The 57,278-nt window shown below is 39.0% G+C and carries 64 protein-coding genes and 1 pseudogene (1 of these 65 running past the window's edge); 57 read left to right on the forward strand and 8 right to left on the reverse strand.

Going from position 1 to position 57,278, the window contains the following annotated elements; all coding sequences use genetic code 11:
- Positions 1 to 18 precede the first annotated feature (18 nt).
- From ABES52_RS12675 to ABES52_RS12715, 9 genes and pseudogenes are all read left to right on the forward strand, one after another.
- Positions 19 to 228 (forward strand): annotated as a pseudogene (locus tag ABES52_RS12675) (DUF1292 domain-containing protein); the annotation flags it as partial.
- Positions 229 to 651: 423 nt separating this feature from the next.
- Entirely contained in the window at positions 652 to 1,779 is a 1,128-nt protein-coding gene (mltG, locus tag ABES52_RS12680) for an endolytic transglycosylase MltG (RefSeq protein WP_429651520.1), read from the forward strand.
- A gap of 224 nt (positions 1,780 to 2,003) precedes the next feature.
- A complete protein-coding gene (locus tag ABES52_RS12685) occupies positions 2,004 to 2,660 on the forward strand; it encodes an O-methyltransferase (protein ID WP_429651521.1) in 657 nt (218 codons plus the stop codon).
- Positions 2,647 to 3,576, forward strand: coding sequence for a peptidase U32 family protein (locus tag ABES52_RS12690; protein WP_429651522.1), 930 nt, complete (start codon positions 2,647 to 2,649; stop codon positions 3,574 to 3,576). Before ABES52_RS12685 ends, ABES52_RS12690 begins: the two co-directional genes overlap by 14 nt.
- A gap of 13 nt (positions 3,577 to 3,589) precedes the next feature.
- Positions 3,590 to 4,864, forward strand: a complete 1,275-nt coding sequence (locus ABES52_RS12695; RefSeq protein WP_429651523.1) for a peptidase U32 family protein — start codon at positions 3,590 to 3,592, stop codon at positions 4,862 to 4,864.
- A 5-nt stretch (positions 4,865 to 4,869) separates the two neighbouring features.
- Positions 4,870 to 5,505, forward strand: coding sequence for a uridine kinase (udk, locus tag ABES52_RS12700; protein WP_429651524.1), 636 nt, complete (start codon positions 4,870 to 4,872; stop codon positions 5,503 to 5,505).
- 147 nt (positions 5,506 to 5,652) lie between these two features.
- Positions 5,653 to 6,129, forward strand: coding sequence for a transcription elongation factor GreA (gene greA / locus ABES52_RS12705; RefSeq protein WP_429651525.1), 477 nt, complete (start codon positions 5,653 to 5,655; stop codon positions 6,127 to 6,129).
- A 155-nt stretch (positions 6,130 to 6,284) separates the two neighbouring features.
- Positions 6,285 to 8,027 carry a peptidoglycan D,D-transpeptidase FtsI family protein gene (locus ABES52_RS12710; RefSeq protein WP_429651526.1) on the forward strand — a complete coding sequence of 581 codons (1,743 nt, stop codon included), beginning with the start codon at positions 6,285 to 6,287 and terminating at the stop codon, positions 8,025 to 8,027.
- A gap of 72 nt (positions 8,028 to 8,099) precedes the next feature.
- Positions 8,100 to 8,789 (forward strand): YrrS family protein, encoded by a 690-nt coding sequence (locus ABES52_RS12715; protein WP_429651527.1) that lies wholly within the window; start codon positions 8,100 to 8,102, stop codon positions 8,787 to 8,789.
- 9 nt (positions 8,790 to 8,798) lie between these two features.
- Here ABES52_RS12715 and ABES52_RS12720 read toward each other — a convergent pair whose 3' ends face one another.
- Positions 8,799 to 9,005 carry a YrzA family protein gene (locus ABES52_RS12720; RefSeq protein WP_429651528.1) on the reverse strand — a complete coding sequence of 69 codons (207 nt, stop codon included), beginning with the start codon at positions 9,003 to 9,005 and terminating at the stop codon, positions 8,799 to 8,801.
- A 159-nt stretch (positions 9,006 to 9,164) separates the two neighbouring features.
- Between ABES52_RS12720 and ABES52_RS12725 the strand changes: the two genes are divergently transcribed.
- The 5 genes from ABES52_RS12725 to ABES52_RS12745 all read left to right on the forward strand — a co-directional run bounded on the left by ABES52_RS12725 (position 9,165) and on the right by ABES52_RS12745 (position 13,046).
- Positions 9,165 to 9,803, forward strand: coding sequence for a class I SAM-dependent methyltransferase (locus ABES52_RS12725; RefSeq protein ID WP_429651530.1), 639 nt, complete (start codon positions 9,165 to 9,167; stop codon positions 9,801 to 9,803).
- A gap of 38 nt (positions 9,804 to 9,841) precedes the next feature.
- Positions 9,842 to 10,543 (forward strand): 5'-methylthioadenosine/S-adenosylhomocysteine nucleosidase, encoded by a 702-nt coding sequence (gene mtnN, locus ABES52_RS12730; protein ID WP_429651532.1) that lies wholly within the window; start codon positions 9,842 to 9,844, stop codon positions 10,541 to 10,543.
- A 73-nt stretch (positions 10,544 to 10,616) separates the two neighbouring features.
- Positions 10,617 to 11,540: a cysteine synthase A gene (gene cysK, locus ABES52_RS12735; RefSeq protein WP_429651534.1), complete on the forward strand. Its 924-nt coding sequence runs from the start codon at positions 10,617 to 10,619 to the stop codon at positions 11,538 to 11,540.
- Position 11,541: 1 nt separating this feature from the next.
- The gene (locus tag ABES52_RS12740; RefSeq protein ID WP_429651536.1) at positions 11,542 to 12,678 is read left to right on the forward strand and encodes a bifunctional cystathionine gamma-lyase/homocysteine desulfhydrase; all 1,137 of its coding nucleotides are present in this window, start codon (positions 11,542 to 11,544) and stop codon (positions 12,676 to 12,678) included.
- Positions 12,679 to 12,809: 131 nt separating this feature from the next.
- A complete protein-coding gene (locus ABES52_RS12745) occupies positions 12,810 to 13,046 on the forward strand; it encodes a YrhC family protein (RefSeq protein ID WP_429651538.1) in 237 nt (78 codons plus the stop codon).
- A 604-nt stretch (positions 13,047 to 13,650) separates the two neighbouring features.
- On the opposite strand, the gene sigK is transcribed toward ABES52_RS12745, so the two are convergent.
- Positions 13,651 to 14,379: an RNA polymerase sporulation sigma factor SigK gene (gene sigK, locus ABES52_RS12750; RefSeq protein WP_429651540.1), complete on the reverse strand. Its 729-nt coding sequence runs from the start codon at positions 14,377 to 14,379 to the stop codon at positions 13,651 to 13,653.
- Positions 14,380 to 14,716: 337 nt separating this feature from the next.
- Between sigK and ABES52_RS12755 the strand changes: the two genes are divergently transcribed.
- A complete protein-coding gene (locus tag ABES52_RS12755) occupies positions 14,717 to 14,875 on the forward strand; it encodes a hypothetical protein (protein ID WP_429651542.1) in 159 nt (52 codons plus the stop codon).
- A gap of 42 nt (positions 14,876 to 14,917) precedes the next feature.
- Here the strand turns inward: ABES52_RS12755 and pssA are convergent, their stop codons facing one another.
- Complete coding sequence (pssA, locus tag ABES52_RS12760) at positions 14,918 to 15,457, reverse strand: CDP-diacylglycerol--serine O-phosphatidyltransferase (RefSeq protein ID WP_429651544.1); 540 nt, start codon at positions 15,455 to 15,457, stop codon at positions 14,918 to 14,920.
- 116 nt (positions 15,458 to 15,573) lie between these two features.
- Between pssA and ABES52_RS12765 the strand changes: the two genes are divergently transcribed.
- Positions 15,574 to 16,356, forward strand: coding sequence for a phosphatidylserine decarboxylase (locus ABES52_RS12765; RefSeq protein WP_429651546.1), 783 nt, complete (start codon positions 15,574 to 15,576; stop codon positions 16,354 to 16,356).
- A 118-nt stretch (positions 16,357 to 16,474) separates the two neighbouring features.
- On the opposite strand, the gene ABES52_RS12770 is transcribed toward ABES52_RS12765, so the two are convergent.
- Positions 16,475 to 16,618 carry a sporulation histidine kinase inhibitor Sda gene (locus tag ABES52_RS12770; RefSeq protein WP_429651548.1) on the reverse strand — a complete coding sequence of 48 codons (144 nt, stop codon included), beginning with the start codon at positions 16,616 to 16,618 and terminating at the stop codon, positions 16,475 to 16,477.
- Between the two features lie 369 nt (positions 16,619 to 16,987).
- Between ABES52_RS12770 and ABES52_RS12775 the strand changes: the two genes are divergently transcribed.
- From ABES52_RS12775 to ABES52_RS12810, 8 genes are read left to right on the forward strand one after another with little or no spacing between them, the layout of a single operon-like run.
- On the forward strand, positions 16,988 to 17,509 hold the full coding sequence (locus ABES52_RS12775) for a YqeG family HAD IIIA-type phosphatase (RefSeq protein ID WP_429651550.1): 522 nt from the start codon (positions 16,988 to 16,990) through the stop codon (positions 17,507 to 17,509).
- Complete coding sequence (yqeH, locus tag ABES52_RS12780; RefSeq protein ID WP_429651552.1) at positions 17,491 to 18,612, forward strand: ribosome biogenesis GTPase YqeH; 1,122 nt, start codon at positions 17,491 to 17,493, stop codon at positions 18,610 to 18,612. Before ABES52_RS12775 ends, yqeH begins: the two co-directional genes overlap by 19 nt.
- 15 nt (positions 18,613 to 18,627) lie before the next feature.
- On the forward strand, positions 18,628 to 19,461 hold the full coding sequence (gene aroE, locus ABES52_RS12785) for a shikimate dehydrogenase (protein WP_429651554.1): 834 nt from the start codon (positions 18,628 to 18,630) through the stop codon (positions 19,459 to 19,461).
- 2 nt (positions 19,462 to 19,463) lie between these two features.
- Positions 19,464 to 19,757, forward strand: coding sequence for a ribosome assembly RNA-binding protein YhbY (yhbY, locus tag ABES52_RS12790; protein ID WP_429651556.1), 294 nt, complete (start codon positions 19,464 to 19,466; stop codon positions 19,755 to 19,757).
- 14 nt (positions 19,758 to 19,771) lie between these two features.
- Positions 19,772 to 20,350, forward strand: coding sequence for a nicotinate-nucleotide adenylyltransferase (locus tag ABES52_RS12795; protein ID WP_429651558.1), 579 nt, complete (start codon positions 19,772 to 19,774; stop codon positions 20,348 to 20,350).
- On the forward strand, positions 20,337 to 20,909 hold the full coding sequence (gene yqeK, locus ABES52_RS12800; RefSeq protein ID WP_429651560.1) for a bis(5'-nucleosyl)-tetraphosphatase (symmetrical) YqeK: 573 nt from the start codon (positions 20,337 to 20,339) through the stop codon (positions 20,907 to 20,909). The genes ABES52_RS12795 and yqeK overlap by 14 nt, the downstream gene beginning before the upstream one ends.
- Positions 20,906 to 21,265, forward strand: a complete 360-nt coding sequence (gene rsfS, locus ABES52_RS12805; protein ID WP_429651562.1) for a ribosome silencing factor — start codon at positions 20,906 to 20,908, stop codon at positions 21,263 to 21,265. The genes yqeK and rsfS overlap by 4 nt, the downstream gene beginning before the upstream one ends.
- Complete coding sequence (locus tag ABES52_RS12810) at positions 21,262 to 22,014, forward strand: class I SAM-dependent DNA methyltransferase (protein WP_429651564.1); 753 nt, start codon at positions 21,262 to 21,264, stop codon at positions 22,012 to 22,014. The genes rsfS and ABES52_RS12810 overlap by 4 nt, the downstream gene beginning before the upstream one ends.
- Before the next feature lie 95 nt (positions 22,015 to 22,109).
- Here the strand turns inward: ABES52_RS12810 and comER are convergent, their stop codons facing one another.
- Positions 22,110 to 22,934, reverse strand: a complete 825-nt coding sequence (comER, locus tag ABES52_RS12815) for a late competence protein ComER (RefSeq protein WP_429651566.1) — start codon at positions 22,932 to 22,934, stop codon at positions 22,110 to 22,112.
- 83 nt (positions 22,935 to 23,017) lie between these two features.
- On the opposite strand from comER, the gene ABES52_RS12820 reads away from it, so the two are divergent.
- From ABES52_RS12820 to ABES52_RS12830, 3 genes are all read left to right on the forward strand, one after another.
- On the forward strand, positions 23,018 to 23,587 hold the full coding sequence (locus ABES52_RS12820) for a helix-hairpin-helix domain-containing protein (RefSeq protein ID WP_429651568.1): 570 nt from the start codon (positions 23,018 to 23,020) through the stop codon (positions 23,585 to 23,587).
- A 68-nt stretch (positions 23,588 to 23,655) separates the two neighbouring features.
- Positions 23,656 to 24,123 carry a ComE operon protein 2 gene (locus ABES52_RS12825; RefSeq protein WP_429651570.1) on the forward strand — a complete coding sequence of 156 codons (468 nt, stop codon included), beginning with the start codon at positions 23,656 to 23,658 and terminating at the stop codon, positions 24,121 to 24,123.
- Between the two features lie 15 nt (positions 24,124 to 24,138).
- Positions 24,139 to 26,412, forward strand: coding sequence for a DNA internalization-related competence protein ComEC/Rec2 (locus ABES52_RS12830; protein ID WP_429651572.1), 2,274 nt, complete (start codon positions 24,139 to 24,141; stop codon positions 26,410 to 26,412).
- Positions 26,413 to 26,464: 52 nt separating this feature from the next.
- Here the strand turns inward: ABES52_RS12830 and ABES52_RS12835 are convergent, their stop codons facing one another.
- Positions 26,465 to 26,599: a YqzM family protein gene (locus ABES52_RS12835; RefSeq protein WP_429651573.1), complete on the reverse strand. Its 135-nt coding sequence runs from the start codon at positions 26,597 to 26,599 to the stop codon at positions 26,465 to 26,467.
- A 289-nt stretch (positions 26,600 to 26,888) separates the two neighbouring features.
- Between ABES52_RS12835 and holA the strand changes: the two genes are divergently transcribed.
- Positions 26,889 to 27,908, forward strand: coding sequence for a DNA polymerase III subunit delta (gene holA, locus ABES52_RS12840; RefSeq protein WP_429651574.1), 1,020 nt, complete (start codon positions 26,889 to 26,891; stop codon positions 27,906 to 27,908).
- Positions 27,909 to 28,154: 246 nt separating this feature from the next.
- Here the strand turns inward: holA and rpsT are convergent, their stop codons facing one another.
- Positions 28,155 to 28,418, reverse strand: a complete 264-nt coding sequence (rpsT, locus tag ABES52_RS12845; RefSeq protein ID WP_429651575.1) for a 30S ribosomal protein S20 — start codon at positions 28,416 to 28,418, stop codon at positions 28,155 to 28,157.
- A 201-nt stretch (positions 28,419 to 28,619) separates the two neighbouring features.
- Here rpsT and gpr point away from each other — a divergent pair, with 201 nt between their 5' ends.
- The 13 genes from gpr (at position 28,620) to deoC (ending at position 43,922) form a co-directional block, all read left to right on the forward strand.
- Entirely contained in the window at positions 28,620 to 29,744 is a 1,125-nt protein-coding gene (gene gpr, locus ABES52_RS12850; RefSeq protein ID WP_429651576.1) for a GPR endopeptidase, read from the forward strand.
- An 81-nt stretch (positions 29,745 to 29,825) separates the two neighbouring features.
- Complete coding sequence (gene spoIIP, locus ABES52_RS12855) at positions 29,826 to 31,016, forward strand: stage II sporulation protein P (RefSeq protein WP_429651577.1); 1,191 nt, start codon at positions 29,826 to 29,828, stop codon at positions 31,014 to 31,016.
- A gap of 18 nt (positions 31,017 to 31,034) precedes the next feature.
- Positions 31,035 to 31,370 carry a DUF3679 domain-containing protein gene (locus ABES52_RS12860; protein ID WP_429651578.1) on the forward strand — a complete coding sequence of 112 codons (336 nt, stop codon included), beginning with the start codon at positions 31,035 to 31,037 and terminating at the stop codon, positions 31,368 to 31,370.
- 404 nt (positions 31,371 to 31,774) lie between these two features.
- Entirely contained in the window at positions 31,775 to 33,613 is a 1,839-nt protein-coding gene (gene lepA, locus ABES52_RS12865) for a translation elongation factor 4 (RefSeq protein ID WP_429651579.1), read from the forward strand.
- 75 nt (positions 33,614 to 33,688) lie between these two features.
- Positions 33,689 to 34,825: a radical SAM family heme chaperone HemW gene (hemW, locus tag ABES52_RS12870; RefSeq protein ID WP_429651580.1), complete on the forward strand. Its 1,137-nt coding sequence runs from the start codon at positions 33,689 to 33,691 to the stop codon at positions 34,823 to 34,825.
- Positions 34,826 to 34,910: 85 nt separating this feature from the next.
- Positions 34,911 to 35,939, forward strand: coding sequence for a heat-inducible transcriptional repressor HrcA (hrcA, locus tag ABES52_RS12875; protein ID WP_429651581.1), 1,029 nt, complete (start codon positions 34,911 to 34,913; stop codon positions 35,937 to 35,939).
- A 227-nt stretch (positions 35,940 to 36,166) separates the two neighbouring features.
- A complete protein-coding gene (gene grpE / locus ABES52_RS12880; protein ID WP_429651582.1) occupies positions 36,167 to 36,772 on the forward strand; it encodes a nucleotide exchange factor GrpE in 606 nt (201 codons plus the stop codon).
- 31 nt (positions 36,773 to 36,803) lie between these two features.
- Positions 36,804 to 38,636: a molecular chaperone DnaK gene (dnaK, locus tag ABES52_RS12885; protein ID WP_429651583.1), complete on the forward strand. Its 1,833-nt coding sequence runs from the start codon at positions 36,804 to 36,806 to the stop codon at positions 38,634 to 38,636.
- 142 nt (positions 38,637 to 38,778) lie between these two features.
- On the forward strand, positions 38,779 to 39,906 hold the full coding sequence (gene dnaJ, locus ABES52_RS12890; RefSeq protein WP_429651584.1) for a molecular chaperone DnaJ: 1,128 nt from the start codon (positions 38,779 to 38,781) through the stop codon (positions 39,904 to 39,906).
- Between the two features lie 24 nt (positions 39,907 to 39,930).
- The gene (gene prmA, locus ABES52_RS12895) at positions 39,931 to 40,869 is read left to right on the forward strand and encodes a 50S ribosomal protein L11 methyltransferase (protein WP_429651585.1); all 939 of its coding nucleotides are present in this window, start codon (positions 39,931 to 39,933) and stop codon (positions 40,867 to 40,869) included.
- 132 nt (positions 40,870 to 41,001) lie between these two features.
- Positions 41,002 to 41,754 (forward strand): 16S rRNA (uracil(1498)-N(3))-methyltransferase, encoded by a 753-nt coding sequence (locus ABES52_RS12900; RefSeq protein WP_429651586.1) that lies wholly within the window; start codon positions 41,002 to 41,004, stop codon positions 41,752 to 41,754.
- 5 nt (positions 41,755 to 41,759) lie between these two features.
- Positions 41,760 to 43,115 (forward strand): tRNA (N(6)-L-threonylcarbamoyladenosine(37)-C(2))-methylthiotransferase MtaB, encoded by a 1,356-nt coding sequence (gene mtaB, locus ABES52_RS12905; RefSeq protein ID WP_429651587.1) that lies wholly within the window; start codon positions 41,760 to 41,762, stop codon positions 43,113 to 43,115.
- A gap of 138 nt (positions 43,116 to 43,253) precedes the next feature.
- On the forward strand, positions 43,254 to 43,922 hold the full coding sequence (gene deoC, locus ABES52_RS12910; RefSeq protein WP_429651588.1) for a deoxyribose-phosphate aldolase: 669 nt from the start codon (positions 43,254 to 43,256) through the stop codon (positions 43,920 to 43,922).
- Between the two features lie 49 nt (positions 43,923 to 43,971).
- Here deoC and ABES52_RS12915 read toward each other — a convergent pair whose 3' ends face one another.
- Positions 43,972 to 44,889 (reverse strand): Na/Pi symporter, encoded by a 918-nt coding sequence (locus ABES52_RS12915; protein WP_429651589.1) that lies wholly within the window; start codon positions 44,887 to 44,889, stop codon positions 43,972 to 43,974.
- Between the two features lie 174 nt (positions 44,890 to 45,063).
- Between ABES52_RS12915 and rpsU the strand changes: the two genes are divergently transcribed.
- From rpsU to glyQ, 16 genes are all read left to right on the forward strand, one after another.
- Entirely contained in the window at positions 45,064 to 45,237 is a 174-nt protein-coding gene (gene rpsU / locus ABES52_RS12920) for a 30S ribosomal protein S21 (protein WP_429651590.1), read from the forward strand.
- A gap of 14 nt (positions 45,238 to 45,251) precedes the next feature.
- Complete coding sequence (locus ABES52_RS12925; RefSeq protein WP_429651591.1) at positions 45,252 to 45,698, forward strand: GatB/YqeY domain-containing protein; 447 nt, start codon at positions 45,252 to 45,254, stop codon at positions 45,696 to 45,698.
- Positions 45,699 to 45,797: 99 nt separating this feature from the next.
- Positions 45,798 to 47,132, forward strand: coding sequence for an NfeD family protein (locus tag ABES52_RS12930; protein ID WP_429651592.1), 1,335 nt, complete (start codon positions 45,798 to 45,800; stop codon positions 47,130 to 47,132).
- Between the two features lie 13 nt (positions 47,133 to 47,145).
- Positions 47,146 to 48,150, forward strand: coding sequence for a flotillin-like protein FloA (gene floA / locus ABES52_RS12935; protein WP_429651593.1), 1,005 nt, complete (start codon positions 47,146 to 47,148; stop codon positions 48,148 to 48,150).
- Positions 48,151 to 48,178: 28 nt separating this feature from the next.
- Complete coding sequence (locus ABES52_RS12940; RefSeq protein WP_429651594.1) at positions 48,179 to 48,574, forward strand: YqfB family membrane protein; 396 nt, start codon at positions 48,179 to 48,181, stop codon at positions 48,572 to 48,574.
- Between the two features lie 90 nt (positions 48,575 to 48,664).
- Entirely contained in the window at positions 48,665 to 48,949 is a 285-nt protein-coding gene (gene yqfC / locus ABES52_RS12945) for a sporulation protein YqfC (RefSeq protein WP_429651595.1), read from the forward strand.
- A gap of 14 nt (positions 48,950 to 48,963) precedes the next feature.
- Positions 48,964 to 50,157 carry a sporulation protein YqfD gene (yqfD, locus tag ABES52_RS12950; RefSeq protein WP_429651596.1) on the forward strand — a complete coding sequence of 398 codons (1,194 nt, stop codon included), beginning with the start codon at positions 48,964 to 48,966 and terminating at the stop codon, positions 50,155 to 50,157.
- Positions 50,154 to 51,122 carry a PhoH family protein gene (locus ABES52_RS12955; RefSeq protein ID WP_429651597.1) on the forward strand — a complete coding sequence of 323 codons (969 nt, stop codon included), beginning with the start codon at positions 50,154 to 50,156 and terminating at the stop codon, positions 51,120 to 51,122. Before yqfD ends, ABES52_RS12955 begins: the two co-directional genes overlap by 4 nt.
- Positions 51,123 to 51,287: 165 nt before the next feature.
- Positions 51,288 to 53,465, forward strand: a complete 2,178-nt coding sequence (locus ABES52_RS12960; RefSeq protein ID WP_429651598.1) for an HD family phosphohydrolase — start codon at positions 51,288 to 51,290, stop codon at positions 53,463 to 53,465.
- Entirely contained in the window at positions 53,462 to 53,932 is a 471-nt protein-coding gene (gene ybeY, locus ABES52_RS12965) for an rRNA maturation RNase YbeY (RefSeq protein WP_429651599.1), read from the forward strand. Before ABES52_RS12960 ends, ybeY begins: the two co-directional genes overlap by 4 nt.
- Positions 53,922 to 54,299, forward strand: a complete 378-nt coding sequence (locus tag ABES52_RS12970) for a diacylglycerol kinase family protein (protein WP_429651600.1) — start codon at positions 53,922 to 53,924, stop codon at positions 54,297 to 54,299. The genes ybeY and ABES52_RS12970 overlap by 11 nt, the downstream gene beginning before the upstream one ends.
- 161 nt (positions 54,300 to 54,460) lie before the next feature.
- Positions 54,461 to 54,859, forward strand: a complete 399-nt coding sequence (locus ABES52_RS12975; protein WP_429651601.1) for a cytidine deaminase — start codon at positions 54,461 to 54,463, stop codon at positions 54,857 to 54,859.
- Positions 54,852 to 55,766: a GTPase Era gene (era, locus tag ABES52_RS12980; RefSeq protein ID WP_429651602.1), complete on the forward strand. Its 915-nt coding sequence runs from the start codon at positions 54,852 to 54,854 to the stop codon at positions 55,764 to 55,766. Before ABES52_RS12975 ends, era begins: the two co-directional genes overlap by 8 nt.
- Positions 55,767 to 55,897: 131 nt before the next feature.
- Entirely contained in the window at positions 55,898 to 56,038 is a 141-nt protein-coding gene (locus ABES52_RS12985) for a YqzL family protein (RefSeq protein ID WP_429651603.1), read from the forward strand.
- A gap of 82 nt (positions 56,039 to 56,120) precedes the next feature.
- Positions 56,121 to 56,873 (forward strand): DNA repair protein RecO, encoded by a 753-nt coding sequence (recO, locus tag ABES52_RS12990; protein WP_429651604.1) that lies wholly within the window; start codon positions 56,121 to 56,123, stop codon positions 56,871 to 56,873.
- Positions 56,874 to 57,198: 325 nt separating this feature from the next.
- Positions 57,199 to 57,278, forward strand: the start of a protein-coding gene (glyQ, locus tag ABES52_RS12995) for a glycine--tRNA ligase subunit alpha (protein WP_429651605.1). 811 nt of this gene lie beyond the right edge of the window; only the first 80 of its 891 coding nucleotides appear in the window; its start codon is at positions 57,199 to 57,201; its stop codon lies off the right edge, out of view.

The raw sequence follows: 57,278 nt of genomic DNA on the forward strand, positions 1-57,278 counted from the left end.
CACATTTAGTATAGAGCCGAATCTGATCAATTTAATAAGTCGTACGTTCTTTATTACCCAGTAGGTGCTGAAGAAGACGAAAACGAAGAAATCGAAATTATGGCATCTGCCTTCACACCTGGTGAGGACGATGACGGCGGCGAATTGCAGCCGATTGAAACGGAAGAAGAATGGGATATGATTGAAGAAATGCTTAACACATTTTTAGCTGAAGAAGATGAAGAATAAGAAACCGAATGGCCACTTCTAAAGTGGTCATTTTTGTTTGTTAAATGATGAAACGGTTGGTGAAAAAAATATAATTTGTAAATAACAAAAAAAGCTATGAAGTACATATTCCAATCATTAGGTGCAAAACATCCTCATTTTGGTGCAAAAGTAATCAAAAGTGGTACATAAAGCATTCTTATCTGATTTTTAATTCTATTTTTGGCATTGATGTGAAAATGAATGGAGTTATCTAAACAAGCTAAATCTTTAAACATCGCTGATACCTATCCTTTTTACTACGCTATAGATGGCATATCTCTTTTCATTTTTATGGAATTTTGATAAAAAAAGAATTTGGTCTAGCATGTGATCGATTTTATAGTATAATAGTGAAGATGAGTAAAGGAACGAATATCCCACTTTTTGGAAGGGGGAGCGGAGATGACAGAAAAGAAAGGTTATCGAGAGGAAATGTATAAAAAATTGCTTGAACGAAAAGAAGAAGCAAAAACCGTTCGAAAAATTGTTTTCTTTACTACATTAACGATCGTTGTCATAATGTTAGTGGTTGGCATTAGTGGATTTTGGTACGTGAATTCGGCATTAAAACCACTTGATGCGGATAGTAATAAGCAAATTGAGGTAGAAATTCCAATCGGTTCGAGTGTCACTACCATTGCGAACATTTTAGAAGATAAAGGAATCATTAAAAATGCAACCATCTTTCGCTATTATGTGAAATTTAACAATGAATCAGGATTTCAGGCGGGAACATATGCATTATCTCCGTCAATGACGTTACAACAAATTATTAAGAGTTTAAAAACAGGAAAAGTATATCAAGAAGTAAAATGGAAACTAACAATTCCTGAAGGGTTGCAGCTTGTTGAAATTGCCGCAATTATTGCGGAAAAAACGAATCAAAAGAGTGAAGACGTTTTTAGTCAGTTGAATGATCCAGAATTTATTAAGAATATAATGAACAAATATCCAGCATTATTAACGGAAGAAATTTTAGATGAAAATATTAAATATCCTCTTGAAGGGTATTTATTCCCAGCAACGTATCCAATGTATGAAGACAACCCTACAGTAGAGGAAATTGTCGATATCATGTTAGAAAAAACCGTAGAAGTTATTAGTGAATATGAAGATGCAATAATTGAGCGGAATTTATCCGTACACGAATTGTTAACGATAGCTTCTCTTATTGAAGAAGAAGCAACAGCTAAAGCTGACCGTCAAAAAATAGCCAGTGTTTTTTATAACCGTTTAGATGCCGAAATGCCATTACAAACCGACCCAACGGTTTTATACGCCTTAAACAAACATAAAGATCGAGTGTTATACAAAGATTTAGAAGTACAATCCCCGTATAATACGTATATTCATAAAGGCTTGCCGCCGGGTCCGATTGCGAACGCGGGGAAAATGTCCATTGAAGCTGCTTTGTTCCCAGCGGATACGGATTATTATTACTTCTTAGCCAACGCAGAAGGAGAAGTGTTCTATTCCACTACTCTTCAAGAGCATAACGAATTAAAAGCGAAATATATTACGAATAACTAATAATTGATAAGAATATGGAAAGAAATATTCGCTTTCCATATTCTTTTATGTTAAAATAGATAAAGTATGTTCCAAAAGCGTATTTCACAGATGTATGGTAAGTAGAAAGCGACTCCGCTTTCTCTTTTTCATGTTTCTATACCTGTGAGCGCTTTTTTTCATGTGATTATCTTTTAACTAAAACCGACAACTTTCCCAGTTTAGGGAAAAAGGAGGATGTTGTCGTGAATCAAAGGATAGAGTCGTACATCGCTTCCTTCATTCGTGAGAAGTCGTCCTTATTTTTAGAGATGGAACAATATGCTAAAGAACAAAACGTCCCAATAATGGAGTCGGTTGGGATGGAAGCATTGCTACAGTTCCTTCGTCTTCAACAGCCCAAAACGATTTTAGAAATCGGGACGGCCATCGGTTATTCGGCATTACGAATGGCCTATGCCTTACCTAACACAACCGTTGTAACCATTGAGCGGGATAAAAAACGATATGAAGAAGCTCTTTTATATATTCAACGTTCAGATGCTAGCGATCGGGTAAAACCTATTTTTGGGGATGCCTTAGAAGTGTTCGATACTGTGAAGGAATGGGGCCCTTTTGATGCGATTTTTATCGATGCAGCGAAAGGGCAATATCAAAAGTTTTTTGAGTTATATGAACGACTTTTAACATCAGAGGGAAGTATATATTCCGATAACGTGTTATTTAAAGGCCTAGTCGTCGCCGAGGAATTCGACAATAAGCGAATCAAGCAATTAGTAAAAAAAATTAGAGCCTATAATGAATGGTTAATGCACCATCCTTCGTATCATTCGATCATTCTTCCTGTAGGTGACGGGATTGCAATAAGTAAAAAAAGAGGTGGAAGCAATGAAAAAGCCTGAATTGTTAGTGACACCAACGTCAGTAGACGATATTCTGCCGCTTTGCGATGCAGGAGCAGATGCGTTTGTCGTTGGAGAAATGCGCTACGGGTTACGATTAGCAGGTGAATTTTCTAGAGAAGATGTAAAAAAAGCGGTTGAACTTGCTCATAGTCGTGGAAAAAAAGTATACGTTGCAATGAACGCGATCTTTCACAACGATAAAGTCGATGAACTAGCTGACTATGTAAAATTTGTCCAAGAGATTAACGCGGATGCGATTATTTTTGGTGACCCAGCGGTGTTGATGACCGTTCGAGAAGTAGCGCCAAAAATGAAGCTGCACTGGAATACAGAAACAACTGCGACGAACTGGTATACATGTAATTATTGGGGAAGAAAAGGAGCTAAACGTGCTGTTCTTGCGCGTGAAATTAACATGGATGCCATTTTAGAAATTAAAGAACACGCGGAAGTAGAAATCGAAGTGCAAGTGCACGGAATGACGTGCATGTTTCAATCGAAGCGGACGTTACTTGGTAACTATTTTGAATACCAAGGAAAAGTGATGGAAATCGAAAACCGAAAACAAAATAAAAACATGTTCTTACACGATAAAGAACGTAATAATAAATATCCAATTTTCGAAGATGAAAACGGTACTCATATTATGAGTCCAAATGATATTTGTATCATTGATGAATTACAAGAGATGATCGAAGCCGGCATTGATTCTTTTAAAATTGACGGGGTTTTAAAAAGCCCTGAATACATTATCGAAGTAACAAAACTTTATCGACAAGCGATTGATACATGCGTAGAAGACGTCGATCGTTACGAAGAGATAAAAGATGAGCTTTATGCAAAAATTGAAGAAATTCAACCGGAAAATCGTCCGTTAGATACAGGTTTCTTCTTTAAAGAAACGGTGTATTAAAGGAGGGTCAGAGATGACGGTAGTAAAAAATGATAAAATATCAACCATTGTTGATGGAAAACGGGTCATTGTCAAAAAACCAGAGCTACTCGCACCAGCCGGCAGCTTAGAAAAATTAAAAATTGCCGTTCATTACGGTGCTGATGCGGTATATATTGGTGGACAAGAATATGGGTTACGCTCCAACGCTGATAACTTTACGTTAGAAGAGATGAAAGAAGGAGTGGAGTTTGCTAATAAGTACGGAGCAAAAGTGTACGTAACAACTAATATTTATGCCCATAACGAAAACATTAACGGATTAGAAGAATATTTAAAGGGCATTCAAGATGCAGGGGTAACGGGAATCATCGTCGCTGATCCCCTCATTATTGAAACATGTCGTCGGGTCGCTCCAAAATTAGAAGTCCATTTAAGTACGCAACAATCCCTTACTAACTGGAAGGCTGTTCAATTTTGGAAGGAAGAAGGACTTGAACGTGTTGTATTAGCGCGTGAGACCAGTGCAGAGGAAATTCGTGAAATAAAAGAAAAAGTGGATATCGAGATTGAAACGTTCATTCATGGAGCGATGTGTATTTCTTATTCCGGTCGCTGTGTATTAAGTAACCACATGACAGCACGTGACTCTAACCGTGGTGGTTGCTGTCAGTCTTGTCGCTGGGATTATGATTTATATGAATGGAACGACGGAAATGAAATTCCGTTATTCTCTGAAAACGACGCCCCATTTGCAATGAGTCCCAAAGACTTAAAGTTAGTGGAATCTATTCCAAAAATGATTGAGCTCGGTATTGACAGTTTAAAAATCGAAGGTCGTATGAAATCAATTCATTACGTAGCGACAGTGGTAAGCGTTTATCGTAAAGTAATCGACGTTTATTGTGCTGACCCAGATAACTTTAAAATTAAGAAGGAATGGTTAGAAGAATTAGATAAATGTGCGAACCGGGATACGGCTCCGGCTTTCTTTGAAGGCGTCCCAGGATATCAAGAGCAAATGTTCGGGGTTCATGGAAAGAAAACAAAGTACGACTTTGTCGGACTTGTGTTAGACTATGACCCTGAAACACAAATGGTGACATTGCAACAACGTAATTACTTTAAGCCGGGAGACGAAGTCGAGTTCTTCGGTCCAGAAATCGAAAACTTTACGCAAGTTATTGATACGATTTGGGATGAAGATGGAAATGAACTTGAGGCTGCTCGCCATCCATTACAAATCGTGCGCTTTAAAGTGAACCAACCAGTTTATAAATACAACATGATGCGAAAGGAGAACCGGTAAGAAAGATGAATCGTAAACCCGTAGTCATTGGTGTAGCGGGCGGATCGGGGTCCGGAAAAACGAGTGTTACAAAAGCCATTTATGATCATTTTCAAGGTCATTCCATTTTAATGCTGGAACAAGATTATTATTATAAAGACCAAAGTCATTTACCATTTGAAGAACGGTTAAAAACGAACTATGATCATCCGCTTGCTTTTGATAACGATTTGTTAATTGAACATTTACATCAATTATTACAATACAAACCGATTAAAAAACCTGTGTATGACTATAAACTGCATACCCGTTCTGACGAAGTTATTCATGTTGAACCAAAAGATGTGATTATCTTAGAAGGCATTTTAGTATTAGAGGACGAAAGATTGCGCAACTTAATGGATATTAAGGTGTATGTTGACACTGATGCAGATATTCGCATCATTCGACGGTTACAACGGGACATTAAAGAACGCGGACGAACAATGGAATCGGTCATTGACCAATACATTAACGTCGTTCGTCCGATGCATAACCAATTTATCGAACCGACAAAGCGTTATGCCGATATTATCATTCCTGAGGGTGGCCAAAACCATGTCGCTATCGACTTAATGGTCACAAAAATTCAAACAATTCTTGAACAAAAAGCATTTTTGTAATACGATATCATAGATATCAAATATAAATAAGTGAGAAAGATTGTTCATTTCGTTGCGCGCCCTCCTTTTGGGGACGCGCAAAAACTTATATTTCGTTCCGTTTATTTTACATAGGCGAACAATTTGGATGAAGAGGAGTGAATAGTTTTGTCTAACGAAAAAGTATATCCAATGACTAAAGAAGGTAAAGAGAAATTAGAACAAGAATTAGAATACTTAAAAACGGTTAAAAGAAAAGAAGTAGTCGAGCGTATCAAAATTGCGCGCAGTTTCGGAGACCTTTCCGAAAACTCTGAATACGATTCAGCGAAAGAAGAACAAGCGTTTGTTGAAGGCCGTATTTCCACTTTAGAAACAATGATTCGAAATGCGAAAATCATTGAAGATGATGAGCTTAATTCAGATACCGTTTCCCTTGGTAAGTCCGTTACGTTTGTTGAATTACCAGACGGTGAAGAGGAAACATACACGATTGTAGGTAGTGCAGAAGCCGATCCGTTCGAAGGCCGTATTTCGAACGATTCCCCGATTGCGAAAAGTTTACTTGGTCGTAAAGTAGGGGAAGAGGTAGTTGTTCAAACACCAGGCGGTGACATGACTGTCAAAATTATTGCTATAAAATAAAGGAAGCATTTGCGTGCTGAACTTACGATGTTCAGCACGTTTTTTTATTGTCTCTTTTTCTCTCATGATTATTACGAAGGCAATTCGTCAACAATGAATTTGAGGTGTTGCTTTTGAGACGACGAATGGTCATGTTGGGGTGTTGTTGTCTACTGATGATTGTTACATATCTTGGAAGGTTAGCTCAAATTCAATTATTTCAAACAGAAGACTTTTCCAAGCATCATATTAACTTATTAGAAGCAAGTGTCCGCCAACGAACTCAACAACTAATTATTGACGAGGGACGAGGGGCCTTTTTAGATCGCTATGGTAAGCCTATAACGTATGACGAATTTACCGTTTTAATATTGTTTCCGTTTTTACGTCAATTGAATTGGGAAAAAGAAAAGGTAGCTCAAATTTTACAGCTACCAGTAGAGACGTTAGAAAAGCAAGTGAAGGAAGCAAAAGTACCGTTTGAATTAAAACATCCAAAAACGGAAGTTCCGTTTTCGCTTACGGAGGAGCAAATGCAGCAAATCAATGCTCTAGAAATTCCTGGGGTTTTTGCGATGATCAAAAAATATCCGAAAAAACAACATATCGCCCAACACTTGATTGGAATTACTCGACAAACCAATCAACCGCTACACGAAAAATATCCGGATAAAAATGTTAAACAAGCTGCCCAAATTGGAATTTCGGGGTTACAATTAGCTTTTGATGAGTTTCTCATTGCTGAACAAGAGACGAAGCTGTTGTATCATGTAGATGGAGAAGGGGACCCGTTGTTTGGAATTGATGTAAAGCTACTCACTCCATCGAACCCGTTTTATCCTGTCAATGTACAAACAACCATTGATGTTGACATTCAAGCGAAAGTAGAACAATTAGTTGATTTCCACGGCGTGACTGAAGGAGGGCTTGTCCTTTTAGATGTTCAGACGAATGAAATTTTAGCCATGGTTTCACGTCCGAAAATGAATTTAGCTGATCCTTACGAGAACAACAGTATTGTAAATCGGATGATAACGTCCCTTCCACCAGGCTCAATTTTTAAAACGGTGGTGGCTGCGGCAGCTGTAGAAAGGGGAGAGCTTTCAGAAGGAGCAACATTTAATTGTGATCTTGATATATATGGAAAAAAAGACAATCGTGAACTTGGCATGCTTACCTTTGATGAAAGCTTTGCTCAAAGTTGTAACCGGACGTTTGCTTTGTTAGCGAAACAATTCAGTAAACAAGACCCCCAATTTTTTGACACTTATGCGGAAAAATTAGGGCTATTAGGTCCTGTTGGTTGGAGAGGCGATTTGTTTCATTTTTCTTCCTTTCAACCGCTCATAAGAGAAGAAAAAGGACAACTTTTTTCAAAAGAGGACGACCGTAACGATGCCAATTTCATCGCCCAAACCGCTATTGGCCAACACGATGTTCGAGTAACGCCATTAGCGGTGGCCAATATGATGGCGACTATCGCTCGTGGTGGAATACAAATGGAGGTCATGTCGGTAAAAGGAATTAAATACAAAAATGGAACCACGATGAAGACATTACAGCAACAACGTAAAGAAGCTTCCATATCGTCGATAACCGCCTCCCGTCTACAACATCTGTTACGACAAGTGGTTACAAGTGAAAAAGGTACCGGACGATGGCTAGCTTCAATGCCTTATGAAGTAGCCGGGAAATCGGGAACGGCCGAGACAGGGATGTTTGTGGAGGGGCGTCAGCTTTATCATAAATGGTTTGCAGGGTACTTTCCTTTTAATGAACCGAAATATGCGTTAGTTGTTGTTAATATGAATGTACCGGAAGATAAAGGTAGCGTCATTCCTCTTTATCAAGAAGTTGTTCAATTTTTATACGATTGGGACCACAATAATACGCTTTCGGAACCACAGTTACTTGAATAATTGTAACACTTTGTCCATTGTTTCTAAAAGACATGGTACAATAGAGACGAGGAAAATGGGGGAGGAGAGTTCATGGGAAAATATATAGATGAATTAGGACCACGTTCTTCACGCCGAGCACGGCGGAGAAAAACGAACAGAGTTTTAAATATTTTAATTGGAATTGTTCTTTTATTTATTTTGTTGATTGGAGGTTCGCTATTTTGGAACAACACTGACGATGAACGAGCCGATTCGGCCACAAAACTAACAACGAAAAAAACGAATGAAGAACAAACGAAATCCAATAGCGATAACCGATTAACAAATGACGATACGGAGAATGCTGCAACAAAGGAAGATAAAACGACAGATACCGTTAACTATGAACCAAAAGATGATGTTGAAACAATGGATGATCAAGACGTTATTGTCACGGAGGGAAGCGACGATCCGAATGTCATTCAAACCGTTGTCAAGGCAAACTGGGAACCGATTGGAACAAACCAAACCGGAGAGCATGTATCATCGTATGATAAAGATTCGCTCGATTGGGAAGAAAAGCTCCAAGCTATTGCGTATGCCCTTGGGGTCGCAGTAGATGAGATGACCGTTTGGTATGTCGAAAACGGGGGTTCACCTCATACGGCAATCGGTACGATAACGACATCCCAATCTTCCGATGTGTATCGTGTGTATATCGAATGGGTTGACGAAAAAGGTTGGAAACCAACAAAAATTGAATTGTTAAAAGAAAATGATAAAGCCAATGGAGAAGACTAATCCATTGGCTTACTTCTTCCTTTTAAAATGAACAACGGCCGTATAATATTTTCGTCCATCGGGATCAAATTGAACTTGGTGGTGAACTGAGTGAACCATTAACATAATGGCTTTATTATGGTCAATTTGCTCATTAATCTTTTTTTCTAATGTTTTTAAATCATACGCTTCAAAAAATTCCACTTTGTCCTCAAACAAATCTAATTGAATATTCATTTTCATCCCTCCGTCTTTATTTTACCGATTGTCCACTTTGTCACCAATATTTTTTTGTTGCCCAATGTTTTGGAATATGGTACATTGAGAACAGTTTAACTTTTAAATTCATACTAAATTTATAGGAATTGTTAGTATATAGGTAAGGAGTGTATTCCTATGGGACGTGAATTTTTAGATATTTTTCAACAATGGGCGGAATCATATGATGAGACTGTTTCAGGTCATGATTTGGAATATGAAAAAGTGTTCGAACACTATGAGGATATATTAACGAAAACGGCTGATCGTTCGTTTGGTACGGTACTTGAATTCGGTCCTGGTACAGGAAATTTAACTTTGAAGCTGATCGAACGTCAACGTAAAGTCATAGCCGTTGAGCCATCTCTGGCAATGCGCAAAAAAGCGGAAAAAAAGCTTCAAGGAAAAGCGATATTGTTAGATGGGGATTTCTTATCGTTTGAAGTAAACGAACACATTGATTCCATTGTGAGCACCTATGCGTTCCACCATTTAACGGATGAAGAAAAAGCGAAAGCCTTTGAATTGTATGGAAAGATGTTAGCGAAAGGTGGTAAAATAGTCTTTGCCGACACGATGTTCGAGTCAAAAGAAGCGTACGAAGAGACGATTCAACAAGCGTTAGCTAACGGATTCCATAACTTAGCAGAGGATTTGCATCGTGAATATTATACAACTCACGAAGTGTTACGTTTGTTAGCGGAACAAAACGGCTTTTCGGTGACGTTTGAACGTTGCAATGATTTTGTTTGGTTAATGGAAGCGGTGAAACGGTAATCCATGTTTCAACATTTTTACAGAAAGAGGTTGTAGTCATGAAAGTAGCCATTATCGGTGCAATGGAAGAAGAAGTACAATTACTTCGGAATCATATTGAAAACCGGACAGTAGAAACGATCGCCGGCTGTGAATTTACTTCCGGTGAGATGAACGGAGTGGACGTTGTTTTATTACGTTCAGGAATCGGAAAAGTAAATGCTGCTATGTCAACGGCTATTTTGTTACACCATTTTCGTCCAGATGTAGTCATTAATACTGGTTCAGCTGGTGGTTTTGACCAGTCGTTAAACGTAGGGGATGTCGTGATTTCGACGGAAGTACGTCACCATGATGTAGATGTGACAGCATTCGGCTATGAATATGGTCAAGTACCACAAATGCCTGCTGCTTATGTGGCAGATGAAAAATTAAAAACGATTGCGATTGAATGTGCAAAAGAAATGTCAGACATTCAAGTGACAAGTGGATTAATTGCCACTGGTGATTCATTTATGAACGACCCGAAACGGGTAGAGTATATTCGCGACAAGTTCACCGGTTTACAAGCGGTTGAAATGGAAGCGGCGGCGATTGCCCAAGTGGCGTACCAATTCAATGTCCCATTCGTCATTATTCGTTCATTATCTGATATTGCAGGAAAAGAATCGAACGTTTCGTTTGAACGATATCTAGAAAAAGCAGCAGTTAATTCGGCTAACCTAGTCATGAAAATTATTGCTACATTAAAAAATGCTTAACAAGTAAAAGGCCTACTCTAAGGCCTTTTACTTTCATCGTATCGCGAACGGTGTTTTGAAGGGGGACTAGAGTATGAAAGTCTATCAGAGCGTTCATGAACTAATTGGACATACCCCGGTCATTGAACTACATCATTTTCCAAAGCCAGAAGGGGTTCGTATATTTGCAAAACTTGAATACTTCAACCCAGGTGGGAGCATAAAAGACCGTTTAGGACAACAATTGCTTAAAGATGCGCTCGAATCAGGAAAATTAAAACCAGGTGGAACCATTATCGAGCCGACTGCTGGCAACACAGGGATAGGCTTAGCGCTAGCAGCAGTGAATTCTGGAATTAAGGTTATTTTTTGTGTCCCGGAAAAGTTTAGTATGGAAAAACAAGAGTTAATGAAAGCGCTAGGTGCGGAAATTGTCCATACCCCGACAAATAAAGGGATGAAAGGGGCAATTCAAAAGGCGAAAGAGCTTGCGGAACAAATTCCAAACAGTTATGTTCCTCAACAATTTGCTAACCCTGCCAACCCGGAAACATATTATTTAACGCTAGGACCTGAGTTATGGGAACAGCTCGACGGACAAATTGACATCTTTGTCGCAGGTGCCGGATCGGGTGGTACATTTATGGGAACGGCTCGGTACTTAAAAGAAAAAAATCCAGAGATAAAAACGGTTATTGTGGAACCTGAAGGATCTATTTTAAACGGCGGGGAACCTGGTCCACACAAAACAGAAGGAATTGGCATGGAATTTTTACCAGCCTATATGGATCCATCTTATTTTGATGCGATTCATACCATTTTAGACGTCGATGCCTTTGACCGAGTCAAACAACTAGCAGAAAAAGAAGGTCTGCTTGTAGGTAGTTCTTCTGGTGCGGCGCTTCACGCAGCGTTAATTGAAGCAGAACGTGCCAAACCTGGTACGAATATTGTCACTATTTTTCCAGATTCTAGTGAACGTTACTTGAGTAAAAAAATATACGAAGGTGGGATGTAACATGCGTCCAAAAACAAAATTAATCCACGGTGGAATTTCTGGAGATCCGCATACGGGAGCGGTTTCTGTTCCAATTTATCAAGTAAGTACTTATAAACAAGAAGGTGTAGGCGGCCATAAAGGATTCGAATATTCTCGTACGGGGAACCCAACTAGACATGCGCTTGAAGAATTAATTAAAGATTTAGAAGGTGGCGTACGCGGTTTTGCGTTCGGTTCAGGGATGGCGGCTATTACAGCTGTTATGATGTTGTTTAATAGCGGAGACCATGTCATTTTAACAGACGATGTGTATGGCGGAACGTTCCGTGTGATGACCAAAGTATTAAACCGCTTAGGTATTGAATCGACATTTGTTGATACGAGCGATTTAGCCAATATTGAAAAAGAAATTCGTCCAAATACGAAAGCAATTTATTTGGAAACACCAACCAACCCATTATTAAAAATTACGGATATTAAAGCAGCGGCACGCCTTGCAAAACAACATGGCTTACTGACGATTGTCGACAACACGTTTAGCACACCATATTGGCAAAACCCAATTTCATTAGGTGCCGATATTGTTCTTCACAGTGCGACGAAATATTTAGGTGGTCACAGTGATGTGGTCGCAGGCTTAGTTGTCGTTAACAATGAAAAACTAGGAGAAGATCTTCATTTTATTCAAAATTCAACCGGTGGCGTTCTTGGTCCACAAGATTCATGGTTACTGATGCGTGGAATCAAAACATTAGGTGTACGCATGGAAGAACATGAGGCCAATACGCAAAAAATTGTGGAATTTTTAAGCGAACATCCAGCCGTGACTAAAATTTATTATCCTGGATTAGCGACACATCCAAACCATCATATTGCGAAAGAGCAAGCGCGCGGCTTTGGCGGCATGGTTTCCTTCGATGTCGGCTCAGCGGAAAAAGCAGATCAGGTATTAAATAAAGTGAAATTTTTTACGTTGGCAGAAAGTCTTGGAGCTGTTGAAAGCCTAATTTCTGTTCCAGCAAAAATGACCCATGCTTCTATTCCGAAAGAACGCCGCGAAGAACTTGGTATTACCGACGGATTAATTCGTATCTCCGTAGGATTAGAAGATGTAGAAGATTTAATCGAAGATTTAAAACAAGCTCTTGAAGTATAAAACGAAAAAACCCCTCGATGTTTGTTCATCGAGGGGTTTTTTATGCTAAAATTACCGTTATTTACTTACAAAAAATAGGAGGGAACTATGATAAAGTAGAATAAGAGGATACAAGAAAGATAGGTGATCGGATGGAAACAAAAGTTAAACAATTAAAAGAAAAAATGATTGATTTTCAACGATTCGGATACATTTTATTAGCTTTAAGCGTGTTCCTTTATTTAGGAGTCGTCATTCCAATGGAAGGAAAAACGACTGGCGATGACATTTGGCTCATGAGTGGCACATTTTTAATAATTTCCTTAGCGGGTTGTTGTTTTAACTACTCGTTAAAATGTAAAAAACAACTTCAACATTTAGAGGAGTAGCATACAACGTCAGGAGATGGCGTTGTTTGTTTTTTATTGACGGTGGGAACCTTTTCTAACTGAGCTAGATTGATATGTTCATAATGCTATAAGGTCTGGTTAATACCCGAGTTGAATGTCGATTCTATGAGCCCAAATACGGGTGGTACTGCCATTTTGTAATCTTTAGTTCTAAATCAATACACTTATGTGCCAAAATAGAACTTTTATGTGCCAGAATCATTCCTCTATGTCCAATTAATGAAATGTTCACAACCTTGCCACAAAATCGTTACCGAATGTTCACTTTTTCACAATGTCGCTTCAAGCAAATCATGCTATCTTATAAATAGATGGTGATTTCCAAACAAAGGAGTGAATAAAATGTTTGCCATCGTAATCGGTTTAGTGCTTTGTACCGCCATCGGTTTAGTCATTACTGCTGAAGTAAGCGCTGAAATCGAAACAAATTAAATCGATTATCCAAGCTAAACATTACCCCCTCTTTCAGCTGCCGTACAAGGCAGTTTTTTTGTTTAGGACATTTTGTGATAAGAAAATTGTTAAAATTGGTAAGTAGTTTAAAAAAATCTTACTAAAAAAAGCCCTTCTTCGTCGAAGGACTTTACGAATCACTGTTATTTTGGTTTTTGCGCTCTTTTTCAGTACGGTAGAACTCATGAAACATTTTCATTAATGCTCGCTTTTCAATTCTCGACACATAACTGCGGGAAATTCCGAGCTCTTTTGCAATTTCGCGTTGTGTTTTTTCTTTTTGTAAATCCAAGCCAAACCGGCCGATAATGACTTCTTTTTCCCGCTCATCAAGCACGTCAATATATTCCTTCATTTTTTCCAGTTCCATATTTAATTGAATCGTATCAATCACGTCTTCGGAATCGGATTTCAGGACGTCAATTAATGATATTTCATTTCCTTCTTTGTCTTGACCGATTGGGTCGTGTAAGGAGACATCTTTTTTCGTTTTCTTCAAGGCGCGTAAATGCATGAGAATTTCGTTTTCAATACACCTAGCTGCATAGGTTGCTAGTTTTGTTCCACGGCCTTCAGAAAAGCTTTCTATCGCTTTGATCAATCCAATCGTACCAATGGAAATTAAATCTTCTGTATCTTCTCCTGTATTTTCAAACTTTTTTACGATATGAGCGACTAAGCGTAAATTATGCTCGATTAAAATGTTTCGTGCTTCTTCATCGCCTTTTGCCATTCTCTTTAAATACCTTCTTTCTTCTTCTGAGGACAACGGCTGAGGAAAGGCATTATTTTTGACGTAGGATACTAAAAATACAAGCTCTTTCATAAATAAGCCTATGGCTGTAAAGAAACCTGCCACGTCTTCACCCCCCATGAGGACTTTTGCTATAATTCATATGTATGACAAGAAAATAGTATTTTGCTAGTCCTTAAGAAAAAGGGGGAATCTCCTTGCGATGATCTTTCAACCTGATTATTCGTTTTCCTGTTCCATGGCATTTTTGACAAACGGTTCGAAAAAGGAAGTATTTTTTTATCTTTCCTGCACCGTTACATATCCGACATAAAATAACAACTTTCAACCATCTATCACCTTCTATATTAATTTCATGAACGGAACCTGTGAGAAAAGCCTAAACGAATAAAAAGGTACATACATACGATATAAATAACACGTTAATAAAGGGGGAACATTCATGCGTTATCCATACGGCCCTGGTTGTTATCCATATCCATATCCGTATCCTTGTTATGGTTATAGGTATGGTTATGGAGGATGGTACTTTGCATTGGTGGTTGTATTACTCATTTTGCTGCTTATTTTCGGTTTTGGTCGATTTAACTGGAATTGGTAAAAATATAAGGAAGGTACGAGGGGACGCCCAGAAGCGTTCCCTCTACATTTTTTTTAGTTTAAAAGTACTAATCATTAAAAATGATAACACGATGGAGATGAATAGAATCATTTGAGGCGGAATATAAGGGATGATTAAGTACGTTAATGTTAGGAGACAACCTGCAGCAGTAATAGGAAGGCCGGTAAAATAGCCATTTTGCTCCGTAATGTTAAAACGGGCTAGACGAAAGGCTCCACACCCGATATAAAAAATAGTGAAAAATACGCCAGGAAATCCGAATTCGGCGAGCACTCCTTGATATAATAAGAGAGCGGGCGCGACACCGAACGAAATTATATCGCACATCGAATCTAACTGCTTTCCGAGTTCCGATTCAATTTGCAGCTTTCGGGCAACACGACCATCAAAACGGTCAGCTAATGCCGCTAAAAAAATGAGAATGGTACTTAAATTTAAATTACCGTTTAGCCCTACAATAATTGCAAAACAACCCAAACATAAATTGAAAAGCGTCAATACATTGGCTGTTTGGGATTTTAGCTTTTTGATTGTATGATCAACAACTTCCGAAAAAAACAATTACCCCACCTCTTTTCTAAAAGAGCCTTATAATTTTATTATATAATATTTAATTATATGACGGAAATTCCTTTTAGTTAAGGGACATTTTTCTTGAATCTTTGGAGGGAACATCATTGAAAAAATGGATATATCGTAGTTTTATCGAACTAACAAACCAGCGCTTTGTTTCATACGGATTGTATAAATTTACACGTTCCAGAATGAGCAAATCTTTCATCCGTTCGTTTGCACGCTATTATCGAATAAATGCGGTAGAAATGGAAAAGAGTATGGATGATTATAAAACGTTACATCAGTTTTTTGTCCGGAAGCTAAAAAAGGGAACTAGGCCCATTTCATCGGAACCGATGAGTGTTGTTAGTCCCGTAGATGCGGTGATTGTAGATGTAGGAAAGGTTACCCCAACCAAAGAAATCTTTGTGAAAGGAAAAACGTATTCCATTAGTGAAATGCTCGGCAGTGAGGAAATAGCAGAACGCTATCGTGGTGGAATGTATATCATTTTTTATCTAAGTCCTGGTCATTACCATCGGATACATAGTCCTTTCACAGGAGATGTAATGGAACAATGGAGTCTAGGGGGATTATCCTATCCAGTGAATAAATATGGTTTAAAATATGGGAAATCGCCATTATCAAAAAATTATCGTCGGATTACCGAATTAAAGCATTCCCAAGGAAGCATCGCCATTGTAAAAGTAGGAGCGATGTTTGTTAACTCCATCCATATTAGCAACCCAAATAAACGGTGGGAAAAAGGGGAGGAAATCGCCTATTTTTCATTTGGGTCAACAGTTATTTTACTGTTTAACGAAGAAACGTTCCAACTAAGTTCTGAGATTAACGTCCCTATGGATGTGAAGGTTGGACAAAAAATTGGTACAATAATATGTTAGAAAAATAAACATCCCTGCGTAGATCGCAGGGATTTCCATTACAAATTGCTCATTAGGAATGAAATTAGAATGGGACGGAAATAGGGAGAGTGGATTTGATACTACTTTTTTGAGTCAATTATGAAGAAGTTGCCATAATTTTGTGGGACAACGAGCGACGATGTATTTCTTTTTCAATTAATTGAATAAAATCTGGACTTAACTTTAAGGCTCTTGCTTTAAAATAAGCTTCAATGAGTAATTCATCTGACAAATGTTTCATAGTTGTCGCTCACCTCCAAAATAAATATTCTCAAACGTTTGTTAAGTACATATACTATAAGGTTGCCTTACTGTATCTTAACTCTATCAAAAGATCGAATAGAGAACAAGCGTTCCGTTATCCACAAGGAATCGTGGATAAATTGTGGTTAAGTTGTTAATAAATAGAAAATAATCCCGTTTATCCTTGTGTGCATTGTGAATAAAATTATCCACAAGTTGGGAACGTTGTGAGGTTTGTCGAAAAATTTTTATTTTTCTTTTAGTTGACGGTTGTAATACAATTATGGTTATGTTGAAACTGCCGAATAATTACTGAATATGACGTGAATTTTTTCAAAAACATTGTAAAATATTGAGGTGTCAAGTTGTGCTTAAACAATTTCTTCCGAATGAATATGTGAAGAGTATTTTTCATATAACACCAGAGGATTTAAAAGATCGGGGAATTAAAGGAATTATTACCGACTTAGATAATACGCTAGTTGAATGGGATCGACCGGAGGCTACTCCGGAATTAATCAAATGGTTCGACGCCATGAAAGAAGCGGGTATTGCTGTCACCATTGTGTCAAACAATAATGAAAAACGTGTAAAGGCTTTTGCAGAGCCACTTCATATTCCATTTATTTTTCAGGCACGAAAGCCGATGAGACAAGCATTCCGCAAAGCATTAGCCATTATGAAGTTAAAAAAAGAAGAAGTGGTCGTTATCGGTGACCAGTTGTTAACGGACGTTTTAGGTGGTAATTTGAGTGGATTTTATACAATTTTAGTCGTTCCCGTTTCCAAAACAGATGGAACGTGGACAAAAGTGAATCGAAAAATCGAACGCCAAATAATGAACTTTTTTAGAAAAAGAGGAAAGATTCAATGGGAGGAAGAAGTGTGAAAGAGGAACTATTGACGTGTATCGGATGTGGGGTTCAAATTCAAACGGAACATGAAGGAGAATTAGGGTATACCCCACCATCTGCTTTAGAAAGAGATCCAATTTTATGTCAACGATGTTTTCGCTTGAAGCATTATAATGAAGTCCAAGATGTGTCATTAACGGATGATGACTTTTTGAAAATTTTAAATGAAATTGGTCAATCCAATGGTCTGGTTGTTAAAATCGTTGACATTTTTGATTTTAATGGAAGTTGGTTAACTGGCCTTCATCGTTTTGTCGGAAAAAATCCGATTTTATTAGTTGGAAATAAAGCAGATTTACTACCGAAATCGGTGAAACATACGAAGTTGATCAACTGGATGAAATATCAGGCGAAACAGCTTGGTTTAAAACCAGTGGATGTATTACTCGTTAGTGCCTCTAAAGGACATGGGATTAAAGAAGCCATTCATACTATTGAACAATATCGAAATGGCCAAGATGTTTATATCGTTGGGTGTACGAATGTTGGAAAATCTACATTCATTAATCGGATTATTAAAGAAATTACAGGAGAGCAGGATTTGATTACGACTTCTCATTTCCCAGGAACGACGTTGGATATGATTAAAATTCCGCTTGATGATGGAAAAGCGTTAATTGATACACCAGGAATCATTAATCATCATCAAATGGCTCATTTCGTTGATAAAAAAGATTTGAAAGTTATTACGCCGAAAAAAGAAATCAAACCGAAAATTTTTCAGTTAAATCCTAAGCAAACGTTATTTTTCGGTGGTTTGGCCCGTTTTGACTTCATTCAAGGAGAACGGCAACCGTTTGTTTGTTACTTATCGAACGAATTACATATCCACCGAACAAAGCTTGAAAATGCCGATGCATTGTATGAAAAACATAAAGGCGAGCTATTACAACCACCGCGAAAAGAATATATGGATTCGGTTCCAACATTGGAACGGTTTGAATTTACCATTAAAGAAGCAAAAACAGATATTGTCTTTTCCGGACTTGGTTGGGTTACTATAAATCAATCAGGGGCGAAAGTGGCTGCTTATGTACCAAAAGGCGTTAGTGTGATGGTAAGACGTTCCTTAATTTAGGGAGAGGTGGTTCAGTTGACATTATTGTACGGAGTCATTGGCGATCCCATTCGTCATTCCATGTCTCCGCTCATGCACAATGATCAGTTTCAACAGATGGGGTTGGATGCGTATTATCATCCTTTTCATGTGAAAAAAGAACATTTAAAAGAAGCCGTCATGGGCATGAAAGCATTAGGCGTTCAAGGCTTCAATGTAACGATTCCGCACAAAACTGCAATTATGAATATTTTGGACGATATTGATCCTTTAGCAGAAGCGATTGGGGCAGTCAATACCGTTGTTCGGGATGGAGAACGTTTTGTTGGGTACAACACGGATGGAGTTGGGTTTGTTCAAGCATTAAAAGAAGATTATCGTTCAGAATTAACGAATGAAAAAATTTTAATTATCGGAGCAGGTGGCGCTGCCCGGGCGATTTATTACACTTTAGCAAAGGAACGACCTCTCCAAATCGATTTGGCGAACCGGACGATTGAAAAAGCGGAAAAACTTATTATGGCCTGTCCGTTTCCGGTGCAATCATCCGCTTATTCGATTCATGAAGCAGAAAAGAACTTAGCGGACTACACAGTGATTGTCCAAACGACATCCATCGGGATGTATCCGCAGCAGGATGCACTTCCTATATCCTTAGAGCGGGTAACCAAACAAACGTTTTTATCTGATATTGTCTACAACCCGTTGCAAACGAAGTTTTTACAAGAAGGGGCGAAAAATGGGTTGGCCACTCAAAATGGTGTCGGGATGTTTGTTTATCAGGGAGCACTTGCCTTTCAGTTATGGACAGGAAAAATACCAAACATTAAACGTATGAAATCAATCGTGATTCAACAATTAGGAGGATGAACATGTTAACAGGTAAACAGAAGCGTTTTTTACGTTCTAAAGCCCACCATTTAAATCCCATTTTTCAAGTAGGGAAAGGTGGAGTAAATGAAAATATGATAAAACAAATCGCCGATGCGTTAGAAGCTCGGGAATTAATTAAAGTAAGCGTCCTACAAAACTGCGAAGAAGATAAGCATGATGTAGCTCATGAATTAGCTCTAGGAGCACAAGCTGAATTAGTTCAAGTTATCGGTAATACGATCGTTTTATATAAAGAGTCAAAAGAAAATAAACAAATCGAATTACCAACATGATGAAAGGAAATACAATGAGTAAGCGAATTGGCATATTTGGCGGAACATTTGACCCCCCTCATATTGGGCATTTAATCGTAGCCAATGAAGTGCTAAATCACTTAAAGTTGCACGAAGTACGGTTTATGCCTAACCATACGCCCCCTCATAAAGAAAAAGCTAATGGTGTGACGAATGACCAACGAGTACAAATGGTACAGCTTGCCATTAAACACCATCCTCAATTTTCTTTAGAATTATTGGAAATAGAACGGGGTGGCAAGTCGTATACCTATGATACAATCGTTCAACTGAAAGAAAGAGAACCGGAAAACGACTTTTATTTCATTATTGGAGGGGATTCGGTTGAACATTTAACCCAATGGCATCGCATCGAGGAATTAGTTTCATTAGTTCAATTTGTTGGTGTTAATCGACCAAACTATTCCTCTTCAAGGTGTCCTTATCCCCTTATCACCATTGAAATACCTGAAATCGGAATTTCTTCGTCAGAAATACGTAACCGACTTCGACACGGTCAAACGGTAAAATATTTTTTGCCTGACGAAGTAAACCAGTATATAAAGGAGCATCGGTTGTATGGAGCGAAATAAGGCGCTATCCATTGTGAAAGAGCAACTAACTGAAAATCGATACGAACATACTCTCGGTGTGATGGAAACAGCAATACAATTAGCTGAACGGTATGGTGCGGATGTGAAAAAAGCGGAACTAGCAGCCATTTTTCACGACTATGCAAAATTTCGCAATAAAGAGGAAATGAAACAAATAATTATTAACCAACAGATGGATGCTCGCTTACTTCAGTTTCATCATGAATTGTGGCATGCTCCCGTTGGAGCTTATTTAGTTCAACAGGAAGTAGGGATCACGGATGAAGAAGTATTGTCGGCTATCCGCTACCATACAACTGGTCGGTTAGGCATGACGTTACTTGAAAAAGTCGTTTATTTAGCAGATTATATTGAGCCGGGGCGACGTTTCCCAGGAGTGGAAGAGGCTAGGGAAATCGCTCGTCATAATTTAGATGAAGCAATGATTTTCGCTCTTCGAAATACGATTACGTTTTTAATGCGGCAAAATCAGCCGATTTTTCCCGATACGTTTGAAACGTATAATGATATCATCATGAAGAAAGGGGATACGAAATGAAAAACGACCGACAATTATTGTTAACTGCAGTGAATGCAGCGGATGATAAAAAAGCGGAAGATATCGTCGTACTGAATATGAAAGGCATTTCCTTGTTAACGGATTATTTCGTCATTTGTCACGGAAATTCAGATAAACAAGTTCAAGCCATTGCAAGAGAAATAAAAGACAAAGTGGAAGAAAAAGGATATACGGTTAAACGACTAGAAGGATTCGATGAAGCAAAATGGGTATTAGTGGACATAGGAGATGTGATTGTTCATGTCTTCCATAAAGATGAGCGAGGTTATTACAACCTTGAACGTTTATGGGGAGATGCCCCTATTGAAGATGTGAAAAGTGAGCTGAACTTATGACCTATCGACGTTTTGCCTATATATATGACGAATTGATGAAAGACGTTCCGTACGATCAATGGGTAAAGCTTGTCCAACAAGTAACACAACGGTACGACATACCCGGACGGGATTTATTAGATGTAGGGTGTGGCAGTGGGGAGTTAGCCATTCGTCTAGTCAAAGAAGGTTGGAACGTCACTGGAGTAGATTTATCGGAGGATATGCTCATCGTAGCCCAGGAAAAAGCAGCAAAATTCGGTATAACGTTACCGCTTTTTCAGCAAGATATGCGAGAACTGGACGGATTAGGAACGTATGATGTGATAACAATTTTTTGCGATTCGATAAATTATTTAGCGACCGAACAAGATGTGCAACAAACGTTCCAACATGTCTATCGCCATTTAAAACTGAACGGATGGTTTATTTTTGACGTTCATTCGATTTATAAAATTATGCAAATTTTTATGAACGAATCGTTTACATGGAACGGAGATAAAATATCGTATATTTGGAATTGTTTCCCTGGTGAAGCCCCTAACAGTGTTGAACACGAGTTAACTTTTTTTGTGCTAGATGAAGCCACTGGGTTATACGAACGGTTTGATGAAGTGCACGTACAGCGAACGTTTTCGACATTAACCTATGAAAAATGGTTGGAGCATGCGGGATTTCATATCGAAGCGATTGTTGCTGACGAATCGTTTGAACCAGTTTCTGACACGACGGAACGAGTATTTTTTATCTGTCAAAAGAAAGAAAGGTAACACCGAACAACAATGGTTCGGTGTTTTTTTAATCGTTAATGATTTTTAAGAAATATCATTCATGAAGAAGGAATAGAGAATAACATGTCGAATAGTTATAAACAACCGAACTGGTTTTGTACCAATTCGAGATCTTCCTCAAATTTTTTATGAGTGACTTGAAAAAGACGTTCAAACATTCCTTCACTGTCTTTTGCAAGAACTTTTATACCTTCCCCAGTCACACCGCCTTTCACACATACCTTTTCCTGTAATGTAGGTAAAGAATAATACCCTTTTTTTATCAATTCCCCTAGACCAACGACCATATGCTCCGCTAGTTGAACTGCAGTTTCTCGATCAATAGCCGTTTCTTTTACCGAAGCTTCCACAAATTGCTGTAGTAAAAAACTAAAGAAAGCCGGCCCACAACTAACAATGTCTGAAGACACTCTTGTGATATGTTGGTCAATTAAGAATGGGATAGAAATATGCGAGAGCAATTCGAGTAAAGTTTCCCGCCAAAAGGTAGAACAATTTTCACCAAATGTGACTAATGATACACCGGCTAAAGCCCGATTCGTAATACTCGGAACGACCCGGGCACACGAACAAGGTATTTTCGCTTCTAGTTGACTGACACTAACAGGACTAGTGATGGATACGACGCATTGGTCCCTTCGAAATTGGGATTGATACTTTTCCAATAATGGACATATATCAGGTGGTTTAACACAAATAAAAATTAAATCGCTTTGTTGAATGAGTTCTTTATTGGAAGGGCAAACGTTCACTTCAGGTATACGGTGTTGAAGCGCACGCGCTTTTTCCTCAGTTCGATTGTAAAGAAGCAGTTGCGAAGGAGAAATGGCTTTTCCATCCACGAATGATTCCACCAAAATACTGCCCATAGTCCCTGTACCAATGATTCCTAATTTCATCTGCATCCCTCCTTCAATGCGGTTCTTCTCATAACAACATATGTATCAAATTGACAAATTATGCTTTCGAGGTGATGAAAATCATGGAAAGGCACTGGAACAAGAAATATGTGAAAATCGTCTCGGTTGTCGTTGTCCTTTTTGTCTTGATAAGTATTGGATGGAAACAGTTTCATCATGTTCCCCCTGAGATGGAGACGATACTAGAAGAAAACAAACTAAAGCCGGAGTCATCCGGAGTAAACGTGTTCATGGTCGATGTGAAAGGTGCTGTCCATTCGCCTGGTGTATATGAAGCAAATGAGGGAGAGCGAGTCTTTCATGTCATTGAACGAGCGGGTGGAATGACAGAAGATGCGGATGTGTCAAAGGTCAATTTGGCGTTAAGAGTGACAGATGAAATGGTTATCAACGTTCCAACTATATGGGGCAGTATGGAGAGTCAAGAGAGCAGTAACAGAAAAATTAATTTGAATTTTGCTGATGCGTCCCAATTAACCCAACTCCCGGGAATCGGTGCAAAAAAAGCTGAAGCGATTATTGCTTATCGCGAAGAGCATGGTCCTTTTCGTTCCATTGATGAGATTAAAAATATTTCAGGCATTGGTGAACAAACCTTTGAACAAATTAAGGAATTAATTACCGCTCCTTAAGTGTGTTTGACGGAGGAAAAGACAAAGGATACACTAAAAAAAGAAAAAATAGGATAAGGAGATTGAACATGGAGAGGATTTCTTGGGATCAATATTTCATGGCTCAAAGCCATCTTTTAGCCATGAGAAGTACTTGTACGCGGTTAGCGGTCGGAGCCACCATTGTTCGCGAAAAACGAATTATTGCTGGGGGATATAATGGTTCCATTGCAGATGGAGAACATTGTATCGACGTGGGGTGTTATGTGGTTGACAACCATTGCGTTCGAACCATTCACGCTGAAATGAACGCCATTTTACAATGTGCCAAATTTGGGGTACCGACGGAAGGTGCCGAAATGTACGTTACTCATTTTCCGTGTTTACCATGCAGTAAAGCGATTATTCAAGCAGGTATTAAAGCGGTTTACTATGCGAATGATTATAAAAATAATCCGTATGCCATTGAATTATTTGAACAAGCAGGAGTTGTTGTTCAACACGTTCCTTTAAAAAAAGATATTTTTCACTCAATGATTACCCAATTGAATGGGTAAGGAGCGGGAGCAACGATGAAAGGATTATGGTTGTTTTTTGCTTTCGCTAGCTTAGCTGGATGTGTGCTGGCACTTCCATTTCATTGGGGTGCCTTTCTTTATTCAGGACTCCTTTTCCTTTACCTCCTTTATAAATGCTCACCTACCATTTGGATCTACTGCTTACTTTTTACCACTACCTTTTTTCTCTATAGTAAATGGCACGATTCGGCTCAATCTACCAAATTATCTGGGGTGGAATCGACTTTCCGCATCGAAATAGAAGACGAATACACAATTGATGGAGATCGATTGTCAGGGATAGTGAAAACTGAAAACGAAGAACGGTTATGGCTTACTTATACGTTTTCCTCAAAAGAAGAAAAAGAACAGTTTTCCCCTTTTGTTACCTGTGTGGTCGAAGGATCATTAGAAAAACCTATGCCTCCTAGAAACCCAAATACTTTTCATTTTCCTAACTATTTAAAGCAACGGCATATATATTGGACGTTACAAGTGTCTTCTTTTTATACCTGTGAAGATTCATCGGGTCACTTTTTAAAAAAATGGCGTTGGAAAGGAATGGAACATATTCAGTCAACCTTTCCCGAGAACTTGGTCCCCATTGCACTTGCTCTTATCTTTGGTGAAAGAGATCAACTTTCACCTTATCTCGAACAAGCGTATCAAGAACTAGGGCTTATTCATCTATTAGCTATTTCTGGTTTGCATGTAGGTATTTTAACTGTGAGCCTCTTTTATACATTCGTCCGAATAGGTTGGACAAAAGAAAGGACGACTTATCTCCTTATTGGCTTTCTCCCTATTTATGCTGTGCTCGCTGGAGGGTCTCCATCTGTGCTCCGAGCTGTTATTATGACTAGTACCATTTTGCTTTCCATACGATTCAATAGGCGACTATCACCACTTGATGGATGTAGTATAAGTTTTATTATCAGCCTTTTAATTGAACCACATGTTCTCTTTCACATCGGTTTTCAATTATCGTATGGAGTGACGTTCATTTTGCTCCTCTCAATTCGCTTAATCCAAAAAGTTGCTACTTCATTTTGGATGTCCATCTTGTTCCCATCCATTCTTGCTCAAACAGGTGCATCCCCCATTTTGCTCTACCATTTTTACGAAATTTCTGCTATTAGCCCATTACTAAACCTAATCTATGTTCCATACTACACGTTTATCGTTTTACCTATCTTTCTCATCAGTTTTTTACTATCATTTCTCTTTCCAACATTGATAGTCTTTCTGCTACAACAAATGGAACCGTTATTTGTAATCATGAATGAAATCGTTAATGCTTGTGTTGAGTGGGACTGGCACCAAATCGTCACAGGACGTCCTTCATCAGTCATCCTCATGTTTTTGTTTTTCATCCTCATATTTACGTTTTATTGGATGGAGAAAACCGAAAGATGGTGGTTAAGTGTCGTTCCTTTGTTCATCCTCAGTCTGTATTCTTTCATAGCTCCTAAGTGGAATCCGATAGGGGAAATTGTCTTTTTAGATGTTGGTCAAGGTGATTGCATCGTGATACGCTTACCTTTTCAGTCGGGGACGTATGTCATTGATACGGGTGGATCTTTTTCTTTTCCAAAAGAAGAGTGGCGTCAACAAAAGGATCCTTTCTCGATCGGAACCGATATCGTCCTTCCGTTTTTAAAAAGCAGAGGGATTACGTCTATAGATAAGCTCATTTTGACTCATAGCGATTATGACCATATAGGGGAAGCCCGCGTTATGATACAGGAGTTGGACGTTGAAGAAATATTAATCAGTCCAGGAGCAGCAAAAAAAGAGGCGATGGCTCACGCAGTGAATGTAGCCATCGCGAAAGGGATTTCTGTTCAAGAAGTGCAAAAGGGATTTCGCTGGTCCACCAAATATGGAGATTTTTTTGTATTATCCCCAATGGATTCGAAGTATAGTGGGAATAATGATTCGATTGTCTTGTACGCCCTAGTTGGTGGGCAAACATGGCTGTTTACCGGAGATTTAGAGCAAGAAGGGGAGGAAGCGTTGCTAAAAGAATGGAATTTCCAAGTTGATGTATTAAAAGTGGGGCATCATGGAAGCAATACATCATCAAGTGAAGCGTTTCTAAGGGATATTAAACCAAACGTTTCCATCATATTGGTTGGAAAAAATAATCGATATGGTCATCCGCATATGTCGGTTCTACATCGGTTACAAATGTATAGCAACACCGTTTGGAGAACGGATATACATGGTGCAATAACGTATCGATTTTACCTGCAAGGTCCAGGAACGTTTTCGGTTATGATTCCATAAGATAAACCAAAAGAAAAAAGGGAGTAACTAACGTACTCCCTTTCTGCTTTCATTAAGAGCCCAAAACTTTCACAACAGTGGCGATAATAAACATCGTTGCAAAAAATCCGAAAGATACGATAAATCCTACAGCGGAATCGACAGCGTCATTACGTTTAGATTGTACATTTTTTTCAAATTCGTTCACTGTTACCCCTCCTATTTCCTTTTTAGTATAGACGATTCCTTAAAAAAAATCTATACTCTCTCTCCCAATTTCCTACGATGACAAGAGTTAACATCTATATATTTATCCGCCCGAGATACACTATTTCATACAGGGAAACCGTTGTTTAATAAGTGTCCTAGGCCTTATTAAACAACGTTCATATAGATTAGGGAATGGCTCTTTACGTAGCTATTCCCTTTTATACTTGCGAAAAAACGTTCGTTTTTTTACGATGGATGTAGATCCTTTTAAAGTGGGGAGAAGAACATTGTTTACTGAAGTTTGGAATGACATGAAAAAAAAGCAGTTTGCTCCTATTTATTTAGTATACGGTACGGAAATGTTTTTTATGAATGAAACAAAAGAGCGTTTAATTCGTAATGCAATGAACGACGAAGAAGTGGAAATGAACGTCTCTACATACGATTGTTCGGAAACACCTGTCGAAGTTGCTATGGAAGATGCGGAAACGCTTCCATTTTTTGGCGAACGAAAAGTAGTGATATTAAACGATCCCTTTTTTTTAACAGGAGAAAAAGGGAAAGGAAAAGTAGAGCACCAATTAAAACCGTTTGAGACCTATATTCAACAGCCGGCCCCATACACGATTTTATTCATTGCTGCACCTTACGAAAAGCTCGATGAACGGAAAAAACTTACGAAAATATTGAAAAAACATGCCGTCGTTTTAGAAGCCAAAAAGCTAAACGAACAAGAATTGAAACGTTGGATTCGCCTGAGGGCAGAAGAACACGAATGTACGATTGAACCTGAAGCCATCGAACAGCTCCTTATTTATTCTGGAACAAATATGCTTTTATTGGCAAGCGAGATCGACAAAATGTGCTTGTACGTAAAAGGACAGCATCCGATTACGGTGGAGGTCGTGCAACGGTTAGCTTCGAAGTCGTTAGAACAAAATGTCTTTTCTTTAATTGACCAAGTCATTAAGCGGCAAGTCGATCAAGCATTAGCCGTCTATTACGACTTATTGAAACAAAATGAAGATCCGTTAAAGATACTCGCCTTATTAGCAAGTCAGTTTCGGTTAATTTACCAGTCGAAAGAGTTAGCACGAAGAGGGTATAGCCAACAACAGATCGCTAGTCATTTAAAGGTTCATCCATTTCGTGTAAAGTTAGCACTAGGACAAGCAAAAGGTTTTTCGGACGAAGAATTGATGAAGTATATGAATTTGCTTGCAGAAGCCGATTTTCGAATCAAATCGGGGTATGTGGCCAAGGAATTGGCCATTGAGCTCTTTTTCTTTCAATTGCAAAACGGCTAAAAAGTAAAACACACCTGTTTTACCAGGTGTGTTTTACTTATAAAAAGGCTATGTTATATTTTATTGTTGATTTTAAGCGAGTTGTTCTTTGAAGCGAAAGGCGGCGACTCCAGCGGGAACAAGAAGCCGCAAGACCCTTACTTGAGCGTAGCGAGGGAAGCGGCTTGCGGCTTGCTCGCGGAAAGCGTCCGCCTGCAGCGAAATGAATAAAAAAACGATCCGTAAAAATGGATCGTTTTTTTCGCATTACGCGTTTACAGAATGGAATTTTTTCATTAAGCGAGCTTTTTTACGGTTTGCAGCGTTTTTATGGATAAGACCTCTAGATGCTGCTTTATCTAAGTGCTTCACTGCAGCAGCAAGCAATTCTTTTGCGTTGCTGTCTCCGTTAGCAACAGCTGCCTCGAATTTTTTCACAGCAGTACGCATAGCAGATTTCATAGCAGAGTTGTGAGCGTTACGCTTTTGGCTAGTTTTCACACGCTTGATTGCAGATTTAATGTTTGGCATCCCGTTCACCTCCTACACTACCATCGAGATTCTATTTCACTCGATTTCACAATTCCTAAACATTTTAAGAACAAAAGTTATTCTATCAAACGAATGAATAGATTGCAATACTCTTCCACGAAAAAGAGGGTATGGTGAATGTTTTAATTGGATAAAGGTAACAATATTTCTAGTGAATGACATGATGAGGAGGGAAGTACCATGACACAGAAAGAAGATCTTCGTCAGTATACGGTACGTACGGACTTAGCGGTGGAAGCCCGGGAAATGGTGTTAGCTGAAAGAACCAAACATGAAGAGAAAACCGAACAAATTTCCGATATTCAAGGGGTCATCGTTAAAGAAAAGGAAACGGATGGAATCACCATATCGCATGTCGAAATTACCGAAGAAGGGGCTAAAAGCATCGGGAAAAAGGCGGGCCATTATTTAACAATAGAAGCCCAAGCGGTTCGTCAGCAAAATAACGAAGTCCAACAAAAAGTCGAGTCCATTTTTGCGCAAGAATTTTCCGCCTTTTTAAAGCGTAAAGGAATCAAACCAACCGATCACTGTTTAATAGTTGGTCTTGGAAACTGGAACGTTACACCTGATTCGCTTGGACCGCTTGTCTGTGAAAATGTATTGGTGACCCATCATTTATTTCGCTTGCATGCTGAAACTGTTCAAGAAGGGTACCGACCGGTGAGTGCCATTGCACCTGGAGTCATGGGCTTAACGGGAATTGAAACGAGCGACATAATTCATGGAGTTGTTGAGAAAGTAAAACCTGATTTTGTAATTGCTGTCGACGCCTTAGCATCACGTTCCCTTGAACGGGTAAATGCTACGATTCAAATTTCGGATACTGGGATTCACCCAGGGTCAGGGGTTGGAAATAAAAGAAAAGAACTTAGCGAACAAACGTTAGGAGTACCCGTTATTGCGATCGGTGTTCCAACGGTAGTTGATGCTGTTACGATTACGAGTGATACGATTGACTTTTTATTAAAACATTTCGGTCGGGAAATGAAAGAAGGAAACCGTCCGTCAAGAGCGCTTGCTCCTGCAGGGTTGACGTTTGGAAAAAAACAAAAATTAACCGAAGAAGATTTACCTGGTGATAAAGAACGAAAGACGTATCTTGGAATGATTGGCACATTGACTGAAGAGGAAAAACGTCAATTAATTCATGAAGTATTGGCCCCTATTGGTCACAATTTAATGGTAACACCGAAAGAGGTAGATATGTTTATTGAAGATATGGCAAATATTATTGCCAATGGATTAAATGCAGCCCTTCATGAAGCGGTGAATCAAGCGAATACTGGGTTTAAAACAAGGTAACGTCCAAAATGCAAAACTCATCGTTCTACTTTTCCTATTAAATTCATACGTTGTAATAGATTACGAAGGAAGGGTGGAACGATGAAACTAAATAAAATATCAGGTAACGCCTATTTGATTCAGCTGTCGACCATTGTCAAAGGAATGATGCTCGTTCTTTTTATATTAGTATCCCTTCTTACCTTTAGCGGAATCTTAACTTCATTAAAACCAGAATTTCGACCGTCGTCTCAATCGGTCAACCGGGCGACAGAACAAATGTCTAGTGCGACCTTTTTTCGTTTATTCTCTTTAGAAAACCGCATGTTTCTTCTTTCTACTAATGTACAGCAAGAATGGCCGTCGTTGACCGAAGCGATGTTTAATTTTGCCACAAACATTCGGGTTAAAGATCCGAGAAGCTTTTTAGGAAGGGAGCTTCCTGGTTTTGCAATATACGACGGGGAAATTATTGTAGCTGGTTTGGGAACAGATTATACGAATATGCCTATCGAATCAATGCCTCCCCCAGAAACATTTGATCCGAAAAATGAAGCTCCTTTGCAAAATATCGATGGTACAGACACACAGTCGTCACCTTCACCAATTGTTAGTGATGGGAAGAATCGAATTTATATTTATTTTACTCATACGCGTGAATCGTTTTTACCGTATTTAAAAGGCGTCAAAGATCCCGATTTAGCGTATCACTCCCAAATTAATGTCACAAAAATAGGGGACAGGCTCGAACAAGAATTAGAAGCCCTTGGAATCGGGACGTACGTGGAGAAAGAGGATATTGTGGCTAGGTTAAACCATAAAGGCCTTACGTATGGGTTTGCGTATCAAGAATCACGAAATATTGTTCAACAAGCAATGCAAACGAATCGAGATTTACAATATTTTATTGATATTCATCGCGATAGTCAGCGGAAGGAGAAAACGACCATTACAATTAATGGTGAAAGTTATGCTAAATTAGCTTTTGTGATTGGGGCTGAGCACCCAAATTATGAGAAAAATGCTGAGCTAGCAAAGAAATTGCACCATTTAATTGATAAAAAATATAAAGGGTTATCTCGCGGGGTTATTTTAAAGCAAGGAAAAGAAACGAATGGTAAGTTTAATCAAGATTTATCGAGCAATTCCATTTTGATTGAATTTGGTGGAGTGGATAATTCGTTCGAAGAATTAAATCGAACAGCGAAAGTGTTCGCGGAAGTGTTTGCTGAATTTTACTGGCAAGCGGAACAAGTGAATGCGTCAAATACTTCTTCAACTTCGGAGAATTAAGGAAAAGGAAGATGGATCATGGTGAAATTTACGTTGAAAATGTTCGTATGGATCTGCTTTTTCTTTATTGGTATCCTCGTTGGCATGCAGCAAGCGAATAAAGGAATGTTGGAGATGAAAGGATATGAAGACGAAACGTTTACCACTCCTGTTTATTGGCAAGAGCTGGAAGACGGTAAAGTGGAAGCGGCCTTTCTCGGAAATGAAGTTACTCAATTTGACCTTGAGGAAAAAAGGAAAAAGCTAGAAGAAACAGAAACCTATAATTTCTTTTCTTCAATTGGCAAAGCGTTTGCCGAAATGGTAACAGCCATCTTTCAATCCCTTATTCAATGGATTTCGTCACTTATATAACATTTATGAGCATCTTTTCAGGTGCTCTTTTTTGTTAGTTGTAAAATTTGTCCCGAATTTAACGGCGAATGTCCGAAAACAGGGCCAATTAGTTCAAATTAAAAGCGAAAGTAAAGGAAGCTTGTCCATGGGAAAAGAAACTTTACGTAGAAAAGGAAGGAGACAAAAAAATCCGTTCGTTAAATGCAAGTGGCCACATCTTACGAAAAACTTCTCTAACCATTCGAGAAAGTGACCGGAAGTTTGGAAAATGTGTTGGAATTAGGTTTTAGAGTGTCCGAAAGCGTAATCAGAAAGACCGCTAAAAAGACAAAAATAGTTGTTAGACAAATGATTGAATCTTCAACCATGTGTTGCTATAATCTGAAATAGTGTACATGTGTCCAATAACAGGAGTGAACAGTATGAATCGAGAAGAGAAATTAAAAAGACAATCGAGAATCCGCAATTTTTCTATTATTGCCCATATTGACCATGGAAAATCAACGCTAGCTGACAGAATTTTAGAACGGACGAACGCTTTATCCGCACGCGAAATGAAAGATCAGTTACTAGATTCCATGGATTTAGAACGGGAACGCGGAATTACGATTAAATTGAATGCGGTCCAATTAAAATATAAAGCAAAAGATGGAGAAGAATACATTTTCCATTTAATTGATACGCCTGGTCACGTCGATTTTACTTACGAAGTGTCCAGAAGTTTAGCCGCATGTGAAGGAGCTATTTTAGTCGTGGACGCGGCTCAAGGAATCGAAGCCCAAACGTTAGCGAACGTGTACTTGGCTATTGATAATGACCTTGAAATTTTACCTGTTATTAATAAAATTGATTTACCAGCGGCTGAACCAGAGCGAGTTCGTAAAGAGATTGAAGACGTGATTGGATTGGACGCATCCGAAGCGGTTTTAGCTTCCGCAAAAGCTGGTATCGGTATTGATGAAATTTTAGAGCAAATCGTAGAAAAAATACCAGCACCAACAGGAGACCCGGATGCTCCGTTAAAGGCGCTCATTTTCGACTCCTTGTATGATTCGTATCGCGGCGTCGTTGCCTACATTCGCGTAGTGGACGGTACGGTAAAAGTAGGCGACAAAATCAAAATGATGGCAACAGGAAAAGAATTTGAAGTAACGGAAGTAGGGGTCTTTACACCGAAAGCGGAATTACGCGATGAATTAACAGTTGGTGACGTTGGGTATTTAACAGCTTCTATCAAAAATGTAAGCGATACGCGCGTAGGTGATACGATTACAAGTGCGAAAAACCCAGCAAGCGAACCGCTACCTGGTTACCGGAAGTTAAACCCAATGGTGTATTGCGGTATGTATCCGGTTGACTCGGCAAAATTTAACGACCTTCGGGAAGCGTTAGAAAAACTGCAATTAAATGACTCTGCGCTCCAATTTGAGCCAGAAACGTCCCAAGCACTTGGTTTCGGCTTCCGCTGCGGATTTTTAGGGTTACTTCATATGGAAATTATTCAAGAACGTATTGAGCGTGAATTTAAAATCGACTTAATTACGACAGCACCGAGCGTTATTTATAAAGTGCATTTAACCGATGGTACGGTCATTGACGTGGACAACCCATCAAATATGCCGGACCCACAAAAAATCGACCGAGTCGAAGAGCCTTATGTAAAAGCGTCTATGATGGTACCAAACGATTATGTTGGGGCTGTAATGGAACTGTGCCAAGGAAAACGAGGCCATTTCATTGACATGCAATATTTAGATGAAACTCGTGTTAATATTACGTACGAAATTCCGCTTGCTGAAATCGTTTATGACTTCTTTGATCAACTAAAATCGAGTACGAAAGGGTATGCTTCATTCGATTATGAATTAATTGGTTATAAGCCATCCAAACTCGTGAAGATGGACATATTATTAAACGGCGATAAAGTGGATGCGTTAAGCTTTATCGTTCATCGTGACTTTGCATACGAACGTGGAAAAGTGATTGTAGAAAAATTAAAAGAATTAATTCCGCGTCAACAATTCGAAGTACCTGTACAAGCAGCCATCGGGAACAAAATCGTTGCGCGGTCAACGATTAAAGCGATGCGTAAAAACGTATTAGCGAAATGTTATGGTGGAGATGTATCCCGGAAAAGAAAGCTTCTTGAAAAGCAAAAAGAAGGTAAAAAGCGTATGAAACAAATCGGTTCCGTGGAAGTACCTCAAGAAGCATTTATGGCTGTATTGAAAATGGACGATAACAACAATCAGAAAAAATAGAACACAAAAGGGGGTTAGTGGGAATTTTCCAGCTGACTCCCTTTTCTCTACTTAACGTAAAGGTTGTGAAATTACATGCCAAAATCGATTTATCTTCATATTCCGTTTTGTGAACATATTTGCTATTATTGCGATTTTAATAAAGTGTTTTTAAAAAAACAGCCGGTGGACGAGTATTTGTCATCCATGCGAACAGAATTATCACTTTTAATGGAAACCTATCAACCGAATGAAATACAAACGATTTTTGTTGGGGGAGGAACGCCTACTTCCTTAAACGAAAAGCAGCTTGCATTTTTTTGTCAATCCATTCGTGATATATTGCCTTATTCGAATGGGGAATTTACTTTTGAAGCTAATCCAGGAGACTTATCAGAAAGTAAATTGCGAGTATTAAAAGAATACGGTGTCAACCGTATTAGCTTGGGTGTCCAATCGTTTAACGAAGAAATGCTGAAGAAAATCGGCCGTACTCATACGCCACATGACGTATTTACCTCTATTGAAAAAGCCAAAAATGTCGGGTTTGACAATATTAGTATTGATTTAATTTATAGCTTGCCGGAGCAAACATTGAATGATTTTCAACAGACTTTACAAACGGCCTTAAGCTTAGAACTTCCTCATTATTCGGCATATTCGTTAATTATTGAACCGAAGACGATTTTTTATAATTTAATACAAAAAGGAAAACTCGCTCTTCCGCCTGAAGAGACAGAAGCGCGAATGTACGAATGGTTAATGGAGGAAATGGATAAAAACGGCATTTATCAATATGAAATTAGTAACTTCGCACGTCCTGGTTTTGAAAGTCAGCATAACCTGGTGTATTGGAATAACGAAGAGTATTTCGGGGCAGGAGCCGGTGCCCATAGTTATGTACAGGGAGTGCGCCGTTCGAACTATGGACCGCTAAAAAAATATATGGCACCCCTTGAACAAAGAAAATTTCCCATCTATACGGAGCATCATGTGACAAAAAAAGAACAGATGGAAGAAGAAATGTTTTTAGGGTTAAGGAAAACCAAAGGAGTATCTATTGCACGTTTTACCGAAAGGTATGGGGTTAGTCCATTAGACTGTTTTTCTCATGTTATAGAAGAGTTAATTCAAAAAGAGTTGATCGAAGTGGTGCAAGATACGATTCGCTTAACAAAAGAAGGAAAACTGTTAGGGAACGTCGTATTTCAATCTTTTTTAGGCGAAATTTAAACCGTTGACATCAGATAGGCATTTTGATACTTTATTAATAGATTTAGCACTCGTTATATTAGAGTGCTAACAGAGGTGATGATCTATGTTGACTGATCGACAACTTCTCATTCTACAGGTCATCATTGATGATTTTATCCGTTCGGCTCAACCAGTAGGATCGAGAAGTCTTTCTAAAAAAGAAGAAATCTCATTCAGTTCTGCAACCATTCGTAATGAAATGGCGGATTTAGAGGAATTAGGGCTGATTGAAAAAACACATACATCATCGGGACGAATTCCTTCACAGAAGGGCTATCGATTCTATGTTGACCATCTTTTATCGCCTCAAAAATTGAATGCGAAAGACATTTCTACCATTCGTTCTATTTTTGCTGAACGAATTTACGAGATGGAAAAAGTTGTTCAAAAGTCGGCCAAAATTTTATCTGAGTTAACAAATTATACCGCTATTGTGCTTGGGCCGGCTGTCCGTGAAAATAAGTTGAAAAGACTTCAAATCGTTCCATTAAATAAAGAAACTGCCATTGCAATTATTGTCACGGACAAAGGACATGTAGAAAATCGAATGTTCACCCTACCGCCAAATATTGAAGTTAATGATATCGAAAAGCTCGTAAACATTTTAAATGAACGACTTGTTGGTGTGTCGTTAACCGATTTAAAGGATAAAATATATAGTGAAATTGCGCTTGTGCTTCGTAATCATATTGAGCATTACGATTTAATTCTTCACACCATAGCCGAAGCCTTGAATGTTTCAACGAATGAAAAGATGTTCTTCGGAGGAAAAACAAATATGCTCAATCAACCGGAGTTTCATGACATTCAAAAAATTCGAAAACTAATGGATATGATTGAGCATGAAGAAGGAATTTATGAATTAGTTCGCAGCAAATCAAAAGGAATTAACGTGAAAATTGGAAAAGAAAATAAAAACTCAGCTATGGAAAACTGTAGTTTGATTACCGCTACTTATTCCGTTGGTTCTGATCAAATGGGAACGATTGCAATTCTCGGTCCGACTCGAATGGAGTATTCACGTGTTATCAGTTTATTACAGTTTTTAAGCAATGATTTAACAAGTACATTAACGAAGTTGTATCATGACTAGTAATTATGGAAATAGTGTTTATAGATGAGGAGTCAGACGAAAAGAATGGCTGATTTCTTGGTAGAAGATTCATTTGTTCAACTAACCATCCGAGGGGTAGGAACCTCCACGGATGGAAGTTTCATTTTATCCCGCCTTAACGGGCGGTAAGCCCCCCACGGATGGAAGTTTCACGTTAATGTGTTACAATGGTGAATGTTGTCACGATGTTAAGGAGGTGAATCGGAATGTCAGAAAAGGTAAACCAACAGGAAACAACAATGGAAGAAACAGAGCAAGTGGAACAAAATCCACAAGCTGAAGAACAGGAAACAATTGAACCTATTTTTGACGAAAATAATGAAAACTCAAGTAAAGAAGAAGAGTTAACACTTGAGGAAGCAAAAGAGAAAATTGCGTCATTAGAGAAAGCTTTAGAAGAAGCGGAAAACCGTTATTTACGCTTACGTGCAGATTTTGACAATTTCCGTCGCCGAACAAATTTAGAAAAAGAGGCGGCTGAAAAATATCGGGCGCAATCACTTATTTCTGATTTATTACCTGCTATTGACAATTTCGAACGGGCTCTACAAATGGAACCATCTAATGAACAAACGAAGTCCTTGCTCCAAGGAATGGAGATGGTGTATCGAAGCTTGCTTGAAGCGTTGAAAAAAGAAGGGGTGGAACCAATTGAAGCCGTTGGTCAACCGTTTGATCCACACCTTCATCAAGCAGTTATGCAAGCTAACGAAGAAGGAGTCGACTCGAATGTCGTAGTAGAAGAACTTCAAAAAGGATATAAACTGAAAGATCGCGTCATTCGACCTTCAATGGTAAAAGTGAATCAATAATACATATTAAACAAAGAGGAGGTAACAAGACATGAGCAAAATTATTGGTATTGACTTAGGTACAACAAACTCATGTGTCGCTGTCCTTGAAGGCGGTGAAGCAAAAGTCATTCCAAACCCAGAAGGTAACCGTACAACTCCTTCTGTAGTTGCGTTCAAAAACGGCGAACGCTTAATCGGGGAAGTTGCAAAGCGTCAAGCGATTACAAACCCTAATACGATTATCTCCATTAAACGTCATATGGGTACTGATTATAAAGTAAAAATAGAGGATAAAGAATATACCCCACAAGAAATTTCTGCAATGATTCTTCAATATTTAAAATCTTATGCGGAAGATTATTTAGGTGAAAAAGTTACGAAAGCGGTTATTACTGTACCTGCATACTTTAACGATGCAGAACGTCAAGCAACAAAAGATGCAGGTCGAATCGCTGGTCTTGAAGTAGAGCGTATTATTAACGAGCCAACTGCAGCTGCACTTGCTTATGGTCTCGATAAAATGGAAGAAGACCAAACGATTCTTGTTTACGACTTAGGTGGCGGTACGTTTGACGTGTCCATTCTTGAACTTGGTGACGGTGTATTCGAAGTACGCTCTACAGCTGGTGACAACCGCCTCGGTGGGGACGATTTCGACCAAGTGATTATTGACTATTTAGTAGAAGAGTTCAAAAAAGAACACGGCATTGACTTATCCAAAGACAAAATGGCGTTACAACGCTTAAAAGATGCAGCTGAAAAAGCGAAGAAAGAACTTTCTGGTGTAACATCTACACAAATCTCTTTACCGTTTATTACTGCTGGAGAAGCAGGTCCACTCCACTTAGAAGTGACATTAACACGTGCGAAATTCGAAGAGTTATCTGCTCATTTAGTAGAACGTACAATGGGTCCTGTACGCCAAGCACTTCAAGATGCAGGCTTAACAGCTGCTGACATTGATAAAGTCATTCTAGTAGGTGGATCTACTCGTATTCCTGCCGTACAAGAAGCCATTAAGAAAGAAATTGGTAAAGAACCACATAAAGGGGTTAACCCAGACGAAGTAGTTGCGATGGGGGCAGCGATTCAAGGTGGCGTTATTAGCGGAGACGTAAAAGACGTGGTTCTTCTTGATGTAACACCACTTTCTTTAGGTATTGAAACAATGGGTGGTGTATTTACAAAATTAATTGAACGTAATACAACGATTCCAACGTCTAAATCTCAAATCTTCTCTACTGCTGCTGATAACCAAACAGCAGTTGATATTCACGTTCTTCAAGGGGAACGTCCAATGGCGGCAGACAACAAAACGCTTGGTCGCTTCCAGCTAACGGATATTCCACCAGCACCTCGTGGCGTACCACAAATCGAGGTTACATTTGATATCGACAAAAACGGTATTGTAAACGTAAGTGCGAAAGACTTAGGTACAGGAAAAGAGCAAAAAATTACCATCAAATCATCTTCTGGACTTTCCGAGGAAGAAATCCAGCGCATGATTAAAGAAGCAGAAGAAAACGCTGAAGCGGACAAAAAGCGTAAAGAAGAAGCTGAACTTCGTAACGAGGCCGATCAACTCGTCTTCACAACAGATAAAACGTTAAAAGATCTTGAAGGTAAAGTAGATGAGAATGAAGTGAAAAAAGCGCAAGAAGCAAAAGATGCGTTAAAAGCGGCCCTTGAGAAAAACGACATCAATGAAATTCGCGAGAAGAAAAATGCGCTTCAAGAAATCGTCCAAAACTTAACAGTGAAACTATATGAAGAAGCAGCAAAACAAGCGCAAGCCCAACAAGCGAATCAAGGCCAAGATGGTAAAAAGAACGACGACAATGTCGTAGATGCAGAATTCGAAGAAGTAAAAGAAGACAAATAATAATCCCACAATGAGAAAAAGTCAAAGTCAGGTCATCTTGGCTTTGGCTTTTTCTATGACATGGAACATGTGTAAGTATTGCAGAAAACTTGTTTAAAATGATAAAATAACCTTCATGTGAAAGGAACCGGGAGTGTGTGTTATGAGTAAAAGGGATTATTATGAGGTATTAGGAGTTAGTAAATCAGCTTCGAAGGACGAAATTAAAAAAGCTTATCGAAAGCTCTCTAAAAAATACCACCCTGATATTAATAAAGAACCTGATGCAGCGGAAAAGTTTAAAGAAATTAAAGAAGCATACGAAGTATTAAGTGATGACCAAAAACGTGCTCACTACGATCAATTTGGACATACTGATCCGAACCAAGGGGGGTTTGGCGGTTTCGGTGGTGGAAGCAGTGACTTCGGTTTTGGCGGCTTTGAAGATATTTTTAACACATTCTTTGGTGGCGGACGTCGCCGCGATCCGAACGCTCCGCGTCAAGGAGCTGATTTACAATATACAATGACGCTATCGTTTGAAGAAGCAGCGTTCGGAAAAGAAACCGAAATTCAAATTCCGAAAGAGGAAACATGTAATACGTGCCACGGTTCTGGAGCCAAACCTGGTACAACTCCAGAAACTTGTCCGCATTGCCATGGTACTGGGCAATTAAGTCAAGAGCAAAACACGCCGTTTGGAAAAATTGTCAACCGCCGCATATGTCACTTTTGTAGTGGTACGGGTAAACTAATTAAAGAGAAATGTACAACTTGTGGCGGAACAGGTAAAGTGAAGAAACGTCGTAAAATTAACATCAAAATTCCGGCTGGCATTGACGATGGGCAACAGCTTCGTGTCGCTGGCCAAGGTGAACCAGGTATCAACGGAGGACCGCCAGGTGACTTATATGTAGTGTTCCATGTGCGACCACATGAATTTTTTGAACGTGACGGCGATGACATTTACTGTGAAATGCCGATTACATTCACGCAAGCCGCTCTTGGAGATGAGATTGAAGTACCAACGTTACATGGTAAAGTGAAGCTCAAAATTCCGGCAGGTACACAAACCGGTACGAAATTCCGTTTACGAGGAAAAGGGGTACCAAACGTCCGCGGTTATGGTACAGGAGATCAACATGTCATTGTTAAGATCATCACACCAACCAAACTAACAGAAAAACAGAAACAATTGTTGCGAGAGTTTGCTGATATTAGTGGCAGTATACCTGATGAACAGCAAGAAAGCTTTTTTACGAAAGTAAAACGCGCTTTTAAGGGAGAATAATTAGGGAAATGGAGTTGGTAGAAAATGAAATGGTCAGAAATTAGTATTCATACAACCAATGAGGCCATTGAGCCTATTTCGAATATTTTGCATGAAGCTGGTGCAAGCGGTGTCGTTATCGAAGACCCATTCGATTTGTATAAAGAAAGGGAAGATCAATTCGGGGAAATCTACCAACTCAATCCCGAAGATTATCCCGATGAAGGTGTCATTATTAAAGCTTATTTACCAGTCAATAGTTTTTTAGGAGAAACAGTAGAAGAAATTAAGCAAGCGATTAATAATCTCGTTTTGTTTAATATCGACATTGGTCGTAATAAGGTAGAAATTAGCGAAGTGAATGAAGAAGAATGGGCGACGGCGTGGAAAAAATACTATAACCCTGTGAAAATTTCAAATAAATTTACGATTGTTCCGACTTGGGAAGACTACACGCCGGTTTCCAGTGATGAATTAATCATCGAATTAGACCCTGGGATGGCCTTCGGTACAGGTACCCATCCAACGACGGTCATGTGTATTCAAGCTCTTGAACGAACAGTGAAAAAAGGTGATTCAGTGGTTGACGTCGGTACTGGTTCAGGTGTATTAAGTATTGCTGCAGCGTTACTTGGAGCTTCACGAGTGATGGCGTTAGATTTAGATGATGTGGCCGTTACCGCGGCTAAATTAAATGTAAAATTAAACAAGGTACAGTCCGTCGTCTCTGTTTCGCAAAACAATTTATTAGATGGAATTGACGAACAAGTAGACGTTGTTGTAGCAAATATATTAGCCGAAGTTATTTTACGCTTTACCGATGATGTCGCAAAAACGGTAAAGCCAGGGGGCTATTTTATATCTTCAGGAATCATTCAGCAGAAAAAACAAGAAGTGAAAGAAGCCATTGAAAAGGCAGGCTTTGAAATTGAAGAAACATTAATTATGGAAGATTGGGTTGCTTTTATTGCAAAAAAACTTTAATCAATGGTAGGTTGTTGTTGGACCAACGAGACCGAACTAGAACGAATAGAAAGCCATTCGTTTTTAGTTCGGTCTTGGCTTGAATGATAAAATGGTGTAACAACAACCTGCTCGCGTGGAAGAGGTGAAGGTGTGCAGCGATATTTTCTACCGATAGCGTACAACGGACAAGCTGATATTGTGATTAATGGAGATGATTATCATCATATTGCTCGCGTTATGCGAATGAAACCAAATGACCGTATATTTGTTGTGTTCACGAATGGACATGCCGGTTTAGCCGAAATTGAAAAAATTACAAACGAAGAAGTAATCGCATCCGTTGTACAATTAGAAGAAGAGCAGAAAGAACTGCCGGTTGATGTAACGATTGCCCCTGGCTTGCCTAAAGGTGACAAGCTCGAGTGGATTATTCAAAAAGGAACCGAATTAGGTGCCGCAAAGTTTTTACCCTTTCAAGCAAAACGATCGATTGTGAAATGGGACGAGAAAAAAGGACGAAAAAAAGTGGAGCGATGGGAAAAAATCGCGAAGGAAGCTGCTGAACAGTCCCATCGTACCGCCTTGCCAACTATCTCTTCTCCAGTTTTATTTAAAGAGCTGTTGGAAATCAGTTCGTCTTATGATTATAAACTCATCGCCTATGAAGAAAGTAGTCGTCAAGGGGAAGATTCAAAGTTTGCGAAAGTGCTAAAAGATATTAAACTTGGCCAAAAATTACTTCTAGTGTTCGGACCTGAAGGTGGATTAGATAATGAAGAAGTACAACTTTTGACAGAGAGAGGCTTTTTACCCATAGGCTTAGGACCACGAATACTTCGTTGTGAAACGGCCCCGTTATATGCATTATCCGCGATATCTTATCATTTTGAATTATTGAGGTGAGGATTATGGCAACTGTTGCCTTTCATACATTAGGTTGTAAAGTAAACCATTACGAAACCGAAGCCATTTGGCAACTATTTAAAAAAGAAGGCTACGAACGCGTTGATTTTGAGAAAACAGCCGATGTTTATGTCATTAATACATGTACCGTAACGAATACGGGTGACAAAAAAAGCCGCCAAGTGATTCGTCGTGCAATTCGTCGCAATCCGGATGCGGTTATTTGCGTAACAGGTTGTTATGCGCAAACCTCCCCTGCTGAAATTATGGCAATTCCAGGGGTAGACATTGTCGTTGGTACGCAAGATCGGACGAAAATGTTAGAATACATTGAGCAATACAAAAAAGAACGTCAACCGATCAATGCGGTGCGCAACATTATGAAAAACCGTGTGTACGAAGAGTTAGACGTTCCTGCGTTTACCGACCGAACTCGAGCATCATTAAAAATTCAAGAGGGTTGCAATAACTTCTGTACGTTCTGTATTATCCCTTGGGCGCGTGGGTTAATGCGTTCTCGTGATCCGAAAGAAGTGATTCGTCAAGCACAACAATTGGTTGATGCTGGATATAAGGAAATTGTACTAACAGGTATTCATACGGGTGGATACGGTGAAGACATGAAAGATTACAACTTAGCTATGCTCCTTCGGGATATTGAGGAACAAGTAAAAGGATTAAAACGTCTACGTATCTCTTCCATTGAGGCAAGTCAGTTAACCGATGAAGTGATTGAAGTAATTGATCGTTCGAACATTATCGTTCGTCATTTACACATCCCACTTCAATCTGGATCTAATACCGTGTTAAAACGGATGCGCCGTAAATATACGATGGAATTTTTCGCGGAACGATTAACGCGGCTTCGTCAAGCTCTACCAGGATTAGCGGTTACATCCGATGTGATTGTTGGATTCCCTGGGGAAACGGAAGAAGAATTCATGGAAACTTACAATTTTATTAAAGAGCATAAGTTCTCTGAGCTTCACGTTTTCCCTTATTCAAAACGGACAGGAACACCAGCGGCTCGAATGGAAAATCAAATTGATGAAGAAGTGAAAAACGAGCGAGTTCACCGCTTAATTGCACTTTCTGATCAATTAGCAAAAGAATATGCTTCCCAGTTTGAAGGAGAAGTGTTAGAAGTCATTCCAGAAGAGCGTTATAAAGAAGATCCAGAAAGCGGTCTGTACGAAGGATATACCGATAACTACTTAAAAATTGTATTCCCAGCAACCGAAGACATGGTTGGGAAACTCGTTAAAGTAAAAATTACCAAAGCAGGATATCCTTATAATGAAGGAAAATTTGTACGTGTGGTGGATGATGTGTTAGAGACGACAAAGGAAGCGGCGATATAAAAAATTTTATCCCCTAATCGAGCTGGTCTACATAGATCGGCTCTTTTTTTGAAAAACTATTTGAAAACAACATCATGTTAGTGTTATGATGTATGATGTATGATGTATGACATCTTATCTCGAAAGGAGATTCTTTTGATGAAAGAAATTGCACGTATGATCGATCATACTTTACTTAAACCAGAAACAACAAAAGAGCAAATCGAAAAGCTTTGCAATGAAGCGAAAGAATACAACTTTGCTTCCGTATGTGTAAACCCTACATGGGTAAAATATGCGAGCGAATTATTACAAGGAACAGAAGTAAAAGTTTGTACAGTTATCGGTTTTCCTCTTGGAGCAAATACGCCAGAAACAAAAGCGTTTGAAACGAAAAATGCAATTGAAAACGGTGCCGAAGAAGTAGACATGGTTATTAACATCGGTGCGTTAAAAAGTGGTAACTATGATTTAGTTGAAGAAGATATTCGTGCGGTTGTAGAAGCTGCTAAAGGAAAAGCATTAACTAAAGTGATTATTGAAACTTCCCTATTAACAGAAGAAGAAAAAGTGAAAGCCTGTGAATTATCTGTCAAAGCAGGTGCTGATTATGTAAAAACGTCTACTGGTTTCTCTACAGGCGGTGCGACAGTTGAAGATGTAGCTCTCATGCGTAAAACAGTAGGACCTGACATCGGTGTCAAAGCATCCGGTGGCGTTCGTAGTGCCGATGATGCGGAAAAAATGATTGAAGCAGGCGCGACTCGTATCGGTGCAAGCTCTGGTGTGAAAATTGTTCAAGGTCTAACTAGTGATGCCGATTATTAATCTTCCATCGCGAACGGGTAAATGCTCGTTCGCATTTTTTATGTTCATTTTACTTGTGGATCCTTTCAATAAATTGACCGAATTGTATGCTAAAAGGTAGAACGATCAACGAACTGATTAAATTATAAAGTACGCTCGCATGTGCTAATTGGGTTCCACTTGTATCACTTAATATCTGACATAATACACTAAGTGGTTCAATGAATGGAATAGCAGCCATTCCTCCGATGACATTTAACCAAATGTGAGCATACGCTGTTAATTTCGCTTCACGGCCACCACCGATGCTTGCAAGCCAGGCAGTTACACACGTTCCGATATTTGCCCCAAGCATAATGGAAATTCCTCCTTCTAAAGTGATTGCCTCTGCGTTTAAAAATCCAATTGCAATTCCCGTCATGGCTGTACTGGATTGAATAAGGGACGTAAATACGATACCAACCAAAAACGCGATAGAGATATGATCCATTTGTTTAAATAGCCCGCTAAAAAATGGTTGTTGAAAAAGCAAAGAAGCGGTCCATTCAAACCCCGTCATTGCTGCAAATATCATTCCGAGACCAAATAATAAAGTACCTAGGGATGATACCCACGTCCTTCTAGACATTTTTAACACAATACTGCCCCCAACAAGGACATACGTAAGATTGGTAATTGGAAGTGCTAACAATTCTAAGGTAACCGTTGTACCGATATTAGTTCCGAGAATAATACCAATTGTTTGTGAAAATGAAAGGATTCCTGCGGACACCATTCCAATGGTCATTACCATTACCGCGGAACTACTTTGAAGAACAGCGGTCACTAATGTACCAATCATAAAGCCATTTACAGGACGGTTCGTAATGTTTTCCATCCATCGCTTCATTTTCTGTTCTGAAAGTGCCGCTAACCCTTGTCGTACCCACATCATTCCAAGTAAAAAGCAACCTATAAATAAGAAAAATAGTAAAACCGTTATCACCATGTCCCATCCCCCTCTCCTAAAATATATGAAGGAATAGACAAGTCATGTTAGACATAGGATTTAAATTGAACGGGATATGATAAAAGGGAATTATAGTTGACCTTAGAAAATGGTTATATTATAATTGCAAAGTACATGGATTTTACTGTATTGTTCGGAGGGAGGGAAAGAGATATGTCTAAAACAATCGTTCGCAAAAACGAATCGCTTGAAGATGCTCTTCGTCGCTTCAAACGTGCCGTTTCTAAAACTGGTACTTTGCAAGAGTACAGAAAGCGTGAATTTTATGAAAAGCCAAGCGTAAGACGTAAGAAAAAGTCTGAAGCTGCTAGAAAACGTAAGTGGTAAGAGAGGGTGTAGTTATGAGTCTTCTCGAGCGTTTGAATGAAGATATGAAACAAGCGATGAAGAATAAACAAAAAGATCGACTCTCCGTCATTCGTATGTTAAAAGCGGCTTTACAAAACGAAGCGATTAAACTCGGAAAGCAAGAGCTTACAGAAGACGAAGAGTTAACTGTCCTTTCTCGTGAAGTAAAACAGCGTAAAGACTCCCTCCAAGAATTTGAAAACGCTGGTCGTGAAGACCTCGTTGAGAAAATTCGTACTGAATTAACTTACGTCGAATCATATATGCCTAAGCAGCTTACAGAAGAAGAATTGACAGAGTTAATTCAACAAACAATTACTGAAGTCAACGCTTCTACGAAAGCTGATATGGGTAAAGTAATGGGAGCCATCATGCCGAAAGTAAAAGGCCGAGCGGATGGGTCTCTCGTGAATAAACTTGTTCAAAAACATTTATCATAAAAGTCGAGAGGCAACTTCTCTCGACTTTTTTATATTTTTGAAACTTTTTTAATCACCATTCGTACATAATTAGAGAGGAAACGAAAGGGGGGAAATGAAATGAAGAAAATCATGTATTGGAGCTTATTATGTTTCATCATCATTCCATCTTTGTTTTTTACTTTCCAAATTGGAAAAGCGAAGAACGACCTCGTTTATGTTGTCCCTGTAGAAAGAGAAGTAGAAAAAGGATTGTTCGCATTTTTAAAGCGGGCGATTGAAACAGCAGAAAAAGATGGTGCAAAAGTCATCATCTTTGATATTAATACGCCTGGTGGAGTGGTAGACGCCGCCGGAGAAATTGGACAGCTCATTGCTAATACGGATGTGAAAACTGTGGCCTTTGTCAATCCAAAAGCTTTATCCGCTGGGGCATTTATTTCCTTGCATGCGGATGAAATATATATGGTGCCAAACGGAACCATGGGATCGGCAGCGATAATAGACCAATCTGGAAACACCGCTGATAAAAAAGCGGTAAGCTACTGGCTTGCGGCAATGGAAGGGGCGGCTGAGCGAAGCGGTAGGGATCCGATTTATGCGTTAGCTATGGCGGATGAATCAATCGAACTACCGGAATTAGGTGTAGAAAAAGGAGAATTACTCACGTTAACAGCAGATCAAGCATTGAAAGTTGGATATTCAGAAGGAACGGTCCAACATTTTGATGACTTGCTTCGTGAATTAGGATTGGAAAAAGCGACCGTTCAAACTGTGGAAGAATCATTTGCTGAAAAGCTGGCGCGTTTCATTACCCACCCAATTATTGTTCCGATATTACTGACAATCGGTAGTTTAGGTTTAGTATTAGAACTTTATTCGCCAGGGTTCGGTGTCCCAGGATTTATGGGTCTTACTTCGTTATTGCTCTTTTTCTATGGGCATGTAGTTGCAGGTTTAGCTGGATATGAAGTACTAATATTGTTTATAATTGGTGTGGGGCTTATTATTGCCGAGTTTTTCCTACCAGGCGGCGTGGCCGGAACACTGGGGTTAATATCCATCCTTGTTAGTATCCTGCTTTCTGGAGGTAGCATTATACAAATGGGCATTTCATTGTTAATTGCCATTATGTTAAGTATCGTGACGATGGTGGTGATGGTGAAAGTGTTCGGTCGGAAAATTCGGTTCTTCTCTAAAATCATTTTAAAGGATTCAACGAACACAGAATTAGGATACGTGTCAAATGTAAACCGAATAGACTTGTTAGGAAAAGTTGGACTCACATTAACTCCATTACGGCCAGCAGGAACGATTGTTGTTAATGATGAACGGTTAGATGTCGTAACAGAAGGTGGATACATCGGTGCCCAACAACAGGTGAAAATTGTAAAAGTTGAAGGTTCCCGTGTGGTGGTGCGCCGGGTGGAAGAACAAGAACAGAAAAACGGATAAAGGAGGAAAAAAGATGTTAGAAAGTGGTACTATTTTTCTCATTGTTGCCATTGTTCTTGGCTTAATCTTTTTAGGATTACTACTTTCATTTGTACCAGTCATGCTGTGGATCTCCGCCTTAGCTGCTGGGGTTCGCATTAGTATTTTTACCCTCATAGGTATGAGGCTTCGTCGAGTTATTCCTAGTCGGGTGATTAACCCATTAATTAAAGCATCAAAAGCTGGATTGAACGTAACGATTAACCAATTAGAAAGCCACTATTTAGCTGGTGGTAACGTTGACCGTGTAGTTAATGCGTTAATTGCGGCACAACGAGCGAATATTGAGTTAACGTTTGAACGTTGTGCGGCTATCGATTTAGCTGGTCGTGACGTGCTAGAGGCGGTACAAATGAGCGTTAATCCAAAGGTTATTGAAACGCCATTTATTGCCGGGGTAGCGATGGATGGAATTGAAGTAAAAGCGAAGGCGCGCATTACGGTTCGAGCCAACATCGACCGGTTAGTCGGTGGTGCCGGTGAAGACACTGTCATTGCACGTGTCGGTGAAGGAATCGTCTCAACGATTGGTTCTTCAGATAACCATAAAAAAGTACTTGAAAATCCTGATCTTATTTCCCAAACGGTGTTAACAAAAGGGTTAGATGCCGGTACAGCTTTCGAGATTTTATCGATCGATATCGCGGATGTGGACATCGGTAAAAATATTGGTGCAGAATTACAAACAGAACAAGCGGAAGCTGACAAGAATATTGCCCAAGCGAAAGCGGAAGAGCGTCGGGCGATGGCTGTGGCGAAAGAACAAGAGATGAAAGCAAAAGTTCAAGAAATGAGAGCCAAAGTAGTCGAAGCAGAAGCGGAAGTTCCACTAGCTATGGCGGAAGCGCTCCGTTCTGGAAACATTGGTGTCATGGACTACATGAATATTAAAAACATTATCGCTGATACGGATATGAGAGATGCTATTGGAAAAATGACGGGTGAAAAGAAAGACAATAACCAACACGAAAAAGAGTAATAAGTCCCTTAGAAAGGGGATGAATTAAATGGAATCTTTACTATTGGCCTTTATCGCTGCGGTTATCAGTTTGTTTTTTAATAAAAAGAGTGAGGAAAAGGAAGAACGTCCACGAAAACATCAACGTACCCAACCTGTTCAACAAGCGGAGCCAAAACCTTCCATGAAAAAAGTTGAAGCACCATTGCCTTCCTGTGAAAAAGTAAGGGCACATACCAGCTCGTCCGTGCAACCGGATGTATATAAATATCGAGAAATGGTAGAGGAACCAGTTCGAAAAACGAAGCTAAAAAATCGAATAACAAACGAATCAACATTAGAAACAAAGGAGCTCCTTCCAGCTCATCAAGACGATTTTATCCGCGGGGTAATCATGTCGGAAATATTAGGGCCTCCTCGTGCCAAACGTCCTTATCGAAGATAAAAACCTGTCCATCCTGGGCAGGTTTTTTTTATTACATGGTGCTGAAATGCTCTAGTGATTCATACATATGAGATGAAAGGGGGTTCTTTCATGATCCGGAACTTTCGACAAACAATGAAACGTTGGTTTTCCCAGCAAATGGACCTTCCGAATGACATTTTAATGGACTTACCCCGCATTACGATGATTGGAAAAATTCACATTTATATTGAAAATCATAAAGGACTTTTATCCTTTTCAGATAAAGAACTCCGCTTGTTGTTAAAACAAGGACAACTGCTTATAAAAGGGCACTCCTTCGTCATTAAAACGATTTTACCGGAAGAAATATTGCTTGAAGGGAATATTGATCAAGTGATTTATTTGGATGAGTAAGGGGGCTATAGGCAATGAAAAATCTATGGGTGACCTTTTTTCAAGGGACCGTGTTAGTCAGAGCGCGCGGAGTGGGGGTAGAGCGGTTTTTGAATCGGTTAATGAATGCTCAAATCGCATTATGGAATATTAAACGTCAAGGCACCGATACCATCACTTTTTATGTGATGCTCAAAGATATACATAAACTGCGGCGTTATGTTCGAAAAGAACCGATTCGTTTGTCTTTTTTACGAGGAGTAGGGATGCCGTTTTTATGGAAACGTGTCATGAAGAACAGCGGCTTTTTCGTCGGCATCATTTTGTTTTTAGGGGCGGTGTTTCTTTTATCCAATATGGTATGGGGAATTGAAATAAAAGGGGCATCTCCAGAATTAGAACATAAAATTGAAAAACAGTTAAAAGAAATGGGAATTACAAAAGGAAAACTTCGATTTTACATCGATGATGTCCAAACAATTCAGCGCAAATTGACGAATGAATTGAAAGAAGTCACATGGATTGGTGTGCAATTAAAAGGGACAACCTACCATTTTGAAGTCGTAGAAAAAAATACGCCACCACCTGTTGAATATATAGGTCCTCAAAACTTGATTGCCAAAAAAAACGGTGTAATTGTCCAGTTGTTTATTGAAAACGGACAACCATTAGTGTCGGTTCATGAGTATGTGGCAAAAGGCCAAATTTTAGTTCAAGGTGTCATCGGTAAGGGTGAATTTTCTAAGGTTGTTCCTGCAAAGGGAGAAGTTTGGGCAGAAACATGGTACAAGACTGATGTAGAACTTCCTTTAACATCTCAATTTACCGTTATGACCGGAAACTCCCATAAGACACATCGTCTTTCTTTCGGAAGTTTTTCAATTCCTATATGGGGATTCGAATCCCCTGAATTTACGAACGTTCAAAAAGAGACGAATCAATACCCTCTCCATTTTCTCGGATGGAAATTACCAATCTCGTATTCAAAGGAAGTAGTGTGGGAAACAGAAGAAGTGGAACGTACGTATTCAAAGGAAGAAGCGCTCGAAGCCGCAATTGCCATCGGACGCGACAATTTAATAAAAACGTTGCCTGAAGGGGCCCGAATTAAAGGGGAAAAAGTTTTGCAACAACGTATAGAGAATGGTAAAGTAAAGGTATCAATATATTTCCAAGTGATAGAAAACATCGCAGAAGCTCAACCAATAATTCAAGGAGATGTGGAATGACAGAAACACGCTATACTCAAACGATTCATCTAGACAATCCAAATGAAGCGATGAGTTTATTCGGTATTTCCGATACTCATCTCAAACTGATGGAGCAATCGTTTCCGGTTTCGATTGTTACTCGTGGAGAAACGGTCGACATAATCGGAAATGAGCAAGATGTTCATATTATTTATGATGTGATTCAACAGCTTTTAACCGTGATTCGAAAAGGCATTTCCATTAGTACCCGTGATGTTATTTATGCCCTAGAGATGGGAAAAAGGGGTACATTAGAATATTTTGGCGAGCTATTCGAGGAAGAAATTGCAAAAAGCGTTAAAGGCAAAAGTATACGTGTCAAAACGCTAGGTCAACGCCAGTACATTCAAGCGATTCGTAAATATGACTTAGTTTTTGGAATTGGCCCTGCAGGTACTGGGAAAACATATTTAGCTGTTGTTATGGCAGTAGATGCGTTAAAAAAAGGGATGGTTAAAAAAATAATTCTTACTCGACCTGCTGTAGAAGCAGGGGAGAGCTTAGGATTTCTTCCAGGGGATTTAAAAGAAAAAGTAGACCCTTATTTACGTCCATTGTACGATGCATTACATGATGTGTTAGGAGTTGAGCAAACCGTTCGATTGATTGATCGCGGGACGATTGAAATTGCTCCTCTCGCTTATATGCGTGGTCGAACGCTTGAAGATGCATTTGTTATTTTAGATGAAGCACAAAATACAACAACGGCCCAAATGAAAATGTTCCTTACCCGCTTAGGGTTTGGCTCTAAAATGGTCATCACGGGAGATCAAACGCAAGTGGACTTACCACGTGGTGTTCAATCAGGCTTAATCGCGGCGGAAAAAACATTAAATGACGTTTCTGGAATTTCTTTCGTTTATTTAGAACAAGGCGATGTTGTTCGTCATCCGCTTGTCGCTAAAATTATTCAAGCATATAATGAAAAACAAGAAAAAGACTAATGAACACTAGGGAATAACCTAGTGTTCATCTTTTTTCACCGTAAGTTAATTTCTAGTCGGTTAATCATGATGAATTTTTTAAGAAAAACTGTTATCATTTTACATAGTTATGAAATATTGAAAATTCCCTCAATAATTGAGGGGGTATAGGAGAGGTCTTCTTTTATGCAACATCTTATTCAAAAAATAAGGTCGATGTTGAGCTATAAAGTATTAACCCTACTGATTTTTTTTCTTCTGGCCGTTGTACTATACGGAGTGTTGTATAATCATGTGAAGCCTGAAACGTATGATATTGAACTATTTTCTATTGCGGAACATACGATCCGTTCACCGATAACGATACAAGATGAAGCCAAAACGGAAGAAGAGCGGCTTAAAGCAGCAGAAGAAGTTGAAGATGTTTATGTGTATAAAGAAGAAATTGGAAAAAACCGATTATCCTTACTAACGTCTATATTTGATTTTATTCAAGAAACGAAATTGGAAGCCAAATCTCCACAACCTCCAGCTGAAGGGGAAGAGGTTGACGATATAAAACAAGAAGAACCTTCAATAGATACACAATTGTCCTTATTAAAATCCAAATTAACTGCGAACGTTTCTGAAGATGTTACGTTATCGCTGTCGGATCAAACGTTTAAAACATTACTATTAGCTAATGATACGGAATTCACACGTGTAAAAACGATTGTCGAGAAGCAAGTAGAGATGATAATGCAAGATCGTATTCGCAATGAGGAAGTCGAGGAAAAAAAGAAAGAAATCGAGGAAAAAATAAGTAAGTATCCGTTAGAAGAGTCGTTAAAAAGAGCGGCGATTGAATTGGGTTCATATGCAATTATTGCCAATGAAATTTTTGATGAAGAATTAACTGACAAGCGCAAAAAAGTTGCAATGGAGAATGTAGAACCGGTAAAAATATTAGAGGGACAAGTGATTGTACTCGAAGGTCACTTAATCGATCGTGAAAAATATCGACAATTGCAACTTCTTGGGCTATTAAATAACAACATGTCCAAAAAGCCTTTCTTTGGATTAGCTATTTTTGTTATGATCATCATCGGCGCTCTTTACTATCACTTTAAATCTCTTCCGTTACAAGAGGAAAAAAAACAAACCTATTTAATTTTACTCAGTATTATTTTTATTACGTCGATCATTTTAATGAAAATTGTCGGTTTGATGGAAGTGTTTGAAATCACTAATATTGGTTATATTTATCCAGCAGCGATGGCGCCGATGCTAGTGCGAATAATGCTTAATGAACGGCTAGCCATCATGATGACAATCATCTTGGCAGCGTGTGGTAGCATCGTTTTTCATGATGCGCTCAACGGTATCATTCATGTAGAAATAGCTGTGTATATATTGTTTAGCGGTCTTGCAGGAATCTTATTTTTATCGAAAACGAATCATCGCTCGAACATCTTACAGGCTGGATTTTTCGTTTCTTTCGTCAATGTTCTACTCATTTTTTCGCTCATTTTGTTAGCAAACGGTCAACTAACAAACGAAGATTATATGAATTATATTGTCTTTGCTTTTACGTCTGGAGTGATGTCCGCTATTTTAACAATTGGGTTATTGCCGTTTTTTGAAGCGGGGTTTGGAATATTATCAACGATTCGTCTCATTGAATTGTCGAATCCGAACCATCCCTTGTTAAAGAAAATATTAACCGAGGCACCTGGGACGTATCACCATAGTGTCATGGTGGCAAATTTAGCGGAGTCGGCTTGTGAGGCGATTGGGGCAAACGGCTTGTTAGCAAGAGTTGGATGCTATTATCACGACATAGGTAAAACGAAGCGCCCTCACTTTTTCATTGAAAATCAAATGAATCGCTCAAATCCCCACGATCGGTTGTCACCGGAGACAAGTAAAGAAATTATCATTGCTCATGCCGTTGACGGGGCAAAAGTGCTACGGAAACATAAAATGCCGAAAGAAATTGTTGATATAGCCGAGCAACATCATGGAACGACATTGTTGAAATATTTTTATCACAAGGCGAAGGAATTAGGAGAAGATGTCGACGAACAGGCGTATCGCTATCCAGGACCTAAACCCCAATCAAAAGAAGCGGCTGTTGTTAGTATAGCTGATAGTGTGGAAGCCGCTGTTCGTTCATTAAATCATCCAACGCCAGAACAAATTAAACAAATTGTTCAAAATATTGTACAAGATCGATTACAGGATGGACAATTTAATGAATGTGATATAACGTTAAAAGAGTTGGAAGTGGTGAAAAAGACACTTTGTGAAACGTTAAATGGTATTTTCCATTCGAGAATCGAATATCCAGACGTCCAAAAACAAACAGAAGGTGAAGAAAAATGAGATTAGAAATTGATATGATTGATGAAACAAATGAGCTATCCGAAGAAGAATTAGAACTCATTGAAAACTTATTGAATTTTGCGGCTGAAAAAGAAGAGGTTCAAGGAGGTAGTGAGGTTTCTGTAACGTTTGTAACCAACGAACGAATTCAAGAAATCAATCGTGATTATCGCGGGAAAGATCGCCCAACCGACGTCATTTCCTTTGCCTTAGAAGAACTTGGGGAAGGGGAAACGGAAATTATCGGCTTGGATATGCCAAGGGTACTAGGAGATATCATTATTTCGGTACCGAAAGCGCGTGAGCAGGCAAACGAGTATGGTCACTCGTTTAAACGAGAGTTAGGGTTTTTGGCTTTACACGGCTTTTTGCATTTGCTCGGATACGATCATATGACGGAAGAAGAAGAAAAAGTGATGTTTTCGAGACAAAAAGATCTTTTAGGGGAGTTTGGACTTGAAAGATAAAGGATGGTCTCGGTTTATCCGTTCTTTTTCGTTTGCAGTCAATGGCATCAAACTCACATGGGAAAAAGAACAAAATTTTCGTATTCATGTTTTCATCGCCTTTTTCGTTGTCATCGTTAGCTTGTTTCTACCTTTGTCAGCAATCGAATGGGCGTTAATTATTTTTTCAATCTTTGGAATGCTAGCCTTGGAGATAATGAATACTGCCATCGAGCGAACCGTTGACTTAGTTACTGGAGAATACCATCCGCTCGCTAAAATGGCGAAAGATATCGCAGCTGGTGCAGTATTTGTGTACGCGATAATGACAGTAATCATCGGTCTAATTATTATTCTGCCTAAATTGTTGAGTAAATGGGGACTATAAATTTGCAAACGGGAAGACTTAAACTCGGCCTAGGCCGAGTTTTTTTACACTCATATTTGAAAACGGTTCTAAATTCATATAAAATGTTGTCACCAAACACTTTTCAATAATTACAAAAGGAATTTACATCAAATGGGAAATTGGCAAAGGAGAGCATGGATGTGAAAATAGAACAATTAATTGAAGAAGCAAAAAAAGCTAGAGAAAAAGCATATGCACCGTACTCGAAGTTTCAAGTAGGGGCAGCATTGTTAACAGAAGATGGAAAATTGTATCATGGATGCAACATTGAGAATGCTGCCTATAGCTTATGTAACTGTGCCGAACGAACAGCATTATTTACCGCATATTCGGAAGGTGTCCGAAACTTTAAGGCGATGGCTGTTGTCGCAGATACGAATCGTCCCGTACCTCCGTGTGGAGCTTGTCGTCAAGTAATTTCTGAGCTATGTCCACCAAAAATGAAAGTCATTCTTACCAACTTAAAGGGCGACGTACAAGAGATGACGGTAGAAGAATTATTACCAGGGGCATTTTCTCCGGAGGATTTACATGAATAATTTAGGAAACGAGAATTATAAATCTGGCTTTATTTCTATTATTGGTCGCCCAAATGTTGGTAAATCAACCTTTTTAAATCGAGTCATTGGGCAGAAGATTGCTATTATGAGCGACAAACCGCAAACGACCCGTAACAAAGTACAAGGGGTTTATACAACAGATAAAGCACAATTCATTTTTATTGATACACCAGGTATTCATAAACCGAAGCATAAACTTGGCGATTTCATGATAAAAGTGGCCCAAAATACGTTAAAAGAAGTGGATTTAGTATTATTTATGGTAAATGCCCAAGAAGGCTTTGGTCGCGGCGATGAGTTTATTATCGAAAAACTTAAGGAAGTCAACACACCGGTTTTTCTAGTCATCAATAAAATTGACCAAATACACCCTGACGAATTATTACCGTTTATTGACGAGTATCGTTCGCGCTTTGATTTCGACGAAATTGTTCCTATTTCAGCATTAGAAGGAAACAATGTTGAAAGATTGCTCGAACTAATTACGAACTATTTACCAGAAGGGCCTCAATATTATCCCGCTGATCAAGTAACAGACCATCCGGAGCGGTTTATCGTTTCTGAATTAATTCGCGAAAAGGCACTTCACCTAACTCGAGAAGAAGTACCGCACTCAATTGCGGTGGTCATTGACAAAATGGAGAGAAAAGAGAATGATGTTGTTCATGTAATGGCCACCATCGTTGTTGAAAGAGATTCCCAAAAAGGTATCATTATTGGTAAACAAGGAAAGATGTTGAAAGAAATTGGAAAAAGAGCGCGTATAGATATTGAAAATTTACTCGGTTCGAAAGTGTTTTTGGAGCTTTGGGTGAAAGTACAAAAAGATTGGCGAAATAAATTGTCTCAGCTACGTGATTTCGGATTTAGAGAAGACGAATATTAATTTGGTGAGACGTTTTTTCTAACATTAGAAAAAATTACGTTGAATGAATGATTTGCATCGGGCAATGCTAACGATAACACCGCATTAATGGGAAGTGCATGCTAGTTTCAAAACGGAAAGGTGGGGTTTCTATGTTAGAATTCACCTGGAATGTATTCTCAAAAACTGGAGATATCCAAACTTACCTTCTCTTTAAAGAACTAGAGAAGGAAAAAAAGAAAGAACCGAATCCAACGGAAGATGAACTAGCAGAAGTTGATTTCCCTCTTTAATTGATTAAGGGACAGTCCCGCGCTACTTTAAAGTAGTAAAGGATCAATCCCTAATAGGCCAATCTCGAGAGGGTGGCATTACGTGTTTGAAAAAGTGGAAGGAATCGTTATTAAGTCAAGAGATTATGGTGAGTCTAATAAAATTTTAACGGTTTTTACGAGAGAGAAAGGAAAAATTGGGGTGATGGCCAGGGGGGCGAAAAAGCCGATCAATCGTTTCGCTGCCCTGGCGTTACCTATGACTTACGGATATTTTCTCATTCAAAAAAGCAGAGGACTGCATACGTTATATCAAGGTGAAACGATTTCCTCAATGCGCTCGATACGAGAAGACATCGTTTTAACAGCATACGTAGCGTACATACTAGAGCTTCTCGATCGAAGCGTCGAAGAGAAAAAGCCGAACCCCTTTTTATTTGAATTGCTGTATCAAACCATTCATTACATCAATGAGGGACATGACCCAGAGATACTGACAAACATTTTCGAAGTAAAAATGTTAGAAGTATTAGGATTGTATCCTTACGTTCATTCGTGTGTATCTTGTGGAAAAAAAGAAGGTTCTTTTGTTTTTTCTTTACGGGAAAATGGCATTTTATGTTCTACATGTGCACCGAAAGACTCATACCACCTTTCCGTATCGCCTGTTGCGGTCAAATTATTTCGCCTCTTTTATTATTTAGACTTATCGCGACTCGGCACTATATCGGTGAAAAAAGAAACGAAGCAACAACTGCGCTCCCTTATCGATGCGTATTACGAGGAATATTCAGGAATTCAACTAAAATCGAAAAAGTTTTTACAACAGCTTTCGAAACTTGAAGGACTTTCATAGTTCAGCTCATTGGTAGTTGCACTTTTTCTTAAAACCGATTATTATTGTCAGTAGCAATAACTACATAAAGATGTTGCTATGAAGGAAAGGAGTACTTAACGTCCTCTATAAAAGCGAACCTAGGATGGTGCGAGCTAGGGTATAGAGTGTTAAGGAAGGCAGTCTGGAGCAACGATACCCGTTCTTTCTCAAAAGAGCGGTAGTAAAGGTGGCTGTTCTTGTTTTGAGAACAGCAAATAGGGTGGAACCGCGGGTTAACTCTCGTCCCTATGCGTAAGCATAGAGACGGGAGTTTTTTAGTTGAATAATTCATGGAGGTGTTACAATGAACATTCAAGACATGATTTTAACTTTACAGAAGCATTGGTCCGATCAAGGATGTATTTTAATGCAAGCATACGATGT

Source organism: Aeribacillus pallidus, assembly GCF_050478865.1.
In the GTDB taxonomy this organism is placed as follows: domain Bacteria; phylum Bacillota; class Bacilli; order Bacillales; family JACDOC01; genus JACDOC01.

What these genes read in the sequence shown, in the direction of transcription:
- ABES52_RS12695 (WP_429651523.1), top strand. Translation starts at nt 3,590, where the DNA reads ATGACGGTAGTAAAAAATGATAAAATATCAACCATTGTTGATGGAAAA.
- dnaK (WP_429651583.1), top strand. Translation starts at nt 36,804, where the DNA reads ATGAGCAAAATTATTGGTATTGACTTAGGTACAACAAACTCATGTGTC.
- mltG (WP_429651520.1), top strand. Translation starts at nt 652, where the DNA reads ATGACAGAAAAGAAAGGTTATCGAGAGGAAATGTATAAAAAATTGCTT.
- udk (WP_429651524.1), top strand. Translation starts at nt 4,870, where the DNA reads ATGAATCGTAAACCCGTAGTCATTGGTGTAGCGGGCGGATCGGGGTCC.
- ABES52_RS12755 (WP_429651542.1), top strand. Translation starts at nt 14,717, where the DNA reads ATGCGTTATCCATACGGCCCTGGTTGTTATCCATATCCATATCCGTAT.
- ABES52_RS12955 (WP_429651597.1), top strand. Translation starts at nt 50,154, where the DNA reads ATGACAGAAACACGCTATACTCAAACGATTCATCTAGACAATCCAAAT.
- ABES52_RS12830 (WP_429651572.1), top strand. Translation starts at nt 24,139, where the DNA reads ATGAAAGGATTATGGTTGTTTTTTGCTTTCGCTAGCTTAGCTGGATGT.
- ABES52_RS12745 (WP_429651538.1), top strand. Translation starts at nt 12,810, where the DNA reads ATGGAAACAAAAGTTAAACAATTAAAAGAAAAAATGATTGATTTTCAA.
- prmA (WP_429651585.1), top strand. Translation starts at nt 39,931, where the DNA reads ATGAAATGGTCAGAAATTAGTATTCATACAACCAATGAGGCCATTGAG.
- ABES52_RS12725 (WP_429651530.1), top strand. Translation starts at nt 9,165, where the DNA reads ATGGGACGTGAATTTTTAGATATTTTTCAACAATGGGCGGAATCATAT.
- lepA (WP_429651579.1), top strand. Translation starts at nt 31,775, where the DNA reads ATGAATCGAGAAGAGAAATTAAAAAGACAATCGAGAATCCGCAATTTT.
- rpsT (WP_429651575.1), bottom strand. Translation starts at nt 28,418, where the DNA reads ATGCCAAACATTAAATCTGCAATCAAGCGTGTGAAAACTAGCCAAAAG.
- ABES52_RS12930 (WP_429651592.1), top strand. Translation starts at nt 45,798, where the DNA reads ATGAAGAAAATCATGTATTGGAGCTTATTATGTTTCATCATCATTCCA.
- floA (WP_429651593.1), top strand. Translation starts at nt 47,146, where the DNA reads ATGTTAGAAAGTGGTACTATTTTTCTCATTGTTGCCATTGTTCTTGGC.
- dnaJ (WP_429651584.1), top strand. Translation starts at nt 38,779, where the DNA reads ATGAGTAAAAGGGATTATTATGAGGTATTAGGAGTTAGTAAATCAGCT.
- ABES52_RS12925 (WP_429651591.1), top strand. Translation starts at nt 45,252, where the DNA reads ATGAGTCTTCTCGAGCGTTTGAATGAAGATATGAAACAAGCGATGAAG.
- ABES52_RS12825 (WP_429651570.1), top strand. Translation starts at nt 23,656, where the DNA reads ATGGAGAGGATTTCTTGGGATCAATATTTCATGGCTCAAAGCCATCTT.
- deoC (WP_429651588.1), top strand. Translation starts at nt 43,254, where the DNA reads ATGAAAGAAATTGCACGTATGATCGATCATACTTTACTTAAACCAGAA.
- rsfS (WP_429651562.1), top strand. Translation starts at nt 20,906, where the DNA reads ATGAAAAACGACCGACAATTATTGTTAACTGCAGTGAATGCAGCGGAT.
- ABES52_RS12715 (WP_429651527.1), top strand. Translation starts at nt 8,100, where the DNA reads ATGGGAAAATATATAGATGAATTAGGACCACGTTCTTCACGCCGAGCA.
- yqfD (WP_429651596.1), top strand. Translation starts at nt 48,964, where the DNA reads ATGAAAAATCTATGGGTGACCTTTTTTCAAGGGACCGTGTTAGTCAGA.
- ABES52_RS12860 (WP_429651578.1), top strand. Translation starts at nt 31,035, where the DNA reads ATGGTGAAATTTACGTTGAAAATGTTCGTATGGATCTGCTTTTTCTTT.
- ABES52_RS12820 (WP_429651568.1), top strand. Translation starts at nt 23,018, where the DNA reads ATGGAAAGGCACTGGAACAAGAAATATGTGAAAATCGTCTCGGTTGTC.
- ABES52_RS12915 (WP_429651589.1), bottom strand. Translation starts at nt 44,889, where the DNA reads ATGGTGATAACGGTTTTACTATTTTTCTTATTTATAGGTTGCTTTTTA.
- ABES52_RS12690 (WP_429651522.1), top strand. Translation starts at nt 2,647, where the DNA reads ATGAAAAAGCCTGAATTGTTAGTGACACCAACGTCAGTAGACGATATT.
- gpr (WP_429651576.1), top strand. Translation starts at nt 28,620, where the DNA reads ATGACACAGAAAGAAGATCTTCGTCAGTATACGGTACGTACGGACTTA.
- ybeY (WP_429651599.1), top strand. Translation starts at nt 53,462, where the DNA reads ATGAGATTAGAAATTGATATGATTGATGAAACAAATGAGCTATCCGAA.
- rpsU (WP_429651590.1), top strand. Translation starts at nt 45,064, where the DNA reads ATGTCTAAAACAATCGTTCGCAAAAACGAATCGCTTGAAGATGCTCTT.
- spoIIP (WP_429651577.1), top strand. Translation starts at nt 29,826, where the DNA reads ATGAAACTAAATAAAATATCAGGTAACGCCTATTTGATTCAGCTGTCG.
- ABES52_RS12710 (WP_429651526.1), top strand. Translation starts at nt 6,285, where the DNA reads ATGATTGTTACATATCTTGGAAGGTTAGCTCAAATTCAATTATTTCAA.
- ABES52_RS12795 (WP_429651558.1), top strand. Translation starts at nt 19,772, where the DNA reads ATGAGTAAGCGAATTGGCATATTTGGCGGAACATTTGACCCCCCTCAT.
- cysK (WP_429651534.1), top strand. Translation starts at nt 10,617, where the DNA reads ATGAAAGTCTATCAGAGCGTTCATGAACTAATTGGACATACCCCGGTC.
- ABES52_RS12810 (WP_429651564.1), top strand. Translation starts at nt 21,262, where the DNA reads ATGACCTATCGACGTTTTGCCTATATATATGACGAATTGATGAAAGAC.
- ABES52_RS12985 (WP_429651603.1), top strand. Translation starts at nt 55,898, where the DNA reads ATGTTAGAATTCACCTGGAATGTATTCTCAAAAACTGGAGATATCCAA.
- grpE (WP_429651582.1), top strand. Translation starts at nt 36,167, where the DNA reads ATGTCAGAAAAGGTAAACCAACAGGAAACAACAATGGAAGAAACAGAG.
- yqfC (WP_429651595.1), top strand. Translation starts at nt 48,665, where the DNA reads ATGATCCGGAACTTTCGACAAACAATGAAACGTTGGTTTTCCCAGCAA.
- era (WP_429651602.1), top strand. Translation starts at nt 54,852, where the DNA reads ATGAATAATTTAGGAAACGAGAATTATAAATCTGGCTTTATTTCTATT.
- yqeH (WP_429651552.1), top strand. Translation starts at nt 17,491, where the DNA reads ATGGGAGGAAGAAGTGTGAAAGAGGAACTATTGACGTGTATCGGATGT.
- hemW (WP_429651580.1), top strand. Translation starts at nt 33,689, where the DNA reads ATGCCAAAATCGATTTATCTTCATATTCCGTTTTGTGAACATATTTGC.
- ABES52_RS12740 (WP_429651536.1), top strand. Translation starts at nt 11,542, where the DNA reads ATGCGTCCAAAAACAAAATTAATCCACGGTGGAATTTCTGGAGATCCG.
- yqeK (WP_429651560.1), top strand. Translation starts at nt 20,337, where the DNA reads ATGGAGCGAAATAAGGCGCTATCCATTGTGAAAGAGCAACTAACTGAA.
- mtaB (WP_429651587.1), top strand. Translation starts at nt 41,760, where the DNA reads ATGGCAACTGTTGCCTTTCATACATTAGGTTGTAAAGTAAACCATTAC.
- ABES52_RS12770 (WP_429651548.1), bottom strand. Translation starts at nt 16,618, where the DNA reads ATGAAACATTTGTCAGATGAATTACTCATTGAAGCTTATTTTAAAGCA.
- ABES52_RS12940 (WP_429651594.1), top strand. Translation starts at nt 48,179, where the DNA reads ATGGAATCTTTACTATTGGCCTTTATCGCTGCGGTTATCAGTTTGTTT.
- comER (WP_429651566.1), bottom strand. Translation starts at nt 22,934, where the DNA reads ATGAAATTAGGAATCATTGGTACAGGGACTATGGGCAGTATTTTGGTG.
- mtnN (WP_429651532.1), top strand. Translation starts at nt 9,842, where the DNA reads ATGAAAGTAGCCATTATCGGTGCAATGGAAGAAGAAGTACAATTACTT.
- ABES52_RS12960 (WP_429651598.1), top strand. Translation starts at nt 51,288, where the DNA reads ATGCAACATCTTATTCAAAAAATAAGGTCGATGTTGAGCTATAAAGTA.
- ABES52_RS12720 (WP_429651528.1), bottom strand. Translation starts at nt 9,005, where the DNA reads ATGAATATTCAATTAGATTTGTTTGAGGACAAAGTGGAATTTTTTGAA.
- yhbY (WP_429651556.1), top strand. Translation starts at nt 19,464, where the DNA reads ATGTTAACAGGTAAACAGAAGCGTTTTTTACGTTCTAAAGCCCACCAT.
- hrcA (WP_429651581.1), top strand. Translation starts at nt 34,911, where the DNA reads ATGTTGACTGATCGACAACTTCTCATTCTACAGGTCATCATTGATGAT.